The organism is Mesotoga sp. B105.6.4 (assembly GCF_002896535.1).
GTDB lineage: Bacteria > Thermotogota > Thermotogae > Petrotogales > Kosmotogaceae > Mesotoga.
Window position 1 is genome coordinate 1 of record NZ_JWIM01000043.1, and the last position, 56,629, is coordinate 56,629.

Sequence of the window (56,629 nt, forward strand, 5' to 3'; positions counted from 1 at the left end):
TAAGTGATAAACTCAAGAGAAGAAGCTACCCAGAGGGTAGCTTCTTTTTATGTTGAGTGATGTTACTTTGCTTTCCCCTGATTCGCAACTGCCTGCTGTGCCTTTGCGATTTCTTCCGGATCACCCAGATAATAATGCTTTATTGGTTTTAGATCGTCATTAAGTTCGTAAACTAGAGGTATTCCAGTCGGAATGTTCAATCCTACGATCTCGTCGTCGGGAATATTGTCCAGATATTTGACCAATGCCCGAAGGCTGTTTCCGTGGGCTACAATCAGCACTTTCTTTCCAGACTTTATCTCCGAGGATATCTCATTCTTCCATAGTGGCAGGAATCGCGCCACCGTGTCTTTGAGGCACTCCGTTCTGGGGAGCTCGTCATCCGAGAGAGTCTTGTACTTGGGGTCATGTCCCGGGAATCTTTCATCGCTCTCTTCAAGTGCAGGCGGCCTGATGTCGTAGCTTCTCCTCCAGATCTTCACCTGTTCTTCGCCATGCTTGGCTGCGGTTTCGGCTTTGTTCAAACCCTGAAGGGCGCCGTAGTGCCTCTCGTTAAGTCTCCAGTCCCTAATCACCGGAATCCACATGAGATCCATCTCATCCATTATGTACCATAACGTTCTTATCGCTCTCTTAAGAACGGAAGTGTATGCTAGATCGAAGTCGTATCCTTCGGCTTTCAATATCTCGCCAGCTTTCTTCGCTTCCTCACGGCCCTTTTCGGAAAGGTCAACATCGGTCCAGCCAGTGAAGCGGTTCTCTTTGTTCCAGGTGCTTTCTCCGTGTCTTACAAGTACGAGTTTGGTCATATTACTCCTCCTTCCACATATCTTCTACATTATAAACTATTCCTCAAATTGGGGCAGATCGGTCTTTCTTTCGAAATAGTCTGTAGTCTTACTTTCTGTTCTTTGTCATCCATTCAACCGCGAAATCAACCAGTTCTACTTGAGGGAGAAGAGTTGATTCGGCGTACCCGATCATTCCCTTGTTTACCTTTGAGGGGAAATCTCTCTCGAAGTCGCTTCCTATGATATAAAAGTCGTCTGAATCAAGGTCGAAATCGTTGAACTCTTTCCAGACTCTCCTTCCGTTTTCCATAATCGGGGCTCCATCTTTGCACTTCTTTCTGGAGGGAAAGTCGGCCCGGTATTCTGCCAGATGCAATGAACTGTTGTTCGAATGACCGACACCCAAAAGCAGTATGTGAGCATTCAGGTCGTATAGTCTGGCAAGGGGCGATCCTTCACCCATGCCGAACTCCAGTTCGTGGCTATCTACAATGTAAGAGACCTTCTTTCCCCTGGCGGCAAATGAGACCTGAGGATGGTCGCTTCTCACAACACCTTTCATCTTTCTGAAAGTCTCTGAAATGACTCCCATCCCTCTTGTCGGAGTCTCCGCTCTGTTGAAGGGAGGCATTGTTCTTCTGATCGTGTCAAACCAGGTCGCCGGAACAGGAGGATTCGACCAGTTTGAGGGCTCGCTGAGATCTCCCGAATGAGCAGGCATTACTAGTGTTCCTTCCTCATCAAGTACTGCTTCAAGCGCCCTAATCACTGTAATGGCTCCTCCGCACACCCAGCCTAGACTGCTTAGTGAAGAGTGAACTAGCAGTACCATTCCTTTCCTTACTCCGAGATGCTTGAGATCAGAAATCATCCTCTTCGTAGTTAGAGGCCCGTTCTTGCTAAGAGCAATTGCATCAGCTTCACTCATGTTTGACTCCTCGGTGATCCTACTTGACAGAAGAATCATTCGGCGATTAACCAGTAGACTTCTACTTCAGCAAGACGTCTGTCTGCAGAGGGATCTTCGAAGACAACTTTGAGAGAGTACTCCCCTTCTTCTTCGAAGGTCATTTCATTTCTTGTCTTTTGCCAGTCTTCTGCAAACCGCTGGATTTCCTCTTCGCCTTTTTCCAGCAAGAGATACACGTTATTGTTCTTCAACACTTTTATGTTCAGTCTCACTCTCAGTTGCTGGCCAGGTTGAATAATGAACTTGGCAAAGCTTTCACCCGAGTCTCTGGCATACAGGGTTGTGCTCTCGAAGCCGGAGGATCCTGCAAGGAACAGTGTGAGAACGACTAGCCCGAGTATCCCGGCAAATGTCAGATAGCGTCCCGCGACAACAAGTCTCAAAGTAAATACCTCCGTAAGAGTTTTTGTAAGTAGATTATAACCGAATCCAGTGCTGGCGTCGATCTTAAGCCAGTAATAGAATAGTTCGAACAAGACAGTAATGCAGAAAACGAGGCCGATTCAGGTAGATGTATAATTGAGATGGGACATTCATCCGACAACTTGTCGATATGGAGTCTGGTTTCATGTGATCTAGTATGAAATCACTATCTTGATTTGGATTTAGGCGTGAGAGACTATATTATTGTGATATAGAACGGTGAAAGGGGGTAAACCGCCTTGAAGATAATTATCTTTGGTGGCACCGGAAGAGTAGGGAGGGTCATACTTGATAGGGCCTTGAACGATAATCACATAGTCACAATATTTGTTGGCAACGTCTCGAAATTGACTGTTAGAAAGGAAAACCTCAGGATTTTCCAGGGCGATGTCTTCAATAGCCAGAGCGTGAGAGATGCAATAAGAGGGCAAGATGCGATTGTCAGCGCTTTAGGCCCGGATAATTCGGGAAGCGTGAACGATACTCTGGCAGTCGCTATGAGAAACATAGTGAATGCCGCCAGGGATACCGAAGTGAGTAAGCTCGTTACGATCGCGAATTCGGGTATTCTTCAGCTATCGCCGAGAGAACTCAGGCTTGATTCCCCCAACTATCCGCAATATCTCAAGAAATCTTCAAGAGAATTCATGGATGCGTTCGAAATTCTCAAGGCTTCGGAGCTTGATTGGGTCGTTGTGTGCCCGCCATTTATGTCCTTTTCAGAAGGCAACCAGAGTTACAGAGTTTCGGCCGACTTCCTTCCAGAAAACGGAGAGAAGATTTCGATTCAGGACGTTGCCGAGTTTGCTTACAAGCAATTGTTCACGTCCGAATACACTCAGAAGAGAGTTGGCATTGCCTACTAACCTCGAAAGAACTCGAAAGGTGAAGTTCCCGATCCTAAAATACGTGTGAATAGACTGGAGGCACTTACGAATGGTGTGTTTGCCATCGCAATGACTGTTCTCGTGCTTTCTCTCGGGGTCCCGGTAAAGGATAAGATTGCAGATCAGGGCGCTCAGTAAGGCACGTATTGAGCAAGAACTACGACTTTCTGAGTTACTTCATCTCCTTTTTCGTGATCGGATCGATCTGGATCTCCACAGTTGGAAGGACAGATATTTTGAAGAAGACTGATTACCGGCATCTTTGGTTGAACTTACTCAGTCTCTTCTTCGTTACAACAGTACCTTTCACTACCGCACTTCTTGGGGATTATGGTGAATTTGAGTTTGCAGAGCTGCTGTTTCATCTGAAAATCCCGATTCTTGAGATTATCGCACTTGTTCAATGGCATTATCTGATGAAAAACACCGGTCTGATTCGCAATGAGGTCCTGGAGAGCCTTGATATGCATTACTACAGAAAGATCTATGTTTCAGCGTATTCATCCCGCTTTTTGGAATCGCGATTTTCATTCTGACACCCATATGGAGCAACCTTGTGTTTCTCATCATATTTCTCAGGGCGCTCTTTATACTCAGGTAATACTTAATTATGGTTTTGATTGCTAGAATATATCTATAATCTAGGGGGCGATCGAGATATTGTTCACTATCATTCGTTTTGTTGTTGCTGTTCTTACGGCAGTCACCGGTGTATATATAGTGTTGAAACCGGAATCCTACGCCAAGCTGGCCGAGTTTTCGGCCGGTAATGCCAGAGGAAAAACGGAAGTGAAGGCTATCATGGGGGGCACGTTTATAGGGCTTGGGGTTGCTCCGATAGTTCTCTTGGGTGCGCAGATTTCATTCCTTTTTCTGGGGATTGTTTATCTGTTTATCGCCGCAACGCGTATAATGTCCATATTTGTGGATAAGTCTTTGACGTTCACTAATCTGATTACTCTTCTCGTTGAAATAGCATTTGGTCTAATTATGGTACTCCCTATTTGAAAGAAAAGAAACCGACTTAGGTCGGTTTTTTTATACGAGGTACTTCTACCCCTGAGAAGATCATGAAAGAAATGGAGGAAAGGGAATTGAGAGAGGAAGATCTTAAGAAGGCAATAGAGGAAGCATGGGCAAAACGCCTTCAGCTCCCGGTCGATAGATTTGTCTCGAAAGAGCGGTTTCTCATGGCAGATGAGGCCAAGAAAGGGAAGGGCGAGCTCAGTCATCTGAGTTTTGAAAAGCGAACGGTAATTCTTTATGACCCCGAGCTCGAAACAGTTGTAAAATCTGCTCTTGAAGAAGAGGATAGAGAGAAGTTGGCTCTTGCGAAGTTGCTTCACGAGTCTTTTTCTCTTTGGAAAAAGACATCCATCAAGTACCTTAACCCTTCGAATTACGTTCCTTACGACCCACCAATGGATTTCGTTGTCAGAAGACTAAATCAGGGCGACAGGACTGCTTTCTATCGGTTCAGAAACCAGTGTACAAGGGAGGATCTCGCCGAAGGGTTTGTCGAGCTCGACCACGTAGTTGTTTTTGGAGCCTTTTATGAAGAGGAGATCGTGGCGGTCTCAAGCATTATTGAATGGGATAGCATTGCAGATATTGGCATAATAACTATGCCTGATTTCAGGGAGCTTGGCCTGGGAAAGGCAATCGGTTCAAGGGCAAGCGAGTGGGCAATCGTGAATAAGAAACTGATTCAGTACAGACATGACGTATTGAACTACGGATCGCTGAAAGTTTCTCGTGCTCTGGGATTCAGAGAGTACATACTCGAGCAAGAATACACCTATATTGGATGATCACCTATCGGAAGAGAAATGCATCTGTTTCTTCAAGTCAAGAATGTATCTCTCTGAGATTGTAACTAGTGCGTAAGAATCAATTCAGTTTGTCGGGCGATTTTTGTCTCTTTTGATTTGACATGGTGAGCCACAAAAGTGTAGAATCCTTTCATAAATAGCGGGGAGATGAATTGATGATAGACTTCAGATTTTCCTGGATAAATGCATATTATTATTATAACAACAGAAGCATTTGCTTGTGAGTGATAACTCCGGGTAAGTGCTTCTTGCATTTACTCCGGATGAAAGAAAAGAAAGGGTCTCCAATCCGGAGACCCTTTTCTTTTTCAGACAGGAAGGCGGGGTGGTGAAATGGTAGTCGTTCTTAAGAGAGGTACTGGTGAAGAGGAGATTAAGCAAGTAGAGTCTCTTTCAGAGAGTCTGAATCTGAGCTGTCATGTTTCCATGGGGATGGAGAGAGTAGTGATCGGTGTTATCGGTGACGACCGCTATATGTCAGTTGAACGATTTGAGGCTCTTGAGTGCGTTGAACAAGTTGTTCGAGTTCTCAAGCCGTTTAAGCTTGTTTCCAGGGAGTTTCACAGCGAAGATATCTCTGTAGACATTGGCAATGTCTCGATAGGAGGAGGGAAGTTCGTAGTGATGGCCGGTCCGTGCGCGGTCGAGGATAGGCCTATGATAGAAGAGATCGCCGCCTTCCTTTCTGAAATGGGAGTGAAAGTGATTAGAGGAGGGGCTTTCAAGCCAAGAACCTCTCCATACTCTTTTCAAGGTCTTGGAGAAGTAGGTCTGAGATATTTGAGAGAAGCTTCGGATCGGTACGGCCTCAAGACGGTGACCGAGGTAACTGGCGAAGGGACACTTGAGGCCGTCTATGAAATGAGCGACATACTGCAAATTGGGGCAAGAAATTCACAGAACTTCCAGCTTATTCAGAAGGTTGCCGAAAAGGGAAAGCCTATTCTTCTGAAGAAGGGCTTCATGAATACGGTTGAAGAACTTCTTCTTTCTGCGGAGTATATTGCCTCCAAGGGAAACATGTCGATAATACTTTGTGAAAGGGGAATCAGGACCTTTGAGACGGCCACGAGGAACACGCTTGATATTTCTGCCGTGCCGCTAATCAAACTTCAATCTCCACTTCCGATTATCGTTGATCCAAGCCACGCAGCAGGGAGGAGAGACTTGATAATACCACTTTCAAGAGCTGCTCTGGCGGCCGGAGCTAACGGTATCGAAGTTGAAATTCATCCCAGGCCGGAGATGGCTCTTTCCGACAGCAAGCAAAGCCTAAGTTTTGGCGAATTTGAGAAACTAATGGATAGCCTTGGAGCACTGGCCGATTCTGCTGAGCTCCTGCTTACATGATTGGCAGGGAGGACAAAATGAGATTGCTGCCTTCAAAGAAAGTTGCCGGCGAAATAGCTGTGCCTCCTGATAAATCAATCTCCCATAGGGCACTAATGATGTGTTCGATGTGCAGTGGCGTAAGTGTCGTCCATAACCTGCTTGAAAGCAAGGATACTCTAAGGACTTTCAGGATTATCAGCGAACTTGGAGGAGGTTTCAACGGAGATTTCGACAGACTTGAAATATCTCAGGCATCGTGGAAAGAGTCGTCTGAGCCGCTTTATTGTGGGAATTCCGGAACTACTGCAAGACTGATGGCCGGAGTTCTTGCGGGCAAGAGAGGAACTCACATCCTTTTCGGCGATGAATCCCTATCGGCGAGACCCATGAGGAGAGTTATCGCCCCGCTGAAAGAGATGGGGGCAAGGATATCGGCGAGGCAAGAAGATTCGCTTCTTCCAATGTGCATAGCCGGCGGAGAACTGAATGGGTGCGATCATTCTCTTTCAGTGGCAAGTGCTCAGGTAAAGAGCGCGATCTTGCTGGCAGGCATTCAAGCAGAAGGAGTCACAACTGTTACGGAGCCTCACTGCAGCAGAGATCACACAGAGAGGTTGCTTCAATCCATGGGCGCCAGAATAAGTGTGAATGAGAAGAGGGTTGAAGTGGAAAGGAGCGAGCTTCTACCGATTCGATTTTCCATACCCGGGGACATCTCTTCGGCCGCCTTTCTGATAGCTCTGGCGGTTCTTCATGAAAACGGCAAGCTGACGATTCGAAATGTCGGATTGAATGGAGGGAGGACTGGATTCCTAAGACTTCTCATAAGTATGGGTGCAGACATCGAGCTGGAGGTTGAAGAGAGCTCTCCAGAACCAGTGGGCACAATCGTGGCCAGGCCTTCCCGACTCAGAGGTGTGAAAGTTGGAAGCGCTTTGATTCCTTCAATGATAGATGAGCTTCCGCTGATAGCGCTTGCAGGAGCTTTTGCAGAGGGCACAACGACTGTCAGAGGGGCCGGGGAGTTGAGAAAGAAAGAGTCGGACAGGATATCCGTTACCGTTCAAAACTTCAGAAGAATTGGCGTAGAGATACATGAATATGAAGATGGTTTTAGCATTGAAGGCCCTCAAAGAATAATGGGAGGCAAGGTTGATTCCTATGGGGATCACAGAATCGCGATGCTTTTTTCAATAGCGGGTTTGCTGAGCGAGAAAGGAGTAGAGATTACCAACACAGAAGCGGTTGGTGTGTCCTTTCCCGGGTTCTTTGAGACGCTCGAGGAGGTCTGTCGATGAGGTTATGCATAATAGGACATCCAATTTCGCACAGCATGTCGCCAAGCATATACGGCCGTTTTTTCGAGGCCATGAACATCGATGCAACCTACGAAGCAGTTGACATCGACCCCAATGAGTTTTCCACGAAGATAGTCTCGATCATTCAGCACTTCGATGGGTTCAACGTTACGATTCCCTTCAAAGAGAGAATTGTTCCGCACATTGTCTGTCAAGTAGAACCTCCGCTCCTTGCAGTGAACTGCATCTTCCAAGGAAGGGGGTACAACACCGACTGGATTGGTTTTGGAAAGCCTCTGCAGAGGAGACCGATAGAGGAGCCGGTAATGATTATCGGAGCCGGGGGAGCGGCGAGAGCCGTGATTTTCTATTTGAAAAGGGTAGGCGTGAAGAACATACAAATAGTCAATAGAACACTTTCAAGGGCAGAGAAAATCAAAGAAGAGTTCAAAGTATCCGGGAATCTGGAAGTCAACGTCTTTCCCTTGGAAGCCATAAGAGAAGTTGCAGCAAAGAGCAAGAGCATAGTAAACGCCTCTTCTCTGGGAATGAATGGAGAGGATACGGGGATCACTGCTCAAGAGCTTTCCGGCAAGAGCCTCGTATATGATCTCATCTACTGGAAGACGCCCTTGACCGAGTCTTCTCGCCGCTGTGAAGTGAAAACTGTTCTTGACGGAAGGCACATGTTACTTCATCAGGCAATGGAGAACCTCAGAATTTGGGGAGTGCCTTCAGGCGAAAGCTTCGAAAAAACGTTTTGGGAAGTGATGAAGTGAAGTTCACAGTTGTCGGAGACTCTCATGGTAGCGGGGTTTTTGGACTCATTGAAGAACTGCCCTCAGGTGTTTCTCTTTCGATCGATAATATAAACCAGCAGCTCCTACGCAGACAGACGGGCTACGGTCGGGGGGAAAGGATGGAACGCGAGCAGGATAAAGCAGTAGTCAGGTCTGGTCTGTGGAGGGGAGTTACGACTGGAGCCCCGCTCTTAATTGAGATCCCTAATAAGGTTTCCAGTGCAGAGAAGAGTGTGAGAAGTATCCCGAGACCCGGCCATTCAGATTATGCTGCCTGGACAAGATACAAACTGAATGATCTCGCGGTTTATGCAGAGAGAAGCAGTGCGAGATGGACAGCAGCTGCAACGGCTGTTGGATCGGTTGCATCGCAGATTCTTCATGAATTGGGCATCACTTTGTGCGGTTCAGTAATAGCTATCGGGAATGTAAGTTGCGGACTGCCCTCAGAGAGCGGCTGGATTTCAAGAAGAGATGCGTCTCCGGTATTCTGCCACGACAAGGAAGCTTCTCAAAAAATGGTCGAAGAGATAGAGGATTCAATCAAAGCGGGAGATACACTCGGCGGGAGATTTGTGGTTATCGCCGATGGAGTTCCGACGGGAACCGGAGGATACGGGACTCTCTTTGAAAGGCTTGATTCGAGGATCGGCGAGTACTTTATGGCGATTCCTTCTGTCAAAGGAGTCTTCATTGGAAATCCGGACGTGCGACTTAGGGGTAGTGCGTATCACGACAAACTGTTCGTTGAGAACGGCATGATCGTGAGAAAGTCAAACAATGCCGGTGGTATTGAGGGTGGAATATCGAATGGCGAGCAGATTGTTGTTGAGGCAAGCGTAAAGCCGATTCCTTCGTTGAGAAAGGGAATCTCTTCTGTTGACCTGAGCAAAATGAATGAAACGGCAGCTCCTTATGTGCGCGCCGATACGACGGCAGTTCCAGCGGCTTCGGTAGTAGGCGAGTCGATGCTTGCGCTCTTGTTGCTTGAAGCGATTCTTGAGAGGTTTGGAAACGGGGATTTTCGCTCGATAAAAAGGAGGGTGACGGATGAGAGTCTTCCTTATTGGAATGATGGGCTCGGGGAAAAGCACTATAGGTAGAATTCTATCTACAGTTCTAGACAAGGAATTCATAGATATGGATTTAGAGATAGAGAAAGCTAAAGGAACTAGCATAAGTGAGATTTTCGAGAAAGAAGGCGAGGAAGAATTCAGAAGACTGGAAAAGGACCTTCTGAAGAAACTAGTCCACAGGGACGAGATTGTGGTATCGACTGGAGGAGGTATCATACTGGACAAGGAAAACCGCCAGATTTTGAAGGGAGAGAATGCCGTCTATCTTAGGCTTCCTCCGGCCGATCTTTACAGGAGAGTTACTGTCAAGGGACGACCGCTGCTCAAGGAAGGTAAGGAGAGTATCTTCAGGATTTGGGAAGAGCGAAGGGAGCTATACGAGCAGTTTCCGTCTGTTGAAACTTCCAGCCAGTCCCAGTGGGAAACCGTTGCCGCGATATCCATGAAGATAGCTTCCGGAGAAAGCAAAGTGCTCAATAGCAGCTCACATCCAGTGTCCATATCACCTGGAGGATTCAAGTCAATAGGTAGAATGCCGAACGCGGTGGTGTCAAGAAGAGTTAAAAGGATCTTTTCCGAGTGGATCCCTTCTTCGGCTCTATCCATTGACGACGGTGAAGAAGCAAAGGGATTTCACACTCTATTTCAAGTCTATGAGTACCTCATGGATCGAGGGCTTTCGAGAAGTGATGTCTTGGTTGGCGCGGGGGGAGGAACGGTGACGGATCTAGTGGGATTCGCTTCCTCCACATTCAAACGCGGTATCCCCTTAATTCAGTATCCGACGACTCTGCTTGCACAAGTAGATGCTTCTATTGGCGGGAAGAATGGTCTGAACTTCAAAGGGTGCAAGAACGTTGTTGGTAACTTCTACATGCCTTCTGAGACAATAATCGATCCGGTTGTAACGCTTTCGATGGACGAGGGACGGTTCGAAGAGGGCCTCGTTGAGGCCTTCAAGATATTCCTTATAACCGGTCAGTACTATGAGAAGTTCAAGAAGTTGTGCGGTAAATTGAAGGAAAGAAATCTTGCCACACTGAGTGAGGTGCTGGAAGAAGCGGTGAAGCAAAAGGATAGGATAGTCTCGATGGACATTCGTGAAACAGGACTAAGGAAGGTCCTGAATCTTGGTCACACGCTAGGACATCTCTACGAACCATTATCGGGAGTCTCACACGGTATGGCCGTGGCCTGGGGGCTGGAACGGGAGATGCATTATTTCGTGGGTCTGGGTGTTATAGATGAACAGTTGTACAGAGATGTCTCGGATACGCTTTCAGAGATCGTTGGCCTCGATTTTCCGCAACTGCCTGTCGAGGAGGCTCTTAGGCTGCTTAGAAACGACAAGAAAGCAGTTGACTCTGAGAGTGCGGAGATAGAGATTCCTGTGGTCAAGAGACCCGGGGAGTTCGAGTTCTTGAAAGTAAGACTTGATGATTTGCTGGCGGTGGTCGTATGAAGATACTCGTATTAAATGGACCCAATCTTAATATGCTCGGCTCGAGGGAGAAGAGTATCTATGGCGGTTTCACCTACGACGAACTGCGCGAGGCAATAGAAAGGAAGTGCCTAGAGAAAGGGGCGGTGGCCGATCTCTTCCAGTCTAACCACGAAGGAGATCTAGTCGATAGAATCCAGCGTATAGACTATGATGCAGTCATAATAAATGCAGGTGCTCTAACTCATTACAGCTACTCGCTTAGAGATGCTCTTGAGCTTTTCAAGGGTCTAAAGATCGAAGTGCATATTTCAAACATCTTCGCTAGAGAAGAGTTCAGAAGCCGCTCAGTGATTTCCCCCGTATGCAAAGGCACAATTGCGGGACTTGGACTGCAGGGATACCTGCTGGCCATAGAATATGCGGTTTCAAATCTACACTCGTCGGCGGATCGGGAGGCGGTTGAATGAAGGCTATTAGGGGTGCAACATCTATAGAGTCAGATAATCCCGAAGAGATCGGAAGTTGTGTTATAGAACTAATGGAGGAGATTTTCAGAAGGAACGAGATCGGTGAACTGCACTCCGTGATATTTACCGTTACAAGCGATATAACTTCGTACAATCCGGCGACTGCCTTCAGGAAGGCATTTAACCAGAGTGATGTCGCGTTGCTGTGCCTCTATGAAGCCTCTTTTGAGAACTCGGGTGGTGGGATAATCAGGGTGCTGATTCACTGCGAGTCAAAGACTAAAAATTTCGTTTATTTGCGACGTGCGAAAAACTTGCGCCCAGATCAGGTGGAGATTGGTGACTCAAACACATGAAAATACAGATTATCGGCGCCGGTTCGATTGGGGGTTCGATCGCGATAAGGCTCTCGAAGTGCGGCCACGAAGTTTCGGTTTTTGATGAAAGTATAGGCACAACCGAGGCTCTGAAAAGAAAACATCGAGACATTTCGATATCCCTCAAAATCTGTGAGAGTGCGGATCTAACAATCTTGGCTGTTCCCATGAGTTCAGAAGCTCAACTGCTACAATCGGTTGCTTTCGAAGAGACCGTATTAGATGTTGCTAGCGTTATGCAGCCCTTCCAGTTGATCGCCAGAAAGAGAAAAATCAGGTTCATTAGCGGTCATCCGATGGCTGGTAACGAACACAAGGGTCCGGCCGGTTGGGACGAGTCGATGTTCGACGGCCGCGTCTTTCTGCTTTCTCCCGGGGAGTTTGCTTCCGCAGAGGATCTGAAACGTGTTTTAGAGATTATAGGTGATCTGCGTTCGTCTCCGGAACACCTCTCGCCGGAGAGACACGATTTAATCGTAAGCAGGGTGAGCCAGGCAGCCTACTTTCTCTCCAGAACGTTACTTAATCTCGGCAGTGATTTCGAGAAGTACACCGGACCGGGCTACGCTTCAACTTCCAGACTGGGAAGACAGAACAGGGATATGGTCATCGACATGGCTAGATTCAACGGAAAGAATATCGCTTCCTCGCTTGAGGAAGCGGAAATCTATCTGCGCAAGATCAGGGTCGCGATCGAAAATGAAGATCTGAACGAACTTGAAGAACTGATTTCTGAGTGACTTATCATGTGTTGAAAAGAGTACTCGACTCTGCCTATCCGCTTGAATTAACCAAGTCTATATCGAAGGGCTTGGAGGAGATCCCTCTGAAGGCATAAAGTCACAAATCTCTCGCCAAAAGCACAATGTTGTCTATTCCGGAGAGCATAACAACAGATGAGCTACCGTGCCTAGATTCCTGAATCCGTTTTCTACAAAGAAGCTTGTCGGCCCGTTCGGGAATGGACTTACTTCACCGGATAATACCTCTACGCGACTGAACCCGAGCTTTCTGCACTCCTCCAGGACAGACTCGATCAATTCCCCGCGATAGTCGTATCGGGAGTCAGGAGAACTGTAGACGCAGGTAATGAAGGTTGTGGACTGGTCCTTTGAGATTGGGTAAGGGGAATTGAGCAAGGGAATAACTTCAACCAGTGCGACTGGTTTTCCTTCAGCAAAGGAAACGAAGCCGAAGACGACTCCATTTCTCCTGGAACGCTCGTACCAGTCGATTTTGCTCTCTGTACCGTCGCCGGTTCCATTGGTGCACACAAGACATGCATGCTTCAAAGACTCTTTCGAAAGGTGTTCTATACCATCGCTGTTTCCGGGGGGGTTCGTTTCGCTTGCTCGAACGGAGCCACGATTTTCCGACCCGTCAGTACGTCAACTTTGAAACTGGACGAGACCGGCCCCACAATCTCCAGATCTCCGTGAATAACCGAGAAAGGAAAGAAAATACGGATATCGACACTTTCCTACATTAGATTGCATTCGATGAGGTCAAGATCTAAAACCGCCGCGGTCTTTCTAGCTTGCTGCAGTGCTGATGCGTTCCAGGGGCACTGGTTACCGAAGTAATAGACTCTAAGTGCTCTGTCGGTCATTGACAACCTCGCTATTTCTTCACCAGCGTGTAGACAGTGTTTCCCATTGTCTCATCCTTGAGTATGTAGAAGCCGGCGTTTCTTAACCATTGATCGTACCAGCTCTTCAGGGGCTTGAAATTGTATCTTCCTTCTTCATCTAGAAACTCGCCGACAACTACAGGGAGTCCGCTTTTCTTAAGAATGTCGTGCCGCTTCTTGGCCTCTTCTTCTTCACTGATTCCCGTTACGATTAGACCCACACCGCTGGTCTTAACTGACCTGGCGATTCTTAGAAGGGTCTTTGACCATAACTCGGGATGGAGTCTTTGAAGCATCCCAGAAGCGATGAATCCATCAAAGATACCTAGGAAGTTGAAATCGGAAAGGCTGACATTCATAACCCGGATTCCCATTGACTGCGTGACCGCTTGGTTACAGGAAACCCCCACGACTCTAAGTTTCATATCTCTTAGGAGAGGCCAAAAATCTGCAGAGCGGCAGCCGAAGTCTGCGACTATGTTCGACTCTTCGAGAAACCCTACCATCCGTAATACGAAATCCTGCAGTTTTCCTTTGTCTATCTCAATGTCAATAGAAGGTTGCTCTAGCACTCTAGCTCTATGTTGTTCAAGCCAATCTCGTCTTTGCAATCTACTCACCTACTATTAGAGATTGTATCGGAGTATGAAGGATAATCAAACAAAAGTCCTGACTCTAGTTGTCAGAAATGGTAATTCATCTTCACTGCTTCAGTCTTTGACTCTCCAAATCTATAGGCTATTTCTGCTACAAAAGTGAGCGATGCGTCTCTATCGGCCTCATAGTAGACTGTTTTTGCTAATTCCTGCGAATTATTGTCTAATGGTAGGAAGAGAGTCTCTCTCGAATCCTCTCCTCCAACAACCTTTATCACCGCTCAGAAATTCTAAGCTCTTCATCTCTAGAATACTGTGTGTACAGATCAATTGAGTAGTGGATCTTGTCTGTTTCAAGAAGCCATGAGTGTCCAAGCAGTTGATAGTGCTGAATGTTGTACAGATCGTGAGAAATGGCAAATTCTTTGTTCAATGTCTCTTTGTCGCCATCTCTTACTCTAACCTGACCGTAATAGTTCTCTTCAGGCAATAGCTCGATCAAGGCAGTGAAGACACCGTTCTCCGATTTGAGTCCATAAGAACGTACCTCTGCATCTTCATGGATTTCATTCAGAAATAGTTTACTTCCTTCTGTGAATTCAGAAAGAGTTACAGAGGCTTAAGTACAACTTTTTCAAGAGAAGTTGTAGGTCTGGTGAAGTGCACCGACTTGATAATGTCGTCAGATTTCTCGATTTGGTTTCGAATATCGCTAACAACGGAATCAAGAGATGCAACTCTCGATCTGAGTGTAAAAAGGTCGGTGCGGACAGTCGAAATCTCATCCAAAAGTTTGTCTGACTTAATAACGGTTGTTGCGAGATTAACGATTGCAGCCGCCGAAATCAATACAACCAATAACCAGGCGATGCCCTTACTCATAACATCATCTCCTACTGAGTATTCACCCCGGCAATTTGAATAATATCACGATTTTCGTCTTAGCTCAAACACTGGGATTCGATGCAATATAATTTACTAAAAGGGAGGTCTGAAGATGATTGTTGAGAACGTGAAAAGACTGAGAAGTGAAATACCTGATAATGTGACCATCGTAGCTGCATCGAAAACGAGGACTGCTTCAGAGATACTGGAGCTTCTGGAGAGCGGTTTAAGGGATGTCGGTGAAAACTACGTTCAGGAGGCTGAGGGAAAGTTTGATGCCATAGGCAACAAAGCTAAATGGCATTGCATTGGGCACTTACAGAGAAACAAAGTGAAAAGGGCAGTAGAAATATTCGACCTAATTCAGACCGTAGATTCTTTCAATTTAGCAGAGGAGATAGACAAAAGATGTTCATACCTGGGTAAGAGAATGCCGGTAATGATCGAGGTTAACAGCGGCAGAGAGGAGAACAAGGCAGGAGTCTTGCCGGAAAATGTTCTACAACTGATAATCGAGATCTCACCTCTCAAGAATGTTTCGGTTGTCGGTCTTATGACAATGGGCCCTTTCACAGAAGATCCCGAAGAGATAAGACCTAGTTTGAGGCTTACGAGAAGACTTTTCGAAGAGATCTCGAAAGAGAAGATCGAGGGAGTCGAGATGAAGAAACTATCAATGGGAATGTCCAATTCCTACAGGGTCGCGATCGAAGAGGGCTCGAATATGGTTAGACTGGGAACGATCATCTTCGGAGAGCGACAATAATCATCCCCTCGAGTTGATTCCCGCTGCAATAGGGAGTCAACAGGGCAATATCTAGAGAGATTTCTTTCGAGATTCGGAGTTTCAGTGGCGAGAGAGATCAGATTCCAGTGAAGGACTTCACGAATTCTTTAGCCTATGAGGATCATGTGCTGCTGACATTTGTGAGCAGTTCAAGCCCTATCCTCATTCTCTTTGTGTCGACTTCCAGGACCCTTACCTTAACAATCTGGCCTACGCTCAATACCTCGAGAGGGTCTCTAACCATCCTTCCCATCTTGCTCTTGTGAATAAGCCCATCCTGTTTGACTCCTATATCAACGAAGGCTCCGAAATCTACGACATTTCGAACAGTGCCCTCCAGTTCCATGCCGGTGGACAGGTCTTCCATGGAAAGGACATCCGTTCTAAGGATCGGTTTTTCGAGTTCCTCCCTGGGGTCCAAACCCGGCTTTTTCAACATGCCCACAACTTCTCTCACAGTTATTGAATTGAATCCCCTTTCCTTAGCAAAGGCGTCCAAATCTATCTCGTTCAGTTTTGCCGAGACTTCTTCTTTTCTCGTGAAGAGCTCTTCAGGGTCAAAGCCAGCAATCTTGAGGATATCCGCGGCGATCCGATAACTTTCTGGATGAACGGAAGTCCCATCTAGCGCCTCCGAGCCATTGATTATTCTGCAGAAGCCAGCTGCCTGCTCGAAGGCCTTTGGACCCAGACCGGAGACTTCCAGGAGCTCCTTCCTGTTCTTGAAAGAACCGTTCTCCGCCCTGTATTTGACGATATTCAGAGCGGCCCGTGAGTTCAGACCGGAAATGTATTTCAATAAGTGCTCCGATGCAGTGTTGAGATTGACTCCTACAAGATTGACAACGGACTCGACCTCTCTGTCGAGGGTCCTCTTCAGTTCTGACTGATTTACATCGTGCTGATACATACCTACTCCAATAGCTTCAGGCGAAATCTTCACATATTCGGCGAGGGGATCTTGAACTCTTCGGGCGATCGATATAGCCCCCCTTGTTGTTACGTCCTCATCCGGGAATTCCTCAATTGCGACTTTTGAAGCCGAATAGACAGATGCGCCCGACTCGGTGACTATCATATACTTGACAGGAAGATTGTGTTCTCTAATCAGCCTGCTCACGAAGAGTTCGGTTTCCCTTGACCCCGTGCCATTACCTATAGATATAAGCTCGACATTCAACGTGTTTATCGCCTGAACAACTTTCATCGATGAACCGACGTAGTCATTCTTTGGAGGGGTGGGAAAGATCACGTCATGATAAAGAAGGGAACCGTCCTTTCCGATGACTGCAAGCTTGCACCCGGTCCTATAACCGGGGTCAACACCCATTACCACCTTCTCGCCGAGAGGAGGCTGAAGAAACAGGTCTCTCAGATTTCTGGCAAATACATGGATTGCCCTGCTTTCTGCTTCTTCTCTTATCAGATTTCTCACTTCTCTTTCTATCGAGGGCATGAGAAGTCTGGAGAAGGAATCGACCGAAGCCTCAATCAACTCTTCATAGTAGGCGAGATAGTCTCTCCATCCCAAGAGATCTCTCAAAGTTGGAAGGATATCGTACGGGAGCTCCAGTTTCAGCGAAATAACCTCCTCGCGCTCTCCTCTGAAAAGAGCGAGAATTTGATGGGCTACCAGTCTTGATATTGGCTGAGAGAAGTTGTAGTAATCTCTGTAGACTTCACGCTCATCCTCCTTTTCCGTTCGGGAGCTCTTGATTATCCCCTTCTCCTTAAGTAGACTTCTTAGCTTTTCTCTTACTGCCACTTCCTGAGAGAATTCTTCGGCAAGTATATCTCTGGCTCCTTCGAGTGCATCTTCGAGCTTGAGGATTTCCTGTTCTGCATTTATGAAAGTGAAGACAAAAACCTCATCTTTGATTCTCGAAGATTTAAGGAAATCCGCTAGAGGCTGGAGCCCTTTCTCCCTTGCCTTGTCGGCTCTGGTCTTCTTCTTTGATTTGAAGGGAAGATAGAGGTCCTCAACTAACTGAAGATTCTTTGCTCCTTTGATGCTTGCTTCCAGCACATCAGTAAGCTTTCCTTTTTCCTCGATTATCCTAAGAACCTCATCTTTTCTGGAACTCAGTTTTTTCGCATACTCGAGAGCATCGGAAATCTCTCTTAACTGTATCTCATTTAACTCTCCAGTCTTTTCCTTTCTGTATCTAGCGATAAATGGAATCGTCTTTCCTTCTTCGAGCAGTTCGACTGCGTTTTCTACTTTCCATCTTGGTAAAGCCAGCGAGTTGGCGATGTCCAATATTATCTCATTCATCCGAAGTAACCTCCAGAACGGTCTTAATTGTCTCAATAGGGAAGGAACCGTAAGCAGTTTCATTCGAGAGGACGACACCTGAAAACCCCTTTCTCTGAACGTCCTTTAAGTGGCACAGTTCACTCCTCGTAGCGAAAGGGTGCTCTACCATGTGCTCCAGAACCTCCCCTGCCATCAGAACCGGCTTGTAAAGATCATTAATATTTGCCGAAAAATAGTCATAGAAGTCTACAAGCCCTCTCGGCCCCAGCTGCGCACCGAGATCTCCGCGGCATAACCAGAGCTCGTCGCTTGAAGCGGAGATTTCCTCGATTTTCGAGAAGGGTAGCTCCCTTTCGATCTTCGATGCCACAGCTCTTCCGGAAAGATCCTTCAGTTCGATTACTTCACTTGGACTTGAGACGAATGAAAGAGCGTATCTTATGAAGTCATATTTCTTAGTAGTCAGCACAATTTCTATGTCTCTCGATGAGAGCTCGATCTGATTTATGGGGTGCGGCGAGATGTTCATTCCTTTGGAAGGTCTTATTGTTCCTCCTCTCAGGACCATAGCTCTTGCGAAATCGGCTTCCGTCTTTAGCACCTGAAGTTCTATTCTGCCATCTTCTATGGAGACTTTAATCCCCGGGGAGAGATATGACAAAGATCTCGGGTCTATCAGTATACCCCTGAGTTCCGAACATTTACTACCCAGAATCACCTGTTCTCCGGCCTTTAGTTCGATTACCCGCTGGCTGCGCGATAGTCTAAGCTTTGCTCCCTGGAGATCAATATACAATGGAAGCGAGCAGATATCCTCGTAGTAAGACACGAACTTCTGGAGGTCCTCAAGAGTCACATGTGATGAGTTTATTCTTATCGCCGAAGCCCCGGCCAACTCTACAGACTTGAGTAGTTTCCTGTCACTTATTGTAACAACGATCGAAAACGCTCCCATACTGATCACCTCTACTGAATTATATCAGTAACACCATTTGAGGCCTCTGCCTTTTGAGGAAGATGAAGCTACCGAATCTTTAATAATGATGGCTCTTTCTTACATCAGGTAGGTGGGAAATTGAGGTAGTTATCGGCTAATACGGGATCGTTCAATACGCAAGATATTAGACTAAACAAGTCCTTCCCGAATGCAGCTCTCAAGAGCGCTCACAATCTCGGGATCATATTGGGTGCCCGCCTGGGACTTCAGTTCCTCAAGAGCACCCTTGCAGCTCATTGCATCTCTGTACGGTCTTCGCGACGTCATTGCGTCAAATGAGTCGGCTACAGCTACTATTCTGGCCTCCAGCGATATTTCATCTCCCTTCAATCCGTCGGGATATCCGGAGCCATTTACGCGTTCGTGATGATGTCTGATGATGTCGTGAGTATCTTCTAGAAAGCTGTTTTTTACCATCTGACAGCCAAACACCGGGTGAAGCTTAATTCTCTCGAACTCCTCTTTGGTTAATCTTGAGGGTTTCTTCAGTATCGAGTCCTCGATTTTGATCTTTCCGATGTCGTGGAAAAGGGCTCCCATCGCTATGTTCTCTTGCTTCTCTGGAGGGACGCCTAGCTTTCTTGCTATGGCAACCGATACATCTCTGACTCTTTTCCCATGTCCGTGGGTGTATGAGTCCTTTATCTCAACTTGAGAAAGAATACTCTTCATCACCGAGATATTCTTGCTGATGTGCTTGAACAAAGGTCTTGAAGAAATATGCAGAAGCTTGACATCCGTTTGGGGTTTCAGCTCAACTGGAGCCTTAAGATTGTGGGCGTAGAAGTAGTCGCCATGGCCAAGATGAACTTCTTCATCGGAGGAGTTGCAGGAAATCTTTCCTTCGATCACATAATAGAATTCAAGAAGATCTCCACCCGCAAAGGTATCCAGAAAAGTGACGACTCCCGACTTGAGTTCATAAACTGAAATCTCTACTCCGTCGCCGTGAGCCAGAAGAGACAGAGAAGAGTTTTTTTGGACAACCGTTTCGATCGCTTCGTTAGATTTGCAGACTTTGAACCCTTCCATTTATTCCCCCAAAAAGAGCATCACAATAAAAACTATAATCTAGTACAGTGTATCACAAAAGACGCATAGTTTGCCTAAAACGGAAAAATGCCGTAGATGACTACGGCATCTAAAGCTCACTTTAACTCGCATGACTTGATTAGTCGTCGATAATCAGTATCGGATCTATTAGAAAGACCTTGTAGCCGAGCTTCACCGGTACATAGTAACAGATGGCTTTGCAACCAAGCTCTTCGATTCTCGCTATCGCATCCTGAGAAATTCTCAGAGCCTTACTGGCGAGTTCATTGCCTAGATTGTCTATTAGGGTTTCATATGCGTTTTGTGACATCCCTCTTTCAGTATAATGCACCGTGAATTTCTCGGCCTTCTCTACCGCCACTTCAATCAGCGACTCAATCTGTTCGTTTGCAGTGTTGGCTATCTCTTGTGCTAGATCAACCGAGGTAGCGATATCCGCAACGGCAAAAACCGAAACAAGAAGAAGCAACAGCGTTAAGGCAATTCCTTTTCTCATTGGTGTCCCTCCTCTCAATTTCTTCGAACGTATTAATCATATCATATAATCTATCGATTTCAAATATTCCGATATGCTCAGCATTACTCTCTCGACATCCCCATCTGATTCTTGATCTGCAACCGGTCTGAGATGTGATATTCTCATACTAGCATGTAGTTCGAGAGGTGAGGACTGTGGAGAAATTCTTCGATCTTTCCAGAGCAATTGAACACGGCCAGGCTGTCTATCCAGGCGATGAAGAGACTGAGTTGATCAGATCCAGGCATCTGGCAAAAGATGGGTTCAACAATCACAGGCTGAGAATAAGTATGCACTCGGGAACGCACATTGACGGACCCATGCATTTGACAGAGTCTGACACATATATTGACGAGATTGATATCGGCAGCTTCATCGGAAAAGGTATTTTACTGGACGTGAGGGGCGAAACGGAGATAAGAATGAAGTCGGAGTATGAAAAAGAAGTACCTCTGGAGGCGATAGTCTTGTTCTGGACGGGCCGTGACGTGTTTTTTGGAAGTGAGGATTATTTCGTCAACAACCCCTATCTGACGATGGAGCTCGCCGAGTTTCTGGTTAAGCGGAGAACCCGGCTTGTTGGTTTCGATTCATCCTCTCCTGACAGGTTTCCCTTCGATATTCACAGAATTCTATTCAATGGAGGCTGTTTGATCGCAGAAAACCTCACGGGGTTTGAAAGAATCGCGAACTATGAGCATATCAAAGTCTTTGCGATTCCCCTTAAGATCCATGCCGACTCCTCTGTAGCGCGAGTCTTTGCGATTGCAGAATAAAGGAGGGTAGAGCTTTGAAGATCCAGCAGATTGGCAGCAGGGGAGTTTTGTTTACCTTTCAGGACGGAGACTCCCCGATGACTGGAGAGACATCCGTTTACTTGATAGAAGGCAGATATCGATTCTATTTGTGTGACACGTTTCTGGGGAACAGATCCATGAGTGTTGTCAAGAACTACATCCAGGAGACTTCCAGAAAGGATCTTGTAATCTTCAACTCACATTCGGATTATGACCACATCTGGGGAAACGGAGCATTCGAAGGGTGCGAAATCGTGGCTCATGAATTTGCTAGGAGAAGAATGGAAGAGAGATGGGATTACGATTTCGAAAATCTAGAGAGATTTCGAGACGGAGAAGTTTTGAAAAGACTTCCCGGCATTACCTTCAGCGATAGACTAGTCTTTGAAGATGACGACATAGAGTTTCGTTATATGCCCGGGCATACGCTGTGTTCTTCAATATGTCTGGATAGAAGAGAGTCGGTGGTCTTCGTGGGAGATCTTGTGGAAGATCCTCTGCCACTTACTCTTTGGAACGATCTGATCACGTTCATGGAGAGTTTGAAGACTATACTTGAATCGTCATGTCAGACAGTTATTTCCGGACACTCTGGCATCGTCGCTGGGAATCTTATAAGAAGCAATCTAGAGTATCTGAAGGCTCTTTTCCTTGGTGAAGAAATAGACGTTGAAGAAGGCGAAGAGACACATTTGTTCAACACGAAGTATCTCGACTTTCTGCATTATGAAGATATCGCAAGAAAAATGCTTGGCGAGAAGTTTGACTTCGTGCAGTTCAAGAGAGAGTTTTGGCAGATGCTTGGAGTGGAAAGGGAATCTTTGAAATTTGAATCGAGATTGATCCGACAGACTCCTTCTGAAAGACTTGAAGAGATCTGGCCCCAATATGAAGAGCTGTTGAATAGCAGGAAAGCTTTGGAATGAAAGAGAGTAGAATACTTAGCAGCAAATGAATTCGATGGAGGTGAGAATGTTTGGATTTTCGATTATTCCTTTAATTATAGGTATCACGGCGGTTGTGGGACTGATTATGTACTTCACGATTGCAAGGTGAAACGAGAGCAAAGGTTAATAAACCAGTAGTGATCTTATATCCCGGACAAGTGAACGCTTTCATGATCTCTTTTCCATGACTGGTATCTTTCGGATGTCTTTGCTTGGTCGTATTAAATTACTGCCCCTCAAACGTTCAAAACGAGTGAAGGGAAGCTTGATCAGATAGTAAAACTACTCTAGAGAAGTATCTCGAATCTGCAGAGTATCCTCTTCATTGATTGCTGAGTTACATCCCTTCCGAGGCTGCATGTATTCGGACGTATGTATCTTCACCCCACACGGCAGAGAAACGATTCTGGGAATAGTAGGCTGCCGCCTGTTGTAGCAACCCGGCCTTACATGGTACCAAGACCTGGACACCGTATTTCTGGGCGAGTTCTCCGATTATCTTGGCTTCACGTGCAAGAACTTCCGTTTCCATGTATGATCTCGCTATGTGCAGCGCCTCCAGAATCCAGTTCTTCTGCTTGTCGTTCAGCATCCTCCATGTAGCCTCGCTAATTACCGGGTTGATCGATTCTATCTGATGTCCGGTGAGTATTACGGTCTTTATCGAATCGATGCATTCTTCAGCTGTAATGCATTCAAGAAGCATCTCAGCACCCTGAACCGCACCACAGCTCATTGCTTCCTTTAAAGTGTTCTGACCCATATAGACGGGAGTTGCACCAAGAGCTTTGCAGGCGTCATATGATCCGGGGTAACAGCTTGAGCAGAGTTTCAGCCCCGCAAGTGCTGAAGACTCTTCCATACTTCCTATGGTTTGGTTCAGAAAGAGCTGATGGCTTCCACAATACCAGTTATCGAGGACTCTTATTCCCGTGGCAGCAACTCTGTCGAAAATCTCTGCCATGATTTCACTATCCGTTGCCCTGTCCATGTGTTCCAGGTCCTCAAAGAGATAAGCGGCTGTGAAAATCGAGAGTTCGGGCAGAAACAGAGAGTCAGATATCGTGCACAGGTTACAATCAAATGCCATCAATTCCGTTCCGTTGATTACACCGGAAAGAAGTTCTTTGGAACTACGGTTATTAGTATGAAAGATCCTGACGTAGATGTCTCCTTTGCTGAGAGTGTTTACGGTGCTTGCGAAGACCTTCATCGCCTTAACTTTCACATCATCCAAGGGAGCGGAGGTAAAGGCGCTTATGAATACGCTGTACTCCTCTTCTTCCTCACATTCACTGTAGAAGCCGTCGACTGCTTCTACGGGTTCAGATTCTTCCTTAGATGAAGAGGCAGAAGATGCAAAATAGTAGAATGAGGGATCCCCCTCTTCCTCCCCTTCTCTGTAGAATCCTCTTGCGGCCATATTCTCCAGAGTGATTGGGTCTGTATTGTCTTCTTCATACTTGAAAGAAGAAACCGAAGATACGAAATAGTAGAATGAGGGATCTTCGTATTCTTCGCCTTCTCTGTAGAAACCTCTGACCTCCATGTTTTCTAAAGTGAGTGACTCTAGATTGTTTGCATTATCTTTGACAGAGGGGACATTCACCACGAAAACGTAGGATTCGTTGACTTCTTCCTCCAGGTAGAACCCTCTCGCCTCCATGTTTTCTTTTTTCAGGGAATCTTCTTCGACTGTCTCTTCAACATTAGGTTCGTACATCTCGTCTATCGGTTCTTCGGAAAAAACGGATACACTAAGCATTATTATTGAGACTAAGAGAAAAACTGATATTAACTTCATTCTTCTCATGTAATCTCCTCCTCGGGCCAATGAGGCCTCTTATCGGTTAGATCGCTTTATGTAAGGGCGATATATACCATCGGTTTTTTCCTATCGCAACGAGAGTATAAACCCCGAAATAGCAGCTGAAGGGGTACATTTGCCTCGAACTTGATGGGAACACTTTGCTCAAGAACAGTTTTTTGAGATCTGCTATTCAAGGGTATTGTTAGCGTGACAAATAACTTCATTAGCTTGGTGTATTATGAAGTAGAGTGGATTTTCGTTTATGCTGGAGGGTTTCAGTTGAGATTCAGGAGTTCTGAAGAAAGAGCCATGGCAATGGGGACGATGAAGATTCCCTCTCTGCTCGTCGGTCTTTCGATTCCTTCAATCGTTGCAATGTTGACAAATGCTATCTACAATCTAGTCGATACTTTCTTCATTGGGCGGATAGGCACAAGCGCCGTAGGCGCAGTTGCAGTCGCTTTTCCGATATTCAATCTGATTGGAGCCGTTGGTCTGACTTATGGCGTGGGAGCGGCTTCGTATGTCTCGCGTTTGCTCGGTGCAGGAGATAAGCAACAGGCCGATAAAGCGGCATCTACGGCTCTATTTACGAGTCTGGCGACCGGGATAGCCTTTACATTGCTTGGATTGATATTCTTGGACCCGCTCCTGACCGCTTTTGGCGCAACTGAGACAATAATGGAATATGCTAGGGAATACACAATGATAATCATTATGGGATCGATCTTCACCATGATGAATATGACCATGAACAACCTAGTTAGAGCGGAGGGTAACGCCCAGAGATTCATGGTTGCCATGGTATCGGGAGCTCTACTGAATGTCGCTCTCGATCCGGTTTTCATATTTGGCCTTGGAATGGGAATAACTGGAGCGGCCGTCGCAACTGTAATATCTCAGTCTGTTTCGACGATTATAATCCTCGAGTACTTCGTTCGTAAGAAGAGTTACACAACTCTATCGATAAGGCTGTACAGGTTCTCTCTTCAGATATACTCAGAAATCTTCAAAATTGGGCTTCCGACATTCTTGCGACAATCCCTGTCCAGTTTCGCCGTTGCACTGTTGAATAACGCCGCCGGAAACTACGGGGACCACGCCGTTGCGGCCGTCGGAATAACAATGAGGGTTCTTATGTTGGGCATGATGGTTCTATTCGGATACGGTCAAGCATTTCAACCGGTTGCTGGCTATAATTACGGCGCAAAGAAGGTTTCGAGAGTTTTCGAAGCTCTGAGATTTTCGGTGATCGTGACAACGGTCTTTGCAACGGTTTTTGCCATAATCGGGTTGACAATACCTGGTTCGATTATCAGCATCTTCAGTAATGACCCCGAAGTCATCGATGTGGGTTCCAGAGCCTTTAGGGCGGTAAACATTTTCTTTCCCACATCCGGCTTCGTGATAACCTTCACAGTTTTGTTCCAGGCACTTGGAAAAGGTTTCGCGGCTGGCTTCCTTTCGATGTCGAAGCAGGGGTTCTTCTTGATTCCCGCAGTGATTGTCTTGCCAAGGTTTTTCGGACTCAACGGAGTGATTTATTCTCAAACAGTTGCAGATTTCTTTACACTTTTCATTGCGGCTATTCTTGCATTCATGATCGTTAGAAAACTCAAGTCGCAGAGTAGAGAGCTTCCCGTGGAAGAACAGGGGGCTAGTTACACCTAGAAGATTACAGGTGAATTCCCTTCTCTTATGAAGGCCCAAGACATATCTTTGGCAGTGTGACCAATTCCGATGTTCCCATATCTGTCGATCGCTATGAGTCCACATTCACAGTTGAAGTATCTGGCTCTCTCGAGAGCGATGTCTACGGATTTTTGAGCGGGGTATTGTTCCATGAAGAAGGCGACCAGCCTGCTCAGTGTGAGCTTCATGATCTTTTCTCCATGACCCGTTGCGGAGATTGCACCGAATGAGTCCGCATAGGTTCCTGCTCCCAAAATGGGGCTATCTCCCACTCTACCGAAACTTTTCATCATCATTCCGCCCGTGGATGTTCCGGCGACCATTCTTCCGTGGTCGTCTAGTGCGACCGCGCCGCAGGTAGAGTGATATTTCTCGGCTTGTTTTGCCAGCTTGACGCTCTTTCCAAATCTAGTCTTCTCGCCTCTGGCGATTTTTTCAAGTTCTTCTTTCCACTGAAGGTGTCTTTTCGGAACGATCAGTTCATCTTCCCTAGGAAACCCTAGAACTGTAACGAATTCCTCCAGTTCGGCTCCGGCAAGCAAAACATGATCGGTTTGCTCCATGACGGCCCGTGCCACCGTTATGGGATGGAGAATTCTCTTAAGTCCGGAAATCGCCCCCGCATTTAGGTTGTTGTCCATTATCGCAGCATCCATTTCTATATCGCCGCGATAAGTAAGCGCCGATCCCCTGCCACAGTTAAAGGTGGGATCTTCTTCCATCACGGACACGGCGGTAACAACGGCTTCTTCTGCGTTGTTCATCTTCTGAAGAGTTGAGAATCCTTGCTTGACAGCCTCTTCGACTCCTCTTCTGTGTTCATCGGCGTCTATTACGCTACTAAAGCTTCCGGTACCGCCGTGTACAATGATGGCCTTCATGCAAACACCTCGTTTCAGGCAATAGAATCTTCCTTGATGAAAACAAGAACACTCCTCTTTAAAAAGCAATTCAGATGCCGCGGTGGGCTAAGTCAATTTCCCTCTTCGATTCCTTTTTTCTTTTCACAAATTAGAGCCTTCACAAACAAGCGATGAAACTACTTGCTCTTTCCTTCAGTACTTATTGCCTTGTAACCTCTCTCCTCTACCTCAAACAACCTTCTCATCTCCTCCATGCCGGTCTTCTTCTCGCTTAGAATGATGAAGTTCCCTATCATTTCCGCTACTGCAACGGGTCCGACGAAGGAATTGCCAAACAGAAGTGAGTTGTTCTCGCACAAAATCGACGAATAGGCTTTTGAATAGACCGGACAGTCAATGGAATCTGTAACGAGCAGAGTTCTTGCGGTTCTTTCACGTGCAAAGTCGATCATGTATCCCACTTCTTTTGAGTATGGAGGAAAGGTCATAACTATCAGAGCGTCATTTCTTTCCATAAGCTTTATTTTGAAGGAAAAGTCGGAGACCGATCCCGACAACAACCAGGTCGGCTTCCGCTGGAGAACGGAGATTGTGTACCGCATCAACGAAACCACGTGTCTTGTAGCGCCAAAGCCCCCGAAATAGATGTTCCTGGCTGTCCTTATAGTGTCCACCCATTTGTGAAGCTCTTCTTCTCTGATCCCGGACAGAGTGTTTTTGAGATTGTTGATCTCATTCTGTCTTAGCAATTTCAACTGGTTTTCCACCGGAGCCATGTCAAGTTCTGTCGTTGCGATCTTTTCATACGGAGATAGCCTTCTTCTAAGTTCGCGCTGGATAGCCTTTTTCAGTTCATTGAATCCCGAGAAACCGAGACGCCTAGAGAATCTGACTACAGATGCCTTGCTAGCGCAGGCCATAGAGCTGAGTTCTTCAATGGACATGAATCCCACTTGCGAGTATTCTTTGAGGATATAGGTTGCTATCCTTTTGTAAGCTGGCGATAAACCATCTTTTATTTTCGCTATTTCTTCGGATACCATTGTTATCAACCTTTCGGCAAGGAATTAGTTAATCACTTATTTTATGAAACTATCTTTTCATAATAATAGCATAGTGAAACTATATTTTCATAACTGTATTCGCTGATTTTTGGAAAAAACTGAGATGATCGGTGAACTGTCAAAGCTTGATCTCGATGCTCAATTTCGTGAGAGATGATTTGGTAGATTTGATGTGATCAAGGTCTGTAGGAATTAGTTTGGAAACATTCTACTTAGCAGTTCATGATGATAGAATATAGCTACACTAATAGGAGGTGGATTTATGAAGCGAGTTCTTATCCTTACGATCTCTCTGATGTTAGTAGCAGCGGCCTTTTCAAACCTGGTGGTTTATTCCAGTGTGGATGAGGCAAATGCAAGGAAGATATTGAACGCATTTGTAGAGGAGACCGGAGTCAAGGTAGATTTCGTATTTCTTTCATCCGGGCCGGCGCTTGCACGAATCGAAGCAGAATCAAACAATCCACAGGCAGATGTTTGGTTTGGGGCTCCTTTGGAAAATCACATTATTGCAAAGGAAAGGGGACTTACGCAGTCTTATAGGACACTGAGCGTGTACGGTGTATCTCCAGAATTCTATGATGTTGAGGGCTATTATCACCCGATTTACATGAATCCTCTTGGCGTTGGAGTGAACACTTCAGTTATTGAGCAGATCAAAGCTTCTGTACCGGAAACATGGGAAGATCTCCTTGATTCTTCATACAGGAGAATGATACAATATCCAAATCCACAGTCTTCAGGAACTGCATACAGTCTGATAACTGGTCTTGTGAAGATTTACGGTGAAGACGGGGCTTTCGAGTATCTGAAAAATCTCGCTCCAAACATCCAGACCTACACACAGAGCGGAACTGGACCCTCCAAGGCCGTCGGCCCCGGTCAGGTTGCGCTTGGAATTCAGTTCACCCCTGCTTTCTTCCAGTTCATGGAACAGGGATATCCCGTCACCGTGGTTTTCCCTAAGGAGGGCGTACCATACGAAGTGGCATCCGTTTCGATTCTAAAGGGTGCCAGGAATCTCACCGATGCCCAGAAGTTAATTGACTGGGTTGTGTCAAAAGCCGGTCAGCAGCAGGTGGTTGATCAAAAAACCTTCTTCTACCCGATCAGGCCAGATGTTGACTTCGGCAGTCTGCAGCCTCTTTCGACCATTAACCTTGTTTCAGTAGATCCATCCTGGGCTGCAGAAAACAAGACCAGACTTATCGAAAGATGGATTAACGAAGTGCTTCCATACTAACGATCACTTAGATTTGCTTTGAGGGGGAGAAATCCCCCTCTTTAATAGGAGGTCGTCCTGTGGCTATAAGGGGAGAAGAAGCAAAAAATAGGTTTCTGAATCTTCTTAGGGATCCAGTTCTGCTTTTGATAATAGTCCTGATATTCGCTGCCCTGGCAATATTCATTGTCTATCCCCTATTCAGGGTTTTCGCGGTCAGTATGACCGACAAGGAGGGCAGATTTGACCTGAGCGCGTACAGCCACGCCTTCTCGAATCGATACATGAGGCAGGGCTTCTTCAACAGCCTTTTGGTGGCTAGCCTTACGGCAATATTCGGAATGCTTGTCGGGTATCTGTTTGCTTACACTCTTAACAGAACGGATATTCCGCTGAAGGGCTTTTTCAGAACCGTTGCCGTTCTGCCGATAGTCTTTCCACCGTTTATTGGCGCACTTTCTATCATAATGCTATTCGGATTCAACGGGATCATTACCGCCGGGATATTCGGGATCAGGAATTTCCCGGTGTACGGTTTATGGGGTCTCATGATGGCCCAGGTGGTCTGCTTTTTTCCGGTTGCCTTCATCACATTGGACGGCGTTATAGGAACCATCAGTCCGACACTTGAGGATGCCGCCTTCAATCTCGGTGCAAATCGATGGCAGGCCTTCAGGAAAGTAATTCTTCCGATGTCGGTTCCGGGTATTGCCAGCACAATGCTCGTTCTATTCATAGAATCGCTCGCCGACTTTGGAAATCCTTTGATTCTTGCAGGCAGCAAATTTCCCGTGCTCTCAGTTCAGGCATACCTGCAAATAACCGGAATGTTTGATACTAGAGGGGGCGCTGCCCTCGCGGTCTGGTTGCTATTCCCTTCCATAGTGGCATTCGTAATCCAGAAGTACTGGGTGGGGAAGAAGAAGTACGTCACGGTTACAGGGAAACCGACGACTTCCGTCCTGAAAAGCGTCAGTAAACCGGTGAAATGGATTCTATTCTCCCTATGTATGTTAATTGCGGTCTTCACGCTGACTATTTATGCAACTATATTCTGGGGAGCTTTCGTTAAGGCGTGGGGGATGAACAACACCTTCACCCTCGAGAATTTCAGATACGTCTTTGATGTTGGACTGGAAGCAATCAAGGACACTCTCATTATTGCTTTCACATCCACACCGATATCTGCCGTTCTTGGCATGATAATCGCGTTTCTTCTGGTTCGTAAAGTCTTTCCCGGAAGAAGAGTAATGGAATTCACTTCAATGTTAAGTTTCGCAGTTCCGGGAACAGTAATCGGAATAGGTTATATTCTTGCATTCAACAAGCCTCCGTTGCAGCTGACTGGTACTTTGGCAATACTCGTTCTCAATTTCGTCTTCAGATATATACCCGTTGGAATACAGTCGGGTGTTGCTTTGCTCAACCAGGTAGATCCTGCGATCGAAGAGGCGGCATATACACTTGGAGCAGATAACAGGCAGGTTTTCACGAAAGTGACGCTGCCCCTTATTATGCCGGCCTTCTTCTCCGCTCTAGTCTTTGCCTTTGTAAGGGCGATGACTGCAATCAGCGCGGCGATATTTCTTGTTTCGGCCAGATGGAACCTGATAACAGTTCAGATACTGAGTCAGAGTGATTCCGGACGTCTATCGGAAGCATGTGCCTTTTCTGTGCTGTTGATCGGTATGATTATGAGCTTCATTCTTATATTGAAGATCTTCCTGAAGAACAAAATTAGTCTATCCAGCGGTGGAACGGCGGGACAGGGGTGATTACATGAGTCTGATTCTGAGAAATGTTAGAAAAGTCTTCACGAGTTATGGTACAGAAACAGTCGCCGTTGACGACTTCGATCAAGAAATCGGGAAGGGGCAGCTTGTAACACTCCTGGGTCCTTCGGGATGTGGAAAGACGACCACATTGAGAATCATTGCCGGGTTCGAAGTTCCGACAAATGGTCGAGTTTTGCTGGATGGGAAGGACGTCACAAACCTGCCTCCCAATAGGAGGAGCATTTCGATGGTCTTCCAGAGTTACGCTCTCTTCCCTCACCTAACTGTGGAGGAGAATATCGCTTTTGGTCTGAAGCTGAAGAGACTTGATAAGAAAACCATGAAGAAAAAGATACGGGAGATGACAGACCTGGTGGGACTTAAGGGTCTTGAAAAGAGACGACCCGATCAACTGTCCGGCGGTCAACAGCAGAGAGTTGCATTGGCGAGAAGCCTTGTTATGGAGCCGAGCGTTCTTCTTTTTGATGAGCCGCTCTCGAATCTCGATGCGAAATTGAGGGAATCGATGAGGCTCGAAATCCGTCGAATACAGCAAGAGGTTGACATCACCAGTGTGTACGTTACTCACGACCAGGTAGAGGCGATGAGTATTTCCGATGTCATTGTGGTAATGAACGACGGAAAAGTAATGCAAATAGGAAGTCCGTTTGATATCTACGCCAGACCACAGAACAGTTTTGTAGCAGATTTCATCGGACGGGTCAATTTCATCGACGGGGAAGTGGAATCTGTCGACGGCGACTCAGTGACCGTGTTGTGCAGCTCTCTGGGAAAGAGGTTTGTAGGCAGTAAGGGAGGTGAATTCGCTGTCGGAGACAGTGTTAGGATAGTATTGAGACCGGAGTCCCTTTCTGACAGGGAAGAAGACAAGATCAATATTCTTAATGGGAAGGTCTTGAAGTATGTCTTCCTCGGATCGAATGTTGAATATGAGATAGAGCTTCCGGATGGAAAGAGGTTGAACGCAGTGACTTTCAACCCAATTGAAAGAAAGTTTCCCGTTGTAGGCAAGGAAACCGAACTTTTCTTCTCAAAGAAAAGTGCATGGGTCATAAAGAGCTGATATGGATGGTCATGATGTTCTGACCTATTACTGTCTGGATAGGCGCAAGGGCTTTCTCTCTGAGAAAGTAGAGGTTACGCCTTATACTTATGAAGAAGAAGACCCAGGCCCTTACAGTCTTTCAGAGAGAGGCTTCGAAGATTATCTGGGGCGACAGTACCTTTCCGATTCGGACGAAGAGTTGCGGTTGGATTTCTTCGAGAATTCGTTGCCGATCGAGGGCAAAGCCCCCGCCTGGCAGATAATGACCGTTTACTCTTATGAACCTGATTTTGGAATGGATAGAGACCTGAAGCTTTCTCCCCTGCAAAGGTTTGTGGGAAGCAGCGGAGCGTGGCGACATGAAGAGTTTCACATCATACTTCGCTTTGGCGAAGTGACAAAGAGATTCCTTCATTTCGATCAAATGAGCGAACTAGCTATGCAAAAGGGTGACAGGTACTGGGCTCTGAGATTTGCGGCCCGTGCCATTCACTATCTCGAGGACTGCGGAACCCCGTACCACACCTCTCCGGGGACCCTCTTCGAAGTACTCAAGATTCCTTTTCTATACAAGAGGCAGTTCAAGAAGATAAGCACATTCCACAAATTCCACGACAGGTACTTAGGCTACCGGCTTTGGAGAGAGTACGGTACGTACATTGAAGAGATCAAGACCGCGGAGCCCAACGATCCAAAATCCCTAGAAGTCGTGGCTAAAACAACGAGAAGGGAAGCATTGCGGCTTCTTCCCGAGACCGAGCGATCAATCAAGACTTTGCTCGACGAGGACCCGCCGATGTTTTCCGGAATAGAGTGCTCAAAAGATTACTATGACAATCTGGTTGCTTGTAAAGATACAAGCGAACTTGACCGAATAAGTCGTAAAGTGCTGAAGAACACCTCTTCAGCTGTGAAGACATACCTGAAGCATCTTGACCGGAGGTTCTCTTAGAAGATCCATTGGGGAAAGAGCCAAGGCACAGAAAAGCCTCTGGGGACGCAAAGCTGCCTTCGGCAGGTGGCGAGGAATCAACAACGAACAACTTCATTCTTGAGAGAGTATCAGAGCTTTAGGATTTGAACTCAAATCCCTCGTCGAAGACTTCTAGGCAAACATTAACGACCTTTCTGTCGTAATACTTGCCCGAGTTTTGGATTATCTCTTCAAGGGCCTTGTCCATTCCCAGCGAAGCTCTGTATGGTCTGTGTGAAGACATAGCTTCAACAACATCGGCTACGGTGATTATTCGGGCTTCAATTCTAATATCGTCTCCCTTAAGTCCTCGAGGGTAACCCGAGCCGTCAAGCCTTTCATGATGCTGGAACACTATTTCCGCTATAGGCCACGGGAAATAGACTCCCTTAAGTATTTCGTAACCCTTTGCAGAATGCTCTCTAACAAGGTGATACTCGAGATCGTTAAGTCTCACGGGCTTTGTCAGTATTTCTGTCGGTACCGCACTCTTTCCTATGTCGTGAAGCAACGCGGCAACTCGAATCGATTCGATAATGTCCTTGTATTTATCATTATCTGAATATAGTCTTCGGGCAATAGCAACTGAAAGCTCACTCACCCGTTTCTGATGGCCGGAAGTGTATGGATCTCTCGCCTCGACAAGAGATGACAGTGTGTTTATTAGTGATTCAAGGCTTCTTTGAACCGACTCCTCTGATCTCTTTCTTTCGGTAATATCTAGAACGATCGCGACGAATACACGCTCATATTCGTCTTCATGTAGTTGAAGTCTCACTTCCACGGGATAGGCAGTTCCGTCTTTTCTGACATGCTCGGTCTCAAAGACTTCATAGGACATCGGGTCTTTTTTGAGTCTGTTCAGAACTTCCTCAAAAACTCCTCTATCCATCTTAAGTTGCAGATCCAGAGGAGTCATTTTACGCAGTTCATCAAGAGTGTAACCCGAGTTTTCCGTAGCCCCTCTATTCGCTTGAAGGAAACGCAATGAGTCCGGGTCGAACAAATACATCTCGTTGAACGAGAGATCTATGACACTCCCAAGCCTCTTAAGGGCCATTTCGGCAATCCTTCGACTTTTGACACTCCCCATGCGTAAAGGCAGGGGATTCTTGGGTGATTAAACCGAAGTCCATTTCTGGTATCGGAGTATGACCCCAAGTTCAGGGCTGTGCCATCAGCCCGTCCCTAGGCAGAGCATATCAGCTCCTAGGGCTGGCAGACTATCGCTTACGCTACACCATCTGCCACAGTTGCGGAAATAATATTTATCGCTCCCAACCTATCCCGGTGGGTTTTAAATCCGCAACCGCACACATATTTTCTATCGTTGGCTTTGTTGCGTTTACCACATTTCGGGCATTTCTGGCTTGTATATTCGGGATTAACGTATTCTATTTTAATTCCTGCCAGAATTGCCTTGTATTCGATGTACTTTGCCAGTCGATAGAAACTCCAAGTATGCAAATTCTTCTCATTTTTGCGGCTTGTTTTTGCCGTGTTGCGGATATTCGTCAAGCGTTCCATACGAATAACTGCAACATGATTTTCTTTCGCAGAATTAACAATTCGGCGGCTGATTTTATGGTCTTGGTCTTTCATCCAGCGCTGTTCCTTGTCGTGGCGTTTTTTTATAGCTTTGAGCTTCTTGAGTTCGCCGAGTTTTCGCCGTACTGAACGATGTTTGCGCTTGATAAATTTATTTTGTCTGCCATTACCAATGAATTTGGTTTTTCCTCCTTCCACAACGGCTACAGCAGGATTTTTAAGACCTAAATCCACACCCATGATTTTATTACTGGTCTTAGACTGTTCTTCATCCATTTCTACGGCTATTTGGGCTATGTATTTACCTGATTTTTGAGTTATACGAAGACTACCGAGTTTGCCGTTTAACCGTTCCCGTTGGTAGTCGGTCAGCACTGCTTTAACTTCAATACGTTTAGACTTATCGGCAATTAATACAGGAAACGACAGGATATTTTCTTTTAGAGAATAGTTCTGGTTGTTCCAGATTCCAACAGGTTTTTTAAGAATTGGCACTCTGACTTCTTTCTGGTCTTCTGGTTTTAATCTGGCATTGGCACAAACATTCTTTTTATACTTTTCGAAAACGCTTTTAGCGTCTTGTATCGCTTGGTTTTTTACTGCACTGGGAAGCTCCGCAACAACGGTTTTACTAGTATATTTAAGGGGTGTATCGGATTTTACGAAGTCTGCTACGATGTGGTTGACCAAGCGGATGTATTCTTGAGTTGTTGCTTGAAGAAGAGTATCCTGTTCTCTAGTCGGCTCTAATTTAATTTTGACGGTGATTTGCACTTTTTCACCTCCTTTGCGAAGTTTTTTGGCTTTCGATATACTGTTTAATTGCGGAAAGTGGCGCACCGCCTACTGTAGCAGCAAAATAACTGTTTGTCCAAAGTGTAGGCAATTTCGTCGTCAAGTGTTTGAATTCTTGCCTAAGTATCCGTGAAGTATGACCTTTAATTGCTTTAATAAGTTTATGGACTCCATATTGCGGGTCTACTTCGACAAGCAAGTGAACATGGTCAGGCATGATTTCCATTTCGATGATTTCTGCTTGACGTTCGGCACAGATACTTACAATCAACTCCTCTAATCGTAGTTCTACATCACCAACCAAAACTTTCCTACGATATTTAGGGCACCAGACTATATGGTACTTGCAAGAGTGTACAACATTGTTGTTCGACTTAAATTTAGTGTTCATACATGTATTAGACCATATCACACTATCTGATACAAATAGAAGAATTAAGCCGATTGAAAAACATCGAGTTTTCTAATCGGTTGTGCCTCATATCCCCATAGCTGAAGCAAGGGGCTTTACGGCACTTTCGGTAATGTCCAGAGCGATAGCGGCGATCATCGGTTTGTCGCCTTCGGAAGGTATGGGGAATTTCTGTACATAGAGGATCTTCTCCTGACCGTCGGCAGCCATAATCCTTTCTTCCCTCACTATCTGTTCTCCATTCTGAGTTCGCAGGTCGTCGTCAAGTATATCTCTGCCTAGCTTTCCGGGGTAGTTTTCCTTCGGATCTCTTCCAATCCAGTCGTCCTTGAACCCGAACATCTTGCTTGCAAAATCGTTGAAGTATGTCATTCTCAAATTGCTGTCCGAAATGAATACTGCTCCGGGAAGTCTATCCATGAACAGAGAGAATCTTCTCTGGAGAAGTTTCTCGTTCTTCTCAAGCTTGAGCTTGCAGATTGCGTAAGAGATATCGTCGACTATTTCGGAGAAGAGGTCTCTTTCTTCCTTTGAAAGATAGAAACTTGCCTTAATGACAACTGCCATGGCCCCCATGCAGTTGTCAGCAACTCTTAAGCCTTTTGCAAACACCGCAAGATCACCGGAGTCGCTAAATGTCAAGCACTTCTCGTGGTATTCCTTACTTCCGATCGAAATAACGCCTTCCCTTTCCATTGCCTCTCTCAGCATGGGAGGAATATGACCTGATTCTAAACTGGATTCTATTTCCAGCAGTTGAGATCTGCTGAAGCCCGAGGCGGCCCAGCTTGAAAGGTCCCCATTATTGGTCAACAGAATCATGCATCTCTCAAACCCTCTGGAGCCGGTCATCAACTCGGCACTCTTCTTTATGAGATCATCGATATCATTTTCGGTAACGATCAGACGATTAACTCTTCTAATTGAGGAAAGAACTCCGCTCTGGTGTTCTAGCTGAGCTTCAATTCTCATTGATGAAATGCCGAATGAGATGTCTTCAGCAAGCTCCTCCAAGAGTCGAACTTCCTCGCTATCAAAAGCGTCTTCATACTCCGAGTAAATCACCAGGCTGCCTATTACCCTCTTATCGACTAAAAGAGGGATTGCAACCGAGGCTTTCAGCCCGTACTTCAAAACAGTGTCTTTCCAAGGCAGATAATCGGGGGAACGATCAATGCTTCTGGTAATAACGGTCATTCCGGTCTTAATAGCTTTTCCTATGGCACTTCTGCTCAGTTCGCTTTCATCCCAGGTAATTGCAACTTCAAACGGATAGTCCTTTGCCTTTCCGCTGACGGCAACCGGGTCAAGAGTCTTTTCTCCGGGCCTCTTAAAAGCTACCCAGGCAAGCGGGAAATCTCCAATCTTGGCGACGATATCACAAAGTCCATTGAGAAGAGATGCTTCTTCCTTTGCATGAACCAAGAACTCATTTGCCCTTAACATCAGTGTTAGCAACTTGTTAAGCCTTTGGAGTCTCATTTCGGCCGCTCTGTGCTGTGTTAGATCCGTATGGATCCCGACCATTCTCAAGGGTTCGCCGCTACTGTTCCTCGATACTACCTTTCCACTGTCGAGAACCCAGACAGACGAGCCGTCCTTCCCAATAAGCCTATACTCCAGCTGATAATTGGGTGTCTTGCCAGTAAGGCATTTCTCCAGAAGAGACTCCACTTCAGCGAGATCTTCCGGATGAACTCTCTTCTTCCATTCCTCTACGCTACTGGAGATCTCTTCATCAGAGAAACCCAGCATCTCCTTCCATCTTCTTGAGAAGAAAACGTGACCGGTCTTGATATTCCAATCCCACACACCTTCTTCCGAGGCGTCTATTGCAAAAGTCAACCTTTCTAGACTGTCCTTCATATCGTCCTGAATCGAGATTCTCTCTAGGGTATTTGAAAGAACCGAAGTCGCGGATAAGAGTAGCTTCCTCTCTTCTTTCAGGAAAGGTTCATCTTTGAAGAGTGATTCGTTGATAAGCGATATACTTACCTCTCCCATCTTCTTTCCATTTACGACTATGTCGGAAGAGATCGCCCTTTCGTTCGACCAATTGTCTCCAGAATTCCAGATACTCCCGTTGAATTCGATTCTTATAGATACTTGATCGGTGAACCTGAATCCTTTGGGAAGCTGATCAATTAGCAGACTGACAGCTTCATTTGCTGTCGAGGATCCGTGAAGCGCGCTGGAGATCTTGTAGATACAATCCAGTTCTTTCATTCGCTCCTGAAGAGCGAAGACGAATTTCTCCAGCTTGTCGCTACCTTCTTCAATCGTCACATAAACGCCTCGCTCTGCAGTAGTCTAGAATCATTCTAGCATTAAACAGCCAGACAACAAAAGGTTATGATGACAACGAAAATAACCGCCCCGAAGAGTGCGGGACGGTAAGTAAGTGTTTCAGAAGGCATCACTACTATGGGTATTCAATCACTCGGATCTAGAGTATGTTATTGACAGTTTAGGACACTTTTCCTTGCACTTGAGGCAAACGAGGCACTCTGAATTGTCTATCTTCATTCCATCACTCTCTTTTTCGATGGCGCTAACGGGGCAGACCTTCTGGCAGATTCCGCAGGATACGCATGAAGGTTTGTCAACCTTCATACTGAAAAACGGTTTCTTCGAGAAAAACGTTAATAGCGTTCCAAAGGGACATATATACCTGTGCCAGAACTCCTCCTCAAATATCAGAGTAACCAATACCGAAAACGCTGTGATGTAAAGAAGGAGATTGATCTTGATTTTGAAAACCCTAACCGAAATCATAAGCACCACAAAGAGTATCAGAATCGCCCATCTGAATACGCCGTTCTTGAATATCGCCGGCGTTCTTAGCCTCTTCAGCCTCAATTTCGCATACAACCAGTCTATTGGCCTGAACAGGGTCTCCATGGGGCAGATCCATTCACAATAGATTCTCCCCAGAAAGAGAGCGCCCAGAAGTCCGACGCCGAATACCAAGAACCATCTCTGCAAATCCCTGTTTCGCAGCAAGAATACGAAGAGAGCGAGAAAAAGGACCTCCACGATCACTCTTAGTGTTGCAGCTTTCTTGCTAGACATAATCATCTCTCCTTTCATTCAGAGTCTATAGCAAACAGAGAGTCAAGTACGTGACATAAGTCACGAACTCGGTATTATCAGTCGAAATCGAATTCAAGCTGGTATAGTCTTCTATATGTCCGTAAATGCGGGGGGTGTTTCTTTGAAGAAGATCGAAGGAAGTGAATGGAAGAGACTCCTACCTTTTCTGTACAGAAACAAGGAGTTCAACATGTTCATTATTGGAGATATCGAGAATACGAGTTCCGATTCAGAGCATATGGAGATATTCCTCGATGGAGATCTAGACGACCCGAAAGGTGTCCTCCTTCGTTACTACAAGTTCTTCATTCTAGCCGATTCCAGTAGAATGGATTTTCGAGAAGCTGCAGGTATCATAAAGAGGGATGTTCGGGCAATGATGCTTACCGGAAGCGTCTACGGGATAGACAAAATGGCTCCGTATCTTAGTGAGATGTGTGAGGAAGAGGACGCTCTGCGTTTTGCCGTCATGAAGGAACCCAACCTTGTCGAGTCTGTATTCGAAGTGAGAAGAGCAACGATGAAGGATGCCACAAAGCTTCTGGAATTTCTTTGCTCAGTAGAAGAGTTTCATGCTACGGAAGAAGAGTCTTTCATGGCCACACTGAGAGACGGAAGCACTCGAAGATATATAATTGAAGATAGGAGCGAAATCGTGGCTACGGCTGCCAGTACTTCCGAGAGTTGCGATATGGCGATGATCATTGCAGTTGCGACTAGGAAGGACCATAGAGGGCGAGGCCTGGCATCGGCAGTAGTATCCAGACTCTGCGGGGATCTCCTTGCCGAAGGAAAGACTCCCTGTCTGCTCTACGACAATCCTGATACGGGTAGAATCTACAATCGACTTGGATTCAGGGAGATCGGGGAGTTAAAGACGCTAAGATTCAAGAAACCATAGATTCATTTAGAAATCGATTACTAGACCTACTTGACCCATCGGGACGAAACTGGTTTCTGGAGAAATGATTCTTTGGACCACGTTCAGGTTCAACCCTAGCTGGAATCCGGCCTTAAGTCCAGGTGAGATATTTCATTTCGTTTCCAGAAGCACGCCCAGAACTGCTGCGAGACTAAACGATTCGGAGATGATCGCTCCCAGGCAACCTCTCATAAGCGCTGAAACTTCCATTCTATCCTTTCGTAGCATTATCGATGAGCAACTGTATCCCCCTGTGAAAGAAAAAGGCCAGGGGCTGCCGGTCCGAATATCGTGATCGGCGGTATGCTCCAAATCCAAAGCAAAGACCAGAATCCATCTCAAAGGACAGACCGAGTATTGAGAGACCTTCAATCCCCATCCTCAACGTAAGCCCCGGAAGTAACGAAATGAAAAGGAGAATCGCAATAATCGAAGCGAGAACTTTCCGCATGATCCACCTCCCTTCTTCGGGAAGATTATATTGTTTTGTCTTTCATAAATAGCCTCATCTTGTACACAGATGATCGGCAGGTTGATGATAAAATCTTACTAGTGACAAAGAGTGAGGTGTGAGTTGATGGAGCATGGCAAGATATCGCCTAAGGAAGTAGTTGAGAACTTCTTTGACAGTTATAGAAATCACGATCTCGAGTCAATCGAATCGCTATGCTGTGCTGATATTACCTATGTGAATCCCGAAGGGCTCGTAAGTAATGGGAAGGGTGAGTTTCTTGAGCTTCTGGAAAAGGAGTTTGATTCGTTTGGGGTTCTCTTTGAGCCGATATCTTGGGAAGTTACAGTTGAAAGAACCTCGTTCTGTTTTGTTTCATGGAAACGAGGTATGAAAATCGCAAGAAAAGCTGCATTCAGGAGAGTAGAGGTATTCGGTTCGGCACTTGTTGTGAAAGCAGATGGCAAGTGGCAACTGATGCACTTCCAGCATGGCTTTACAAGTTCTTACGCCGGCCTTCTGAAAGCCAAGAAGAAGTGATTGCAATCTCACGGATCGCTTTTTCTCGCTAAGGATCGTACATCTAAGTGATTTTCGGCACTACGAACCGACTAAACAGATTAGCCCGGCAATTAGCGTCATTTATTAGGAGGACAAATCTGTGGAAAACAACAGGAAAGCCTGGCTCGTAGTCTTTAGTGGTTTGGGGGTCAATTTGACTCTCGGGGTCCTTTATTCGTGGGGAATTATCTCAGCGGCCTTGATAGACGACTTCAACTGGACAGCAACGCAGATTCAGATTCCTTATGTGCTTGCTTCAGCGGTCTTTGCTTTAACCATGATTCCAGGAGGAAAGCTGCAGGATAGATTCGGTCCAAAGCCAGTTCTTTTCGTATCCTCACTTCTTGCGGGGATCGGTTTTATCTTCTCGGGGATGAATCTTACCGTAGCCGGGTTAACCTTCTTTTTCGGGTTCGTGTTCGGGCTTGCGATGGGATTTGTCTATTCATCGCCAACACCGGCTGCAGTCAAGTGGTTTCATCCCGATCACAGAGGGCTGATATCAGGTATTGTTGTTAGCGGTTTTGGATTGGCACCTGTGTATATAGCGCCGCTGACTTCGAGCCTCATTGCTATGTTTGGACTGCCGACGGCTTTGGTGATTCTTGGTGTTCTCTTCTTTCTGATTGTCTTTTCCCTCACCTTCCTAATCTCCAACCCTTCCGATGGTGTGGAAAAGGTAAAACTTAAGAAGAAGCCTAGAAGAACCCATAGGCTGGCGACAAAGGATTACTCATTGTCCGAAATGATGAAGACACCGCAGTTCTATATTTTGTGGACCATGTTCTTCTTTGGTACGTTTGCAGGACTGCTCATTATCGGTCAGATGTCGAAGATAGGGCTAGAGCAGGCATCAATTAGCAATGGATTTCTGCTGGTGGTTGTTTATGCGATTTTCAATTTCATTGGCCGGGTAACGTGGGGCACGATATCTGATTATATTGGAAGAACGGCCACCCCTTCACTATGTTTGCCATTCAGGCTCTCATATACTTCCTTTTCAGTTCATTCACCAACCCTGTTGCTCTGTTGATAGGGAAGAGCGTTGTGGGATTCACTTTTGGCGGAATGCTCGCAATCTTTCCGGTTGTAACTGCCGATTTCTACGGTGTGAAGAATCTTGGACTGAATTACGGGGTAATGATAACGGCCTGGGGTGTAGGCGGAGTCATCGGCCCTTTGCTAGGTGGGATTGCGCGCGACCTTACGGGTGGATACGGGATAAGTTACTTGGTCTCAGCGGTTCTGAGTGTTTTGGGTGCAGTGCTAAGTCTTATAATCAGACATCCAGAAGCAGAAGACCGCAAGGGACGTTTGGGGGAACCGGATGGTAAAACGGGTGGAAGCACTTGAGAAGATCAGGAAGACTCTGGCCGTCCTATCGGACGACGTTCAGTGGAAACTAGATGACATCGTCCAAACGATAGGAGATCTTATAGATGCGGAAAGAGAGATAAAGGTGGATTCTCTGAGAAAGATAGCAGCGATGAGTTCCCACAGGAGAAGACTTCTAAGCTATTACCTGATGGCTGTCGAAGAGAGAAATTCTTTTCTGAAGCAGAGAATTGAAGACTTATGGCAAGTAGAAGACAATGAGCTTCAGGAGGTTATCGAGGATCTTCAAGAACTGTCCAGAGATTCTCAAGACATGAAGAACGAACCTCCAGCTGGAGACTAGAGGCTCTTCTCTATATATTTCATGAGTGTTTCCAGCTCCGCTATCTTCTCCTCAATATCGCCGGAAACCACTGCTTCTCTTATGCAGGTTTCGATATGCTTGTTTACAACTGTTGTGTTTGCCTTCTTGAGGAGCGAGATGACAGCGAGAAGCTGAGTGGAAATATCTATGCAGTATCTCTCTTCTTCTATCATCTTGATTATGCCGTCTATCTGACCTCTGGCAGTCTTAAGAATCTTGAGAGCCCCGTCGTGTTTGTGATGAGAATGTGTATTCATAATTACTCTCTGATTCCCATAAATGAATAACCTGCATCTTCAATAATCTCTCTCAAGCGGTTCTCTTCAATATTCTTGGTTGTGAAGATTTCTGCGATTCCTTCATCAATGTCTACCACTGCGTCCTCCACGCCTTCCACAGACTTCAACGCTCTTTCCACTCGCATTTTGCAGTGATTACAGCTCATTCCTCCAATTTCAAGCTTCATAATATTCCTCCTTCTAGATTCGTACTCTCTTCAACCTCAGTGCGTTTGCGACTACACTAACACTGGAAAAGGCCATGGCTGCACCGGCTATCATAGGGTTAAGCTTTATTCCGGCCACTTTGTAAAGGAGACCGGCTGCCACTGGTATTCCAATAACGTTATAGAAAAAGGCCCAAAAGAGATTCTCTTTGATGTTTCTGATGGTTGCTCTGGATAGCTTTATTGCCTTCGGAATATTCTTAAGATTGTCGCTGATAAGAACGACATCTGAAGACTCGATAGCGATGTCGGTTCCCGATCCGACGGCAATGCTTATATCGGCCTCCGCCAGTGCCGGGGAATCGTTTATCCCGTCGCCAACCATCATGACGGTCTTGCCTTCTTTCTTAAGATCAGCAACCTTTCTCGCCTTGTCTTCGGGCATTACTTCGGCAAGGACATTCTCGATTCCTACCTGTTCTGCGATTGCTTTCGCGGTCCTGGTATTGTCTCCCGTCATAATATAGGTATCTATTCCCATTTCTTTCAGCGTTGATACGGCTTCCAAAGAATTCTCTTTCACAACATCTGCAGTTCCAAACACCGCCGCTGGCTTGCCGTCTACGGAGACAGAAACGGGGGTCATTCCCTTGCTGGAAACCTTGTCCACTAACTCCATCTCTTCCGCAGATAGACCAACAAAACGGTGATTCCCGATTCGTACCTCTCTTCCGTTAACAACTGCGATGATTCCCTTTCCAGGGTATGCCTCGAATGAAGAGACTTGCAGCAATGTGCCGTGATAAGCAATCGAAATAGCCGAGTCTAGAGGATGAGAGCTTCTTCTGGCGACGCTTGCAGACAGTTGTAATACCTGATCGCGATCTAGAGATCCCATTGTGTGAATGTCTACAAGCTCGGGTCTTCCTCGCGTTATGGTTCCTGTCTTGTCGAATACGATAGCATCAACCTTATGGGTTACTTCCAGTGCTTCTCCGTTTCTAAAGAGAATCCCCAACTCTGCTCCCTTTCCTGTGCCGACCATGATTGCTGTAGGAGTAGCGAGTCCCAGGGCGCAAGGACAGGCAATCACAAGGACTGCGATCATCATTGACATGGAGAACGCGAATCCGTAGCCTAGGAGTATCCATGTAACAAAGGTGACTGCAGCAACAATAAGTACAAAGGGCACGAAGTAGCCGCTCACGATATCTGCCATCCTTGCTATCGGAGCCTTAGAAGACTGAGCATCTTCAACGAGCTTTATTATTCTCGATAAAACTGTATCGCTCCCTACTACTGTAGCCTTCATCTCAAATATTCCGCTGATGTTTGTTGTGCCGCCGATCACCTTAGCACCCTTCTGAACGTCAACGGGGATAGATTCCCCGGTTATTACCGATTGATCGATGGAGCTCGTTCCTTCCAAGATTTCCCCGTCTACCGGAATTCTCATTCCGGGCTTGACAAGGAGAGTATCTCCAACCTCGGTTTCCTCGATCGCAATTTCTTCGAAGCCGTCGCCCCTCTTCACATAAGCCGTTTCCGGAGATAGACCAATTAACTTCATTATTGCATCGGAAGTTCTGCCTCTCGAAAGGTTCTCTAGATATTTACCAAGCGAGATCAAAGCAATAATCACTCCTGCCGATTCAAAATAGAGATCTGCTACGTAAACGTGGTTACCAAGAGCGATTTGAGCCGTTGCAAAGATACCGTACGCAAACGCTGCGCCTGTTCCGAGACCAACAAGACTATCCATATTTGGATTGCCTCTGAAGAGATTCGGTATTCCCTTAAGATAAAAATCCTTTCCGGCAATTACTATCGGGACTGTTAAGAACAACTGAATCATAGCGAAGTTCAACGGATTCATATGAGGATCTATGATTATGGGCAATCTGAGTCCGACCATATGGCCCATGGCAACTATCAACAAGGGCAGAGCAAAGATTGCGGAGAATACCAGCTTCCTCTTGTAAGAGAGCGTCGCCGCCTCTTTTCTTAAGCGGCTTGCTGCAAGGTTTTCCGTTATGAGGCCTCCAGCCTTATAGCCTGCCTTTTCGACAGCCACCTTAACTTGACCGATTCTAAGAGCGTCGGGATCATACTCAAAGGAAACGGTATCTGAGGATAGATTCACGCTGACGCTCTTGATACCTTCTAGTCTACCGATCGCTTTCTCAACAGCTACGGAACATGCTGCGCAGGTCATGCCATCAATTTCCATTACGGCGTTTCTTCCGGACTTCACTTCTTTGAGCGAGTAGCCAGAGTTTTCCACTGTTTCAAACAGCATTTCTCTATCTATTTTGTTTGCAGCTTCGATAGAAAGTCTTTCCGTTGAAAGATTGACGGTCGCACTCTTCACCCCTGCGATTTTCGAGGCAGCTCTTTCAACCGCTTTTGCACAGGCCGCGCAGGTCATACCTCCAACGATATACTCTTCTATCAAATCTATTCCTCCCCTTAATTCTCGGTTCTCCTTGTGGTTCTCGCTAAGCACTTTCCGCATCTAGTTGAGACCGTGCACTTTTCCAGTTCCTACTATGACCAAACTCTCCTTACACTGAGAAATTCGAAAATAGGCCTATTTCCATGAACTGACTGCAAACTCTTCTTCATAATGCTCGTAAAGAGCAAAACTCAAATCATCTTACAACTCCCCTCCCTGGGGGGAGGTGTTATTATAATACAATAAATTCTGTCGGTTTTCAACGAATCTGAATAGGTTCTGGGATTTGTACCCTATAAAGAGCTCTGAAGAAGAAAGTTGAAGAGAATTATTAGATAGATTCTTTTCTCCTCGGAAGTTATATGATTGTTGAGGATCTAATCTGGCTGTACTGAAATAACCCGCTTGCTGAGATTGAGTATCAGCGGATTTTGCCTTCCATTGCTCTGACAAGTTCTCTGCAGAAGTCTGGAATGTCCTTCACTACACGCCCCCAAACTAGGTTGCCGTCACTGAAAGCTGGTTCATCCAACCAGATTGCGCCTGCATTCAACAGGTCATCCTTTATGTCGTCGCTGCCGACAGATTTTGAACCTTCTACGATTCCGGCTGAAATGCCGACAAGTCCTGCGTGACAAATCATAGCAATAATCTTTTTCTGCTCGTTTGCAGTCCTTATGAGGTCTTTAACATCTTCAAATCGTCTGAGCTTGTCGGGTGCCCACCCGCCGGGTACTAGAATCCCATCTACTTCTGAAACATCTATCGATTTGAAGTCCGCATCTGATATTGCAGTAAGCCCACCCTTGCCCTTGTACAGCCTGTTCTTCTCTTTTCCAGCGACAGTAACTTCTGCGCCCTCCTCTTGAAGTCGCATTACGGGTACCCAGAACTCGAGATCTTCAAATCCGTCTTCTACGAGAACTACGACTCTCTTTCCTATCAGCTTCATGCTGCACCTCCGAATCGCTAAAGAGTTATTAGAAACCATTCGAGAGAGGCTTCAATGATTTCCGTTACTTTATCTCGCCTATCAAAAAGATCGAATATGTGGCCCGAATCGTGTTCAAGGAGCCTGTCGACTCCCTTGTGGTATCTCGTAAAGAGCCTTGAAGCTTCCGGCTGAGGGAATACAATATCGTCCTTAAGCCCTGATACGACAAGAAGAGGGCCTTCATAAGAGACTATCTCGGCCACAGGATTGACTGAAAAAAGCTCATCAAAAAACTCCCTTCTCAGTACGGTAACACCTCCCCAGGAGATGTTCGCTTCTATTTCCTCCAATGGAGAGGCTATCATTGCCCTCTCAACAGAATCTACACCGAGAAGAGCTGAGTACGAGTGTATAGGTATTGCAACCGCAGACCAGAGAGCGACACTTCTTACTCTTGAATCTCGACCGGCAAGGCAAGCAGCGACCAGACCGCCTTGGCTGAGGCCGACCACGCCTATTCTTCTGCTGTCAACGCTATCTAGAGATGTAATAAAGTCAATAGAGGAGACAGCATCAAGGATCTGCTTGTTGAAAGTAGTGTCCTTCCACTCTCCTTCACTGATTCCCGAGCCTCTGAAATCGAATCTCAAAGTGGCAATACCCTTTTCGGCGAAGGCCGTTGCGGTGATCTCAAATAGCGATTCTTCCGAATCATACACGATTAGATCGTTCATGTGGCCAAGAAATCCATGGAGGAGCAGCACAATTGGTACATAGCCTTCTTGGAACTCCGGTACGGTAAGAACTCCGTTTATTCTCAGCCCTTCACTGTAGAAGTGGACGGCGGTCTCTGAGACAATGTACTCTGAGTCGGAAAGGGCTGCATGCGATGATACTGCAAGCAGAATGAAAACGGATAGAATCAGAATTCCTTTTAAGAAGTGTCCTTTCACTGTTCACCTCCGTGTTTTTGCACTATCGATTCCATTCTACTCTCTGAAGAGGAGCTAGGGCCAGAATTTGCTCATCAATGAAATCACGCTTAGACTCGATTATCTAAGTGGCATGCAGACTTCTCACTGCATTCAGAACTTGCTTCATGCTAAAATAAACAAATAGAAGGTGAGAGAGTGGCCAGAACAGAAATTGATGCTCAGATTCTTCTGAGCGACCTCGAAAGTATTCTTCAATATCGCCTCAAAAGGAGAGACAAGGAGCGGATTTTCGACGCCTACGAGTTTGCACGCTTTCATCATCAGGAGCAAATGAGAGACTCGGGTGAGCCGTTCATAAGTCACCCGGTAGAAGTCGCGAAGATTCTTGCCCAGTTCTCGGCCGACAGTGATACTATAGTCGCTGGGATACTTCACGACATAGTTGAAGATTGTGATGTGCCGCTTTCCGAGATAGCTGAGAAGTACGGTGATACGGTTGCTCTGATCGTCGATGGTGTGACGAAGATAAGCAATTTGAAGCTCAACGAAAAGCTTGAGTCGAAGATAGTGAAGTCGAGAATGAAGGTCGAGACTCTACGCAAAATGCTTCTCGCGTTATCAGAGGACCCGAGGATCATAATCGTCAAACTTGCAGACAGGCTTCACAACATGCGAACTCTTGACTTCCTCAAGGATCCAGAGAAGAAGCGCGACAAGGCCAAAGAGACGATCCAAATCTATGCTCCAATAGCTCACAGAATAGGTATGCACAGAATACAGGCAGAGCTTGAAGATCTTGCCTTTAAGTTCGAGTATCCTGAGGAATTCAAGGAACTGAAGTTCAAGGTCAACAAGAAGCTTAAAGAACGTCAGGACATAATGGATGAGTATAAGGAGATAGTGCTCAGAGAACTGAGAAAGAACAGGATACCTGCTTTGATAGAAGGCAGAGTGAAACACCTTTATAGCATATGGCAGAAGATGATAAAGAAGAACAGATCCTTCGACGAGGTGTTCGATCTTATTGCCCTGAGGATAATTACGGGTGACGAAGTGAATTGCTATAAGATTTTGGGCGCAGCACACTCTCTATGGCCTCCGATGCCTGGTAGGTTCAAAGACTACATTGCCGCACCGAAGTCGAACGGTTATAAGTCGCTTCACACAACCCTGATTACCCACAGAGGAGAGCCTCTTGAGATTCAGATAAGAAGCGAGAGAATGCACAAGGAGGCCGAATATGGAGTGGCCTCTCACTGGGTCTACAAAGAGGGAATTGATGTAAGGGATAGAACCTGGTTTACACAGCTCGTCGATTGGCAAAAGGATTTCATCGAGAGTTTCAAGGACATGGAGTCGATTTCTCGCGAACTTGAGGTCGAAGAGGTGTTTGTCTTCACGCCGAAAGGCGAGGTTGTTCATCTTCCAAAAGGAGCCACACCGATCGATTTTGCCTACGCAATTCACACGGAAGTCGGCCATCATTACGCGGGTGCGAAGGTTAATGACCGGCTTGTTCCTGTCAATTATGAACTAAAGCTCGGAGACAGAGTTGAGGTTGTCGTAAACAAGGCAAGTGAAGGTCCGAGTCTTGACTGGTTGAAGTATGTCAGGGCAAATTCTACAAAGGCAAAGATAAAGAGATACTTCAAAAATGAGTATTCGGCGAAACTCGTTGAAAGAGGTAAGGAGATATTCAGAAAGATAAGCAGACGGCTCTCCGTATCGATGGATGACTTGATAGAGGGAGAGCAGATAAAGTCCCTGATGAGCCGACTGGGGGCGCACAACGAAAACGATCTCTTTAGCAAGCTTGGCGACGGGTCGATAACGATGGGAGAGGTACTCAGTCTTCTTGCGCCGAAGGAAGAAGAGATAGATGTTCTTCCCGAAGAGACCGAATTGATCAAACAGAAACAGGCGAAGGGGAACGAAGTCGTTGTTGGCGGCGAGACTGGAATCGCCGTCTACTTTGCCAAATGTTGTACTCCTCTTCCGGGCGACGATATAATCGCGGTGATGAGCAGTAGGGGTATATCAATTCACAACCGCAACTGCCGAAATCTGAAAGACATAAGTAAGGATAAGCTCGTGGACGCCCACTGGAACCTTGTAACGGGAGGGAGATTCAGTGCCTGGATTGTTGTGGAGTTTGACAGCACGGATAGAACTCTTATAAATAAGTTTCTTGAGAGACTGGAAAACAAGAATGCAAAAGTAATGAAGTACTCCGTTGAAGCAGGAAAGTGGGGATATGATACACTGATTGCGAATATCCTTGTAAAGGATGTTGCCCATCTGACTTTGGTGATGGAGAACCTCCGGGGTATGAAGGGTGTTCAAAACGTGAAGAGATTTGGAGGGGTTGCGTGAGGGCCGTAGTTCAAAGAGTTAGCAAGGCCAAGGTAACCGTAAGTGGGAGAATAACTGGAGAGATTGATAAGGGCCTTCTTGTTCTTGTTGGGATCGGTCGAGACGATGACGGGAGTGACGTGGAATGGATGGTTGATAAGACACTCAATCTTCGTGTGTTTGAAGACGAAAATGAGAAGATGAATCTTTCGCTAATAGATGTCTCGGGAGCGCTTCTTGCCATTTCACAATTCACAATAATGGGCGATGCCAGAAAGGGAAGAAGGCCTTCTTTCACCGAAGCTGCCGAACCGGAAGCGGCCAGAGCACTTTTCAACGATTTTCTCCAGATGGCGTCTAAGACTGTGAAAGTTGAGACAGGGATCTTCCAGGCTCACATGGATGTAGAGCTTGTTAACAGTGGGCCGGTAACGATTCTATTGGATTCAAAGAGAGTATTTTAGGAGGTGTTCTTGTGAAGAGATCCATGAAATTTATTCTTATCGTAATAATGGTTGCGGCGGTCGGGGTGATTGTTGTCTCTGAGAGCAGTGCGGGGCCTTCCAATCCTGCAAAAATCGCGTTTGCAGATATGCAGAAAGTCCTTGAGTCAACGAGAGACTGGGTTACATTGAATACCGACTATCAGAAAGATACTCAGTTTTATCAGGGCCAGTTGGATAGCTTGAGTAGAGAGTATCAGGACTTGGCGAACTCTGGAGCTAGTCAAGAAGCGCTTCTCCAGAAGCAACAGGAGATTCTTACCAAGAAGAGTCAGTACGAACAGACACTGGAAACTACTTACAATGCAAAACTGCAGGTCATATTGGAACAGGTTAACAAGAGAATCAGAGATTACGCAACGTTTATTGGTATAGACATGGTAATATCCGACGAAATAGTTGTATATGGTTCATCTGCTTACAATATTACTGACGCGATAATCGAGTATATGAAAGGGTTTCAGAATTGAGTGATCCTTCTTATCTGAAATGCGAACATCTTGACAAGCGCTACGGAAGAAGAAGAGTACTGAAGGATGTATCAATAGAGGCATCATCGCTTGAGGTGGTGGGACTGCTTGGACCCAACGGTGCAGGCAAGACCACCGCCTTTAAGTCTATTCTCGGAATAGTTATTCCGAACACCGGGAGTATCTTTCTCAATGGCGAGAATATAACTCATCTTCCAATCCACGAAAGAGCCAAGAGAGGAATAGCTTACCTTCCGCAGGAGACATCGATTTTCAGGGGACTCAAGGTGATTGAAAACCTGATGATGGTCATGAGACTTACTGGTCAAGAAGAAAGTCACTATGAGAGGGCGAGTGAGATACTGGATGAGTTCGGAATCCTTTCGTTGAAAGATCAGGTTGCTTCGTTGATATCAGGTGGGGAGAAGAGAAGACTGGAATTTGCCAGGACGATGACCCTGTCTCCTTCTTTCATACTTCTCGATGAGCCTTTCGTTGGAATAGATCCTATGACTGTGAAGGATATTCAGAAGATGATCAGGAAGCTTAAGAGCAGGGGAATAGGTGTTATAGTTACGGACCACGATGTCTCTTCTATAGCAAAAGTTGTTGACAGACTCTATGTGTTGTACAAGGGAGAAGTCATCTCTTCCGGAGACCCGGAAGAGGTCCTTGGAGACAGCCAGGTTGTCGAGAAGTATCTGGGAAGTGACGACTGATGCTTCATGTCGCTGTAATTGGTTATTCGGGCCCCACGGACAGAAGTCCCGTGAAGGAGCTTCACGTAGTCTGTGAAGAAGTTGGAAGAACTCTTGCAAGGCGTGGTCACGTTGCAATGACAGGTGGGAGAGACGGAGTAATGGAACTTGTTTCAAGATCTATGTCGGAAGAGGGAGGTCGGGTAGTTGGAGTACTTCCTATCGGAGACGAGGGCAACGAGCACAATGAGATCAGGATAAGAACCGGGATGGATTTTGCTATGAGATCCCTGATACTTACAAAATCCGCCGATGTAGTAATCTCTATTGGAGGTCAGGCAGGAACTCTGCTGGAAGTAGTTTCCTCGTACTCATATGGCCGTTCAGTAATCCTAATGGAGGGTACCGGCGGCTGGACAGACAGAATCAGATCTGTGTTAATTGACGGCAAGTATCTTGACGAGAGAAAGACTGTAGAAATGAAGCTGGCAAGTAATATAGAAGATCTTGAGACGTACCTTGAGGAGGCTGAAAATGGTAAGGTGTAGATTTGCGCCCAGTCCTACCGGCAATCTTCATGTTGGTGGTGTTAGGACGGCGCTGTTCAACTGGCTCTTTGCGAAAAACCAACATGGAGGTTTTGTGCTGAGAATAGAAGATACGGATATCGAGCGTTCTGAGAAGAGATTTGAGGATCAGATCCTTTCCTCCATGAAATGGTGCGGACTTGATTGGTCGGAAGGGCCGGATGTAGGCGGGGATTATGGCCCTTATAGACAGAGCGAGCGTGTCGCTCTCGGTTTCTACGATAAGTTTGCTCAAGAGCTCGTCGAAAGAGGTCGGGCATATTTTGCAGTCTACTCCAAGTCAAATCAGGAAGAGGTTTTACGGATTTCAGAGGAGATTCCTGAGCTATCTGATGATGAGATATATACAGTGAAGTTCAAGATACCGGACGGTACGACCGGCTTTTCCGATCTGTCTAAAGGGGAGATGAGTTTCGAAAACGGGAATTTCTCCGATTTCATAATAATCAAATCGAATGGATTCCCGACCTACAATTTCGCTGTAGTTGTAGATGATCATATGATGGAGATTACTCATGTTTTCAGAGGAGAAGATCATCTCACAAATACTCCGAGGCAGCTCATGATCTATAGAGCCCTGGAATGGGAACCACCAACTTTCATGCATATTCCTCTAATTCTTGGTAGTGACCGGGCTCCTCTTTCGAAGAGGCATGGTCATACTAGTGTGGATCATTTCAGAAGAGAAGGGTACTTGAGTGTGGGACTGATGAACTACCTTGCGCTTCTTGGATGGACGGTTGATCAGGAGATCTTTGATTATCACGAAAAGGTCAGGGACTTCGTTCCATCAGATATCTCCAACAAAGGAGTCGTCTTCGATTACGAGAAGCTTGAGTGGATTAACGGAAAGCACTTGAGGTTATTTGATCCCGACGAACTGGCTGTGCAGTTTGGATTGTGGCTGAAGTTCACTGGAAGGTTTGACTATTACGCAAACATGGAAGCCGATCAGTTTTACTCGAGAGAAGTCCTAACGATGTGCCGCGAGAAGATCAATACTCTACAGCAGCTGTTCGATTTCTCGGCGCCTTTCTTCTGCGATGAGGTGGATTACCAGGAAGACTACGTTGTCAAGTATCTTAGAAATGACTGGAGCAAAGATCTTGTTTCTGCTGCTATCAGGCGGTTTGAAGACGCATGCGACTGGTCCGTTGAAGGTGTTGAGAAGACTGTTAGGGAACTTGCGGATGAGAAGATAACATCCAAGAAGAATACTTTTCAAACTCTAAGAGGGGGGGTAACTGGTAGGCTTGTGACTCCGGGACTCTTTGAGACGATCTCCGTACTTGGTAGAGATAGAGTTCTCGAGAGATTGGAGAGCCTGCTCGAGTTGATTGAGTATGAGGAAGGGAATATCGCTGATTGAGATGGTAGTCTCTCTGGCAGTATCTGCTCTCTTGCTAATTTCGATCTTCAAAATTGTTAACATGTGGCTGGCTATGTCTTCCAGCATAGTTCAGGAAACGAAAACGAACATGTCTTTGTCGAGAACCTTCGACATCGTCGAAAGGGACCTTAATCGTTCCACGGGAAACTTCTTATGGGGGGTTTCCTTTATCAGCTTCGATGCAATTGTTGATGGTCAATACAAAAGGATAAGGTACTACGTGTCTGGAAACAGGATAATGAGAAGGTCTGGAAATTCATATAATACCGTGACTGAGTTTAGAGATTCTGCAGGCTTCTTTGAAGAAGAAGGGACAGTCAGATTCATAATCGATAAAAGAGAAATCTTGATAGGGACAAAAGGTGGATAGGATGAATCCAAAGGATATCAGGAAGATGCTTCAGGCTATAGAAGAGGAGATTCTCTCCAGAACAGAAATGGATGTAAAAGAGATGCTGGATTCACCTTCGGCATACGTAAGGGCAAGAGCAGTGAAGTCTGCTGCTGATAGAGAGATGAGAATAGAGAATATTGAAAGCTTTCTTGAAGACCCTTCTCCCGAGGTCAGAAAGAATGCAGTGGTCACTATGGCAAAGTTGAGTGAGAACCGAGATTCTATTCTCAAAGCATTGGACGATCCGTCAGATCTTGTCAGAAGCATAACAGCGAAAGAACTCGTGGAATTTGGCTATGAAGACGAGGATCTTGCGAGGCGAATCGCCGCCGACCCCTCCAAAAAGGTTAGGAAGACTTTTGTTGTCGCTCTGGCTGAAGCCGGGGAGAACGAACTCCTGAAGGAGTTTGACGAAGACCCGAGTAACGATATTCGGAGTATCCTGGCGGCCTGCAAAGGGCAGCTCAGGCTTGAAGAAGAGGAGCTTTCATCTCTTTCGGGCAAGTTCCAGAAGGTGGCGCTACTTTCGAGATTGGGCCAGAGAAACTCAGGCGCCGCTGAAGAGCTTCTAGTTCTCTTGAAGGATTTCCGATCCTCAAAAGTCAAACAGATAATTGTTGAGACTTTCGAGTCCTTTCCTGATGATATCGCACTTCCCACTCTCAAGAAATTGATTGATTCCGATGATAGAACAGTTGCAATCTCCGCAATGAAAACTCACAGGAAGATCAAAGGGTACGATGTTTCGATGCTTCAGTCAGCAGAGAGATTCATGGATTCTGAGGATGAAGAGATGAGATTCGCTGGCGCACAGTATATTAAAGGTCTCTTAGAACCCTCTGCAGCAGAGATTTTACACACTGGATTAGAAGATCCTTCTGACAGAGTGAGAGCCGTATGTATGGAGGCGCTGGCAAGTCTTATGGATCATTCTATTGCAGATGTTATCGATGAATCTCTTAGATCAACATCATCCCGGCTAAAAAAGGCATCGCTAAGGGCCGTGAAAAAACTTAAGACTATCGATATCGAAGATCATATTACTAGAATTCTTTCTAACAGAAAAGAGGACCTTCAGACAAGAGTACTCGCTTCTTCCGTAACGGGACTTCTAAAACTGGAAGGACCTCTTCCTCATCTTGAAGAAATCGCTCTAAATACTTCCATTGAAAGCCGCCTAAGAATCTCTGCGGTAAGAGCTATGGCAAGGATAAATCCTTCTCGTCTGGCCGAACTTTTCGGCTTCACAGTATGATGGCGGTCAGAATCGAAAGCATCGTTACTACTAAGAGAATCGAGTCACTCAAAGACCAGCTTTTTTCTTTGAGGCAAGTTAACTTGTGCCCAGGTCTGTATCCTCTTATTTGAAGGGCGGCAGCAGTGTCCTGAGCCTTCTTCAGCGAGGTTGCAATTACCGGGATCACTACGGAGATTGAGTTTTTCACTCTTGAGAATATGCTCCCTTTGTCGAACTCTATTCCCCGCGCCTTCTGTGCCAAGATTATTCGGTTTGTCTGAAGGGAGATAAGGGGGATGAAAGTGAGAGTTAGAGAAAGCGCCATTCCAATTTCAGAAGACCGCTTCTTACCCCCGGGGAGTTTTCCAATAATCTCTTCCACAGAAGAAGAGATCTCCAGGGGTGTTGTTGTAAGTGAAAGCATTATACTGAAAAGCACCGCAAGAATCATTCTGGCCGAAAGCACCGCAGCGTTTATCAAACCCTCTTCTGTGATCCTCAAAACCTTTAAGTCCAGCAAGACTCTTCCGTGAGTAAAAAGGATCTGAAAGACTACGATCAACAGGATTAACAACCTTATCCCCCGTAGCGTCTTTACGAACTCCCTGAAAGGAACTGCTGAAAGTGCGGAGAGAACAATCCAGAGTGATAGGAAGACTGTGAAATCTGCAATCCCGCTCAGAAACAGCGAGCCTATTGAAAGCGAAACAAAGGCTATGGTCTTTGCTATCGGTGACAATTTGTGAATCACCGAGTTCGTTGGAACGAATCGCCCAAAAGGAACTCCTACCAAACATCTCTCTCCCTGTAACGAACAAAACTAGTCGGTGTTTCCCACACCGCCACTTCGTAAAGCTCATAATCGCTTCCTCCAACCCTGGAAGCCAGGCGTTTGAATATCCACTCGGCTATGTTTTCTGCTGTCGGCTGAGGTATAACATCATTTATGTATGCGTGATCAAGCAAGCTCAACACTTCTGACTTGACTATGTCTTTGAGCCGCAGAAAATCGATGACCATATCTTCTTGATTCTTCTCTCCGGCAACTGTTATCTGAAGCTTATAGGTGTGGCCGTGAAGCTTCTCACACTTTCCGTGATAACTGGTCAGATTGTGAGCCGCATCAAATGTGAACTCCTTAGTTAGGAAGAACATGAGTCTCTATCACCGTCCTTTATCACTACCAGTACAGACTCTCCATGAGACTATCATATCGTATTCTCGCTTGTCAGAAGGGTAACACCAAGAAAATGCTGATGATTTGTCCTGCCATTGAGCGGAGGAATCCCTTTAACGGATACCAGCATCGGTGTTTCGCTGCACAATGAAGAAAGAGAAAGACTAAGAGTGAATAGGTCCTCAAAGTGATTTACTGGCCATAACAGATGCTCAATGTGGGAAAAGATTCGCAGAGCATAGAATTTCTGAAGAAGATGTCGATAATTATCAGCTGACAAACCGGTCGAGCTAGCTCACTCTATAGTTAGATAACTGCGAAATTTGCATGAATATGTTTGACATTCATCTAACTATCTGTCATGATAGTACTGTAAGAGATGTATCGAACCGGGGAGGGATGATAGATGTCAGAAAATCAGATGAAATCGATGAAGGAAGTTACAGAGCAGATAGAGAAAGTGAGAGTTGGGATTCTCAAGACGAGATCATTCATAACTCTCTGAGAGAGTGCTGGAAAATCACGAGAGAGCTTTCGGGCTCTCTTTTTTGTTGAAACTCCTGGCGTTTGGCGCATGTCTGTGAGACCAACCGAGAAAAATCGTTGTCGGGAGTTTTGCTTTGAGAGTGCGAGAAATGATCGTCGTAGACCGTTACGGGTCAACCGTCCGAGAACACCGTGAACCAGTCCACCGATAAGAACAATCGAGAAAGAGCATTGTCGAGACGTTCGCTGCCCTCACGAGAAAACAAGACTCTGACCGGTATCATCTCAGATGACGTGAAAACAAAACGGATGTCATCCCGATATGCAACTGATCGGGATCTCGCTCCAAGAAATGCTGTGTGCTTAAGATCAAGGACCCACTTTTTGATGGGAAGGGCCGCTTTTAGCTTTTGTTCTTATAACATGGAACTTGCAACTGATGTGCTTCTCGGAGAAC

62 protein-coding genes and 1 pseudogene are annotated in these 56,629 nt (G+C 46.0%); 34 read left to right on the forward strand and 29 right to left on the reverse strand.

The annotated features are described in order from the left end of the window. Positions 1-62: 62 nt before the first annotated feature. The 3 genes from gpmA to RJ60_RS09160 form a co-directional block, all read right to left on the reverse strand. Positions 63-809, reverse strand: coding sequence for a 2,3-diphosphoglycerate-dependent phosphoglycerate mutase (gene gpmA, locus RJ60_RS09150; protein ID WP_099829553.1), 747 nt, complete (start codon positions 807-809; stop codon positions 63-65). A gap of 88 nt (positions 810-897) precedes the next feature. Next, complete coding sequence (locus RJ60_RS09155) at positions 898-1,719, reverse strand: aminoglycoside N(3)-acetyltransferase (RefSeq protein WP_102818991.1); 822 nt, start codon at positions 1,717-1,719, stop codon at positions 898-900. A 35-nt stretch (positions 1,720-1,754) separates the two neighbouring features. Beyond that, positions 1,755-2,144, reverse strand: a complete 390-nt coding sequence (locus tag RJ60_RS09160) for a hypothetical protein (protein WP_102818992.1) — start codon at positions 2,142-2,144, stop codon at positions 1,755-1,757. Between the two features lie 279 nt (positions 2,145-2,423). On the opposite strand from RJ60_RS09160, the gene RJ60_RS09165 reads away from it, so the two are divergent. From RJ60_RS09165 to RJ60_RS09225, 13 genes and pseudogenes are all read left to right on the forward strand, one after another. Next, positions 2,424-3,050, forward strand: a complete 627-nt coding sequence (locus tag RJ60_RS09165; protein ID WP_103134528.1) for an NAD(P)-dependent oxidoreductase — start codon at positions 2,424-2,426, stop codon at positions 3,048-3,050. A 45-nt stretch (positions 3,051-3,095) separates the two neighbouring features. Continuing rightward, complete coding sequence (locus tag RJ60_RS16540) at positions 3,096-3,209, forward strand: TMEM175 family protein (protein ID WP_180977934.1); 114 nt, start codon at positions 3,096-3,098, stop codon at positions 3,207-3,209. A gap of 5 nt (positions 3,210-3,214) precedes the next feature. Continuing rightward, a pseudogene (locus RJ60_RS09175) lies at positions 3,215-3,607 on the forward strand (TMEM175 family protein); the annotation flags it as partial. 124 nt (positions 3,608-3,731) lie between these two features. Beyond that, complete coding sequence (locus RJ60_RS09180; protein ID WP_243392279.1) at positions 3,732-4,079, forward strand: DUF4345 family protein; 348 nt, start codon at positions 3,732-3,734, stop codon at positions 4,077-4,079. Between the two features lie 86 nt (positions 4,080-4,165). Next, positions 4,166-4,882, forward strand: a complete 717-nt coding sequence (locus RJ60_RS09185; RefSeq protein ID WP_103134529.1) for an N-acetyltransferase — start codon at positions 4,166-4,168, stop codon at positions 4,880-4,882. A 354-nt stretch (positions 4,883-5,236) separates the two neighbouring features. Beyond that, positions 5,237-6,253: a 3-deoxy-7-phosphoheptulonate synthase gene (aroF, locus tag RJ60_RS09190; RefSeq protein ID WP_103134530.1), complete on the forward strand. Its 1,017-nt coding sequence runs from the start codon at positions 5,237-5,239 to the stop codon at positions 6,251-6,253. Positions 6,254-6,270: 17 nt separating this feature from the next. Next, positions 6,271-7,533 carry a 3-phosphoshikimate 1-carboxyvinyltransferase gene (gene aroA / locus RJ60_RS09195; protein WP_103134531.1) on the forward strand — a complete coding sequence of 421 codons (1,263 nt, stop codon included), beginning with the start codon at positions 6,271-6,273 and terminating at the stop codon, positions 7,531-7,533. Continuing rightward, positions 7,530-8,312 carry a shikimate dehydrogenase gene (locus RJ60_RS09200; RefSeq protein WP_103134532.1) on the forward strand — a complete coding sequence of 261 codons (783 nt, stop codon included), beginning with the start codon at positions 7,530-7,532 and terminating at the stop codon, positions 8,310-8,312. Before aroA ends, RJ60_RS09200 begins: the two co-directional genes overlap by 4 nt. Further along, positions 8,309-9,436, forward strand: a complete 1,128-nt coding sequence (gene aroC / locus RJ60_RS09205; protein ID WP_103134533.1) for a chorismate synthase — start codon at positions 8,309-8,311, stop codon at positions 9,434-9,436. The genes RJ60_RS09200 and aroC overlap by 4 nt, the downstream gene beginning before the upstream one ends. Further along, positions 9,384-10,871: a bifunctional shikimate kinase AroK/3-dehydroquinate synthase AroB gene (gene aroB / locus RJ60_RS09210; protein WP_103134534.1), complete on the forward strand. Its 1,488-nt coding sequence runs from the start codon at positions 9,384-9,386 to the stop codon at positions 10,869-10,871. The genes aroC and aroB overlap by 53 nt, the downstream gene beginning before the upstream one ends. Continuing rightward, positions 10,868-11,320 (forward strand): type II 3-dehydroquinate dehydratase, encoded by a 453-nt coding sequence (aroQ, locus tag RJ60_RS09215; protein WP_103134535.1) that lies wholly within the window; start codon positions 10,868-10,870, stop codon positions 11,318-11,320. The genes aroB and aroQ overlap by 4 nt, the downstream gene beginning before the upstream one ends. After that, positions 11,317-11,676, forward strand: a complete 360-nt coding sequence (gene aroH / locus RJ60_RS09220) for a chorismate mutase (protein WP_103134536.1) — start codon at positions 11,317-11,319, stop codon at positions 11,674-11,676. Before aroQ ends, aroH begins: the two co-directional genes overlap by 4 nt. After that, the gene (locus RJ60_RS09225) at positions 11,673-12,437 is read left to right on the forward strand and encodes a prephenate dehydrogenase (protein ID WP_103134537.1); all 765 of its coding nucleotides are present in this window, start codon (positions 11,673-11,675) and stop codon (positions 12,435-12,437) included. Before aroH ends, RJ60_RS09225 begins: the two co-directional genes overlap by 4 nt. 132 nt (positions 12,438-12,569) lie before the next feature. Here the strand turns inward: RJ60_RS09225 and RJ60_RS15560 are convergent, their stop codons facing one another. The 6 genes from RJ60_RS15560 to RJ60_RS16195 all read right to left on the reverse strand — a co-directional run bounded on the left by RJ60_RS15560 (position 12,570) and on the right by RJ60_RS16195 (position 14,805). After that, the gene (locus tag RJ60_RS15560; RefSeq protein ID WP_180979930.1) at positions 12,570-12,989 is read right to left on the reverse strand and encodes a hypothetical protein; all 420 of its coding nucleotides are present in this window, start codon (positions 12,987-12,989) and stop codon (positions 12,570-12,572) included. A gap of 188 nt (positions 12,990-13,177) precedes the next feature. Continuing rightward, a complete protein-coding gene (locus RJ60_RS16180; protein WP_258006249.1) occupies positions 13,178-13,306 on the reverse strand; it encodes a hypothetical protein in 129 nt (42 codons plus the stop codon). Positions 13,307-13,317: 11 nt separating this feature from the next. Continuing rightward, positions 13,318-13,938 carry a hypothetical protein gene (locus tag RJ60_RS09235; protein WP_103134538.1) on the reverse strand — a complete coding sequence of 207 codons (621 nt, stop codon included), beginning with the start codon at positions 13,936-13,938 and terminating at the stop codon, positions 13,318-13,320. A 71-nt stretch (positions 13,939-14,009) separates the two neighbouring features. Continuing rightward, positions 14,010-14,201 carry a hypothetical protein gene (locus RJ60_RS16185; protein WP_258006250.1) on the reverse strand — a complete coding sequence of 64 codons (192 nt, stop codon included), beginning with the start codon at positions 14,199-14,201 and terminating at the stop codon, positions 14,010-14,012. Beyond that, positions 14,198-14,425: a hypothetical protein gene (locus RJ60_RS16190; RefSeq protein ID WP_258006251.1), complete on the reverse strand. Its 228-nt coding sequence runs from the start codon at positions 14,423-14,425 to the stop codon at positions 14,198-14,200. Before RJ60_RS16190 ends, RJ60_RS16185 begins: the two co-directional genes overlap by 4 nt. A 107-nt stretch (positions 14,426-14,532) precedes the next feature. Beyond that, positions 14,533-14,805, reverse strand: a complete 273-nt coding sequence (locus RJ60_RS16195; protein WP_258006252.1) for a hypothetical protein — start codon at positions 14,803-14,805, stop codon at positions 14,533-14,535. 115 nt (positions 14,806-14,920) lie between these two features. Between RJ60_RS16195 and RJ60_RS09245 the strand changes: the two genes are divergently transcribed. After that, positions 14,921-15,574 carry a YggS family pyridoxal phosphate-dependent enzyme gene (locus RJ60_RS09245; RefSeq protein WP_103134539.1) on the forward strand — a complete coding sequence of 218 codons (654 nt, stop codon included), beginning with the start codon at positions 14,921-14,923 and terminating at the stop codon, positions 15,572-15,574. A 142-nt stretch (positions 15,575-15,716) separates the two neighbouring features. On the opposite strand, the gene RJ60_RS09250 is transcribed toward RJ60_RS09245, so the two are convergent. The 4 genes from RJ60_RS09250 to RJ60_RS09265 all read right to left on the reverse strand — a co-directional run bounded on the left by RJ60_RS09250 (position 15,717) and on the right by RJ60_RS09265 (position 20,398). Continuing rightward, complete coding sequence (locus tag RJ60_RS09250) at positions 15,717-17,870, reverse strand: Tex family protein (RefSeq protein WP_103134540.1); 2,154 nt, start codon at positions 17,868-17,870, stop codon at positions 15,717-15,719. Continuing rightward, a complete protein-coding gene (locus RJ60_RS09255; protein WP_102819007.1) occupies positions 17,863-18,807 on the reverse strand; it encodes a pyruvate kinase in 945 nt (314 codons plus the stop codon). Before RJ60_RS09255 ends, RJ60_RS09250 begins: the two co-directional genes overlap by 8 nt. A gap of 171 nt (positions 18,808-18,978) precedes the next feature. Then, positions 18,979-19,881, reverse strand: coding sequence for an HD-GYP domain-containing protein (locus RJ60_RS09260; protein ID WP_103134541.1), 903 nt, complete (start codon positions 19,879-19,881; stop codon positions 18,979-18,981). Between the two features lie 139 nt (positions 19,882-20,020). Then, positions 20,021-20,398 carry a hypothetical protein gene (locus tag RJ60_RS09265; RefSeq protein WP_103134542.1) on the reverse strand — a complete coding sequence of 126 codons (378 nt, stop codon included), beginning with the start codon at positions 20,396-20,398 and terminating at the stop codon, positions 20,021-20,023. A gap of 176 nt (positions 20,399-20,574) precedes the next feature. Between RJ60_RS09265 and RJ60_RS09270 the strand changes: the two genes are divergently transcribed. Continuing rightward, the gene (locus RJ60_RS09270) at positions 20,575-21,195 is read left to right on the forward strand and encodes a cyclase family protein (protein ID WP_102819009.1); all 621 of its coding nucleotides are present in this window, start codon (positions 20,575-20,577) and stop codon (positions 21,193-21,195) included. A 14-nt stretch (positions 21,196-21,209) separates the two neighbouring features. Then, complete coding sequence (locus RJ60_RS09275; RefSeq protein ID WP_102819010.1) at positions 21,210-22,142, forward strand: MBL fold metallo-hydrolase; 933 nt, start codon at positions 21,210-21,212, stop codon at positions 22,140-22,142. Between the two features lie 358 nt (positions 22,143-22,500). Here the strand turns inward: RJ60_RS09275 and dctP are convergent, their stop codons facing one another. Continuing rightward, entirely contained in the window at positions 22,501-23,976 is a 1,476-nt protein-coding gene (gene dctP, locus RJ60_RS09280; RefSeq protein WP_103134543.1) for a TRAP transporter substrate-binding protein DctP, read from the reverse strand. A 276-nt stretch (positions 23,977-24,252) separates the two neighbouring features. On the opposite strand from dctP, the gene RJ60_RS09285 reads away from it, so the two are divergent. Next, entirely contained in the window at positions 24,253-25,644 is a 1,392-nt protein-coding gene (locus RJ60_RS09285; RefSeq protein ID WP_102819012.1) for an MATE family efflux transporter, read from the forward strand. Here the strand turns inward: RJ60_RS09285 and RJ60_RS09290 are convergent. Together RJ60_RS09290 and RJ60_RS09295 are read right to left on the reverse strand one after the other, a co-directional pair. Then, a complete protein-coding gene (locus RJ60_RS09290; RefSeq protein ID WP_102819013.1) occupies positions 25,641-26,546 on the reverse strand; it encodes an isoaspartyl peptidase/L-asparaginase family protein in 906 nt (301 codons plus the stop codon). The two genes, RJ60_RS09285 and RJ60_RS09290, sit on opposite strands and share 4 nt — an antisense overlap. 158 nt (positions 26,547-26,704) lie before the next feature. Next, positions 26,705-27,571, reverse strand: a complete 867-nt coding sequence (locus tag RJ60_RS09295) for a MurR/RpiR family transcriptional regulator (RefSeq protein WP_102819014.1) — start codon at positions 27,569-27,571, stop codon at positions 26,705-26,707. 283 nt (positions 27,572-27,854) lie between these two features. Here RJ60_RS09295 and RJ60_RS09300 point away from each other — a divergent pair, with 283 nt between their 5' ends. Genes RJ60_RS09300 through RJ60_RS09315 form a run of 4 tightly spaced genes read left to right on the forward strand, consistent with a single transcriptional unit; the run spans position 27,855 to position 32,607 of the window. Continuing rightward, a complete protein-coding gene (locus RJ60_RS09300) occupies positions 27,855-28,835 on the forward strand; it encodes an ABC transporter substrate-binding protein (protein ID WP_102819015.1) in 981 nt (326 codons plus the stop codon). A 59-nt stretch (positions 28,836-28,894) separates the two neighbouring features. Beyond that, positions 28,895-30,589 carry an iron ABC transporter permease gene (locus tag RJ60_RS09305; protein WP_102819016.1) on the forward strand — a complete coding sequence of 565 codons (1,695 nt, stop codon included), beginning with the start codon at positions 28,895-28,897 and terminating at the stop codon, positions 30,587-30,589. A 4-nt stretch (positions 30,590-30,593) separates the two neighbouring features. Continuing rightward, positions 30,594-31,673, forward strand: a complete 1,080-nt coding sequence (locus tag RJ60_RS09310) for an ABC transporter ATP-binding protein (protein WP_102819017.1) — start codon at positions 30,594-30,596, stop codon at positions 31,671-31,673. 1 nt (position 31,674) lies between these two features. Next, complete coding sequence (locus RJ60_RS09315; RefSeq protein ID WP_102819018.1) at positions 31,675-32,607, forward strand: hypothetical protein; 933 nt, start codon at positions 31,675-31,677, stop codon at positions 32,605-32,607. Positions 32,608-32,725: 118 nt separating this feature from the next. Here RJ60_RS09315 and RJ60_RS09320 read toward each other — a convergent pair whose 3' ends face one another. The 5 genes from RJ60_RS09320 to RJ60_RS09340 all read right to left on the reverse strand — a co-directional run bounded on the left by RJ60_RS09320 (position 32,726) and on the right by RJ60_RS09340 (position 38,455). Further along, the gene (locus RJ60_RS09320) at positions 32,726-33,688 is read right to left on the reverse strand and encodes an HD domain-containing phosphohydrolase (protein ID WP_258006253.1); all 963 of its coding nucleotides are present in this window, start codon (positions 33,686-33,688) and stop codon (positions 32,726-32,728) included. A 170-nt stretch (positions 33,689-33,858) separates the two neighbouring features. After that, a complete protein-coding gene (locus RJ60_RS09325; protein WP_102819020.1) occupies positions 33,859-34,950 on the reverse strand; it encodes an RNA-guided endonuclease TnpB family protein in 1,092 nt (363 codons plus the stop codon). Positions 34,951-34,954: 4 nt separating this feature from the next. After that, complete coding sequence (gene tnpA, locus RJ60_RS09330) at positions 34,955-35,362, reverse strand: IS200/IS605 family transposase (protein WP_102819021.1); 408 nt, start codon at positions 35,360-35,362, stop codon at positions 34,955-34,957. 87 nt (positions 35,363-35,449) lie between these two features. Further along, the gene (locus tag RJ60_RS09335) at positions 35,450-37,669 is read right to left on the reverse strand and encodes a PAS domain-containing protein (protein ID WP_102819022.1); all 2,220 of its coding nucleotides are present in this window, start codon (positions 37,667-37,669) and stop codon (positions 35,450-35,452) included. Positions 37,670-37,819: 150 nt separating this feature from the next. Next, positions 37,820-38,455 carry a 4Fe-4S binding protein gene (locus RJ60_RS09340; protein WP_102819023.1) on the reverse strand — a complete coding sequence of 212 codons (636 nt, stop codon included), beginning with the start codon at positions 38,453-38,455 and terminating at the stop codon, positions 37,820-37,822. A 142-nt stretch (positions 38,456-38,597) separates the two neighbouring features. Here RJ60_RS09340 and RJ60_RS09345 point away from each other — a divergent pair, with 142 nt between their 5' ends. Further along, on the forward strand, positions 38,598-39,377 hold the full coding sequence (locus RJ60_RS09345; protein WP_102819024.1) for a GNAT family N-acetyltransferase: 780 nt from the start codon (positions 38,598-38,600) through the stop codon (positions 39,375-39,377). A 132-nt stretch (positions 39,378-39,509) separates the two neighbouring features. On the opposite strand, the gene RJ60_RS15450 is transcribed toward RJ60_RS09345, so the two are convergent. Beyond that, a complete protein-coding gene (locus RJ60_RS15450; RefSeq protein ID WP_146028907.1) occupies positions 39,510-39,770 on the reverse strand; it encodes a hypothetical protein in 261 nt (86 codons plus the stop codon). A gap of 205 nt (positions 39,771-39,975) precedes the next feature. Between RJ60_RS15450 and RJ60_RS09355 the strand changes: the two genes are divergently transcribed. The 4 genes from RJ60_RS09355 to RJ60_RS09365 all read left to right on the forward strand — a co-directional run bounded on the left by RJ60_RS09355 (position 39,976) and on the right by RJ60_RS09365 (position 42,088). Continuing rightward, positions 39,976-40,389, forward strand: coding sequence for a nuclear transport factor 2 family protein (locus RJ60_RS09355; RefSeq protein WP_102819026.1), 414 nt, complete (start codon positions 39,976-39,978; stop codon positions 40,387-40,389). Positions 40,390-40,510: 121 nt separating this feature from the next. Continuing rightward, a complete protein-coding gene (locus tag RJ60_RS09360) occupies positions 40,511-41,443 on the forward strand; it encodes an OFA family MFS transporter (protein WP_258006254.1) in 933 nt (310 codons plus the stop codon). Beyond that, entirely contained in the window at positions 41,377-41,763 is a 387-nt protein-coding gene (locus RJ60_RS16200) for an MFS transporter (protein WP_258006255.1), read from the forward strand. The genes RJ60_RS09360 and RJ60_RS16200 overlap by 67 nt, the downstream gene beginning before the upstream one ends. Next, complete coding sequence (locus RJ60_RS09365) at positions 41,738-42,088, forward strand: hypothetical protein (RefSeq protein ID WP_103134544.1); 351 nt, start codon at positions 41,738-41,740, stop codon at positions 42,086-42,088. The genes RJ60_RS16200 and RJ60_RS09365 overlap by 26 nt, the downstream gene beginning before the upstream one ends. On the opposite strand, the gene RJ60_RS09370 is transcribed toward RJ60_RS09365, so the two are convergent. The 5 genes from RJ60_RS09370 to RJ60_RS09390 all read right to left on the reverse strand — a co-directional run bounded on the left by RJ60_RS09370 (position 42,085) and on the right by RJ60_RS09390 (position 46,896). Continuing rightward, positions 42,085-42,366 carry a metal-sensing transcriptional repressor gene (locus tag RJ60_RS09370; protein WP_102819029.1) on the reverse strand — a complete coding sequence of 94 codons (282 nt, stop codon included), beginning with the start codon at positions 42,364-42,366 and terminating at the stop codon, positions 42,085-42,087. The two genes, RJ60_RS09365 and RJ60_RS09370, sit on opposite strands and share 4 nt — an antisense overlap. A gap of 2 nt (positions 42,367-42,368) precedes the next feature. Continuing rightward, complete coding sequence (locus RJ60_RS09375) at positions 42,369-42,575, reverse strand: heavy-metal-associated domain-containing protein (RefSeq protein WP_103134545.1); 207 nt, start codon at positions 42,573-42,575, stop codon at positions 42,369-42,371. A 13-nt stretch (positions 42,576-42,588) separates the two neighbouring features. Next, on the reverse strand, positions 42,589-45,069 hold the full coding sequence (locus RJ60_RS09380; RefSeq protein ID WP_103134546.1) for a heavy metal translocating P-type ATPase: 2,481 nt from the start codon (positions 45,067-45,069) through the stop codon (positions 42,589-42,591). A 361-nt stretch (positions 45,070-45,430) separates the two neighbouring features. Then, the gene (locus RJ60_RS09385) at positions 45,431-45,961 is read right to left on the reverse strand and encodes a type 1 glutamine amidotransferase domain-containing protein (RefSeq protein WP_103134547.1); all 531 of its coding nucleotides are present in this window, start codon (positions 45,959-45,961) and stop codon (positions 45,431-45,433) included. A gap of 17 nt (positions 45,962-45,978) precedes the next feature. Further along, positions 45,979-46,896, reverse strand: a complete 918-nt coding sequence (locus RJ60_RS09390; protein WP_103134548.1) for an alpha/beta hydrolase — start codon at positions 46,894-46,896, stop codon at positions 45,979-45,981. 177 nt (positions 46,897-47,073) lie between these two features. Between RJ60_RS09390 and RJ60_RS09395 the strand changes: the two genes are divergently transcribed. From RJ60_RS09395 to RJ60_RS09430, 8 genes are read left to right on the forward strand one after another with little or no spacing between them, the layout of a single operon-like run. After that, on the forward strand, positions 47,074-49,251 hold the full coding sequence (locus RJ60_RS09395; RefSeq protein ID WP_103134549.1) for a bifunctional (p)ppGpp synthetase/guanosine-3',5'-bis(diphosphate) 3'-pyrophosphohydrolase: 2,178 nt from the start codon (positions 47,074-47,076) through the stop codon (positions 49,249-49,251). Further along, the gene (dtd, locus tag RJ60_RS09400) at positions 49,248-49,694 is read left to right on the forward strand and encodes a D-aminoacyl-tRNA deacylase (RefSeq protein ID WP_103134550.1); all 447 of its coding nucleotides are present in this window, start codon (positions 49,248-49,250) and stop codon (positions 49,692-49,694) included. Before RJ60_RS09395 ends, dtd begins: the two co-directional genes overlap by 4 nt. Positions 49,695-49,705: 11 nt before the next feature. Beyond that, positions 49,706-50,203, forward strand: coding sequence for an OmpH family outer membrane protein (locus tag RJ60_RS09405; RefSeq protein ID WP_103134551.1), 498 nt, complete (start codon positions 49,706-49,708; stop codon positions 50,201-50,203). After that, positions 50,200-50,922, forward strand: coding sequence for an LPS export ABC transporter ATP-binding protein (lptB, locus tag RJ60_RS09410; RefSeq protein ID WP_103134552.1), 723 nt, complete (start codon positions 50,200-50,202; stop codon positions 50,920-50,922). The genes RJ60_RS09405 and lptB overlap by 4 nt, the downstream gene beginning before the upstream one ends. After that, positions 50,922-51,449 carry a TIGR00725 family protein gene (locus RJ60_RS09415; protein ID WP_180979931.1) on the forward strand — a complete coding sequence of 176 codons (528 nt, stop codon included), beginning with the start codon at positions 50,922-50,924 and terminating at the stop codon, positions 51,447-51,449. The genes lptB and RJ60_RS09415 overlap by 1 nt, the downstream gene beginning before the upstream one ends. Then, entirely contained in the window at positions 51,436-52,857 is a 1,422-nt protein-coding gene (gene gltX / locus RJ60_RS09420) for a glutamate--tRNA ligase (RefSeq protein WP_103134554.1), read from the forward strand. Before RJ60_RS09415 ends, gltX begins: the two co-directional genes overlap by 14 nt. Further along, a complete protein-coding gene (locus tag RJ60_RS09425; protein ID WP_103134555.1) occupies positions 52,832-53,248 on the forward strand; it encodes a type II secretion system protein J in 417 nt (138 codons plus the stop codon). The genes gltX and RJ60_RS09425 overlap by 26 nt, the downstream gene beginning before the upstream one ends. A 1-nt stretch (position 53,249) precedes the next feature. Continuing rightward, complete coding sequence (locus tag RJ60_RS09430; protein ID WP_103134556.1) at positions 53,250-54,527, forward strand: HEAT repeat domain-containing protein; 1,278 nt, start codon at positions 53,250-53,252, stop codon at positions 54,525-54,527. Here the strand turns inward: RJ60_RS09430 and RJ60_RS09435 are convergent. Both RJ60_RS09435 and queD read right to left on the reverse strand, forming a co-directional pair. After that, positions 54,517-55,302, reverse strand: coding sequence for an energy-coupling factor transporter transmembrane protein EcfT (locus RJ60_RS09435; RefSeq protein WP_103134557.1), 786 nt, complete (start codon positions 55,300-55,302; stop codon positions 54,517-54,519). The two genes, RJ60_RS09430 and RJ60_RS09435, sit on opposite strands and share 11 nt — an antisense overlap. Beyond that, a complete protein-coding gene (gene queD / locus RJ60_RS09440) occupies positions 55,296-55,664 on the reverse strand; it encodes a 6-carboxytetrahydropterin synthase QueD (RefSeq protein WP_099829604.1) in 369 nt (122 codons plus the stop codon). Before queD ends, RJ60_RS09435 begins: the two co-directional genes overlap by 7 nt. Positions 55,665-56,629 lie beyond the last annotated feature (965 nt).

Excerpts from the sequence above, each read along its gene's own strand:
- gpmA (WP_099829553.1), bottom strand. The coding sequence starts at position 809 with ATGACCAAACTCGTACTTGTAAGACACGGAGAAAGCACCTGGAACAAA.
- RJ60_RS09155 (WP_102818991.1), bottom strand. The coding sequence starts at position 1,719 with ATGAGTGAAGCTGATGCAATTGCTCTTAGCAAGAACGGGCCTCTAACT.
- aroF (WP_103134530.1), top strand. The coding sequence starts at position 5,237 with ATGGTAGTCGTTCTTAAGAGAGGTACTGGTGAAGAGGAGATTAAGCAA.
- aroA (WP_103134531.1), top strand. The coding sequence starts at position 6,271 with ATGAGATTGCTGCCTTCAAAGAAAGTTGCCGGCGAAATAGCTGTGCCT.
- RJ60_RS09200 (WP_103134532.1), top strand. The coding sequence starts at position 7,530 with ATGAGGTTATGCATAATAGGACATCCAATTTCGCACAGCATGTCGCCA.
- aroB (WP_103134534.1), top strand. The coding sequence starts at position 9,384 with ATGAGAGTCTTCCTTATTGGAATGATGGGCTCGGGGAAAAGCACTATA.
- aroQ (WP_103134535.1), top strand. The coding sequence starts at position 10,868 with ATGAAGATACTCGTATTAAATGGACCCAATCTTAATATGCTCGGCTCG.
- aroH (WP_103134536.1), top strand. The coding sequence starts at position 11,317 with ATGAAGGCTATTAGGGGTGCAACATCTATAGAGTCAGATAATCCCGAA.
- RJ60_RS09225 (WP_103134537.1), top strand. The coding sequence starts at position 11,673 with ATGAAAATACAGATTATCGGCGCCGGTTCGATTGGGGGTTCGATCGCG.
- RJ60_RS16180 (WP_258006249.1), bottom strand. The coding sequence starts at position 13,306 with ATGACCGACAGAGCACTTAGAGTCTATTACTTCGGTAACCAGTGCCCC.
- RJ60_RS16195 (WP_258006252.1), bottom strand. The coding sequence starts at position 14,805 with ATGAGTAAGGGCATCGCCTGGTTATTGGTTGTATTGATTTCGGCGGCT.
- RJ60_RS09245 (WP_103134539.1), top strand. The coding sequence starts at position 14,921 with ATGATTGTTGAGAACGTGAAAAGACTGAGAAGTGAAATACCTGATAAT.
- RJ60_RS09250 (WP_103134540.1), bottom strand. The coding sequence starts at position 17,870 with ATGAATGAGATAATATTGGACATCGCCAACTCGCTGGCTTTACCAAGA.
- RJ60_RS09255 (WP_102819007.1), bottom strand. The coding sequence starts at position 18,807 with ATGGGAGCGTTTTCGATCGTTGTTACAATAAGTGACAGGAAACTACTC.
- RJ60_RS09260 (WP_103134541.1), bottom strand. The coding sequence starts at position 19,881 with ATGGAAGGGTTCAAAGTCTGCAAATCTAACGAAGCGATCGAAACGGTT.
- RJ60_RS09265 (WP_103134542.1), bottom strand. The coding sequence starts at position 20,398 with ATGAGAAAAGGAATTGCCTTAACGCTGTTGCTTCTTCTTGTTTCGGTT.
- dctP (WP_103134543.1), bottom strand. The coding sequence starts at position 23,976 with ATGAGAAGAATGAAGTTAATATCAGTTTTTCTCTTAGTCTCAATAATA.
- RJ60_RS09290 (WP_102819013.1), bottom strand. The coding sequence starts at position 26,546 with ATGAAGGCCATCATTGTACACGGCGGTACCGGAAGCTTTAGTAGCGTA.
- RJ60_RS09295 (WP_102819014.1), bottom strand. The coding sequence starts at position 27,571 with ATGGTATCCGAAGAAATAGCGAAAATAAAAGATGGTTTATCGCCAGCT.
- RJ60_RS09300 (WP_102819015.1), top strand. The coding sequence starts at position 27,855 with ATGAAGCGAGTTCTTATCCTTACGATCTCTCTGATGTTAGTAGCAGCG.
- RJ60_RS09310 (WP_102819017.1), top strand. The coding sequence starts at position 30,594 with ATGAGTCTGATTCTGAGAAATGTTAGAAAAGTCTTCACGAGTTATGGT.
- RJ60_RS09315 (WP_102819018.1), top strand. The coding sequence starts at position 31,675 with ATGGATGGTCATGATGTTCTGACCTATTACTGTCTGGATAGGCGCAAG.
- RJ60_RS09320 (WP_258006253.1), bottom strand. The coding sequence starts at position 33,688 with ATGGCCCTTAAGAGGCTTGGGAGTGTCATAGATCTCTCGTTCAACGAG.
- tnpA (WP_102819021.1), bottom strand. The coding sequence starts at position 35,362 with ATGAACACTAAATTTAAGTCGAACAACAATGTTGTACACTCTTGCAAG.
- RJ60_RS09340 (WP_102819023.1), bottom strand. The coding sequence starts at position 38,455 with ATGTCTAGCAAGAAAGCTGCAACACTAAGAGTGATCGTGGAGGTCCTT.
- RJ60_RS09355 (WP_102819026.1), top strand. The coding sequence starts at position 39,976 with ATGGAGCATGGCAAGATATCGCCTAAGGAAGTAGTTGAGAACTTCTTT.
- RJ60_RS16200 (WP_258006255.1), top strand. The coding sequence starts at position 41,377 with ATGTTTGCCATTCAGGCTCTCATATACTTCCTTTTCAGTTCATTCACC.
- RJ60_RS09365 (WP_103134544.1), top strand. The coding sequence starts at position 41,738 with ATGGTAAAACGGGTGGAAGCACTTGAGAAGATCAGGAAGACTCTGGCC.
- RJ60_RS09370 (WP_102819029.1), bottom strand. The coding sequence starts at position 42,366 with ATGAATACACATTCTCATCACAAACACGACGGGGCTCTCAAGATTCTT.
- RJ60_RS09375 (WP_103134545.1), bottom strand. The coding sequence starts at position 42,575 with ATGAAGCTTGAAATTGGAGGAATGAGCTGTAATCACTGCAAAATGCGA.
- RJ60_RS09380 (WP_103134546.1), bottom strand. The coding sequence starts at position 45,069 with ATGCGGAAAGTGCTTAGCGAGAACCACAAGGAGAACCGAGAATTAAGG.
- RJ60_RS09385 (WP_103134547.1), bottom strand. The coding sequence starts at position 45,961 with ATGAAGCTGATAGGAAAGAGAGTCGTAGTTCTCGTAGAAGACGGATTT.
- RJ60_RS09415 (WP_180979931.1), top strand. The coding sequence starts at position 50,922 with ATGCTTCATGTCGCTGTAATTGGTTATTCGGGCCCCACGGACAGAAGT.
- gltX (WP_103134554.1), top strand. The coding sequence starts at position 51,436 with ATGGTAAGGTGTAGATTTGCGCCCAGTCCTACCGGCAATCTTCATGTT.
- RJ60_RS09425 (WP_103134555.1), top strand. The coding sequence starts at position 52,832 with ATGAGGAAGGGAATATCGCTGATTGAGATGGTAGTCTCTCTGGCAGTA.
- RJ60_RS09430 (WP_103134556.1), top strand. The coding sequence starts at position 53,250 with ATGAATCCAAAGGATATCAGGAAGATGCTTCAGGCTATAGAAGAGGAG.
- queD (WP_099829604.1), bottom strand. The coding sequence starts at position 55,664 with ATGTTCTTCCTAACTAAGGAGTTCACATTTGATGCGGCTCACAATCTG.